Raw genomic sequence first — 53,577 nt, forward strand, 5'->3', positions numbered from 1 at the left:
TTCGGCCATTCTGGGCGCGATTTTCCTCGGCGTGTTCTGGCTGGCCTCGCGCCGCGCCACCGCCGGCGTGCCGGGCAAGCTGCAAAACTTCGTCGAAGCCGTGATGGAACTGGTCAACGACGTGGTCAATTCGGCGTTCCACGCCAAGAGCAAGGTCATCGCCCCGCTGGCGATCACCATCTTCTGCTGGGTCTGGCTGATGAACGCCATGGACTTCCTGCCGGTCGACCTGCTGCCCAAACTCCTGTCCTTCGTTGGCGTCCACAAGCTGCGTGTCGTGCCGACCGCCGACGTCAACCACACTTTCGGCATGTCCTTCGGCGTCATGCTGTGCATTATTGGTTTCTCGATCAAAGCCAAAGGTCTCGGCGGCTGGGGTAAAGAGCTGCTGACCGCGCCGTTCCACGCGCATGGCTTCATGGCCATCGTGCTGGCGCCGATCAACTTCGTCTTCCAGATGATCGAGTTGCTGGCCAAGCCACTGTCGCTGTCGCTGCGTTTGTTCGGCAATATGTACGCCGGCGAACTGCTGTTCATCCTGATCGCACTGCTGCCATGGTGGGCGCAGTGGCTGCTCGGTGGTCCATGGGTTATCTTCCACATCCTGGTGGTGACTCTGCAAGCGTTTGTCTTCATGGCGCTGACGGTTGTGTATCTGGCCATCGCGGTTGAGAAGCACTAAGCAATAATCGTTTTTCACTTTTTAGTATCTGTAGTCTTTTTTAAATCTTAGGAGAAATTTCAATGCAAGCTCTGATCGCACAAGTACAAAGCATGACCGTTCTGGCAGCCGCTATCATCATCGGCCTGGCCGCTATCGGCACCGCTCTGGGTTTCGCCATTCTGGGCGGTAAATTCCTGGAAGCCTCGGCCCGTCAACCAGAACTGATGCCACAACTGCAAACCAAGCTGTTCGTTATCGCTGGTCTGCTGGACGCGATCTCGATGATCGGCGTTGGTGTTGCCCTGCTGTACACCTTCAGCAACCCATTCCTGGCTGCTGTTCTGTCCGCTGCTCAGTAATTCGCTCCACCCTAGGAGAAACTTTTAGTTAGGAGCAAAGGTATGGACATCAATATGTCTCTCATCGGCCAGATGATCACCTTCGCGGTGTTGGTCTGGGTGTCGATGAAGTTCGTATTTCCTTCGCTGAACGCAGCGTTGGATGAGCGTGCCAAGCGTATCGCTGACGGTCTGGCCGCGGCCGACCAAGGCCAGCAAGCAATGGTCGTGGCTGAAAAGCGCGCCAGCGAAGCACTGGCCGGTGCGCGCGAAGAAGCTTCGCAACGTGTTGCCGACGCTGAAAAGCGCGCGCAACTGGTGGCGGAAGAAATCAAAGCGAATGCACAAGCCGAAGCGAACCGCATCATTGCGCAAGCCAAGGCCGAAGCCGAGCAGCAACTGGCCACCGCGCGTGAAGCGCTGCGCGCTCAGGTGGCTGACCTGGCTGTGAAGGGCGCCGAGCAAATCCTCAAGCGCGAAGTCAACGCCTCGGCCCACGCCGAACTGTTGTCGCGCCTGTCTGTCGAGCTGTAATCATGGCAGAAAACGCAACCGTCGCCCGTCCCTACGCGGAAGCTCTGTTCCGCGTAGCCCAAGCAGGTAAGGAATCGTTCACCCTCGCGGCGTGGTCCGAACTGGTGGCCGAACTGGCCCAGATCGGTGCCCACCCCGAGGTGCAAGCATTCGCCCGCAACCCGAAAGCGTCGGCCAGCGATATCGTCGCCGCCATCACGGCCCTGGTGAAATCGCCGCTGAACACGGAAGCGAAAAACTTCCTGTCCATGCTGGTCGAAAATGGCCGTATCAGTCTGCTGCCGGAAATCGGCGCGCAGTTCCACGCGTTGAAGAACGCCGTGGAAGGCGCAGCGGACGCTGCCATCACCAGTGCCTTCGAGCTGAGCGCCGCTCAAGTAAGCGAGCTGGTCGCTACGCTGGAAAAGAAATTCAGCCGCAAGCTGAACCCGGTCGTGACCGTGGATCCAGCGCTGATCGGTGGCGTGCGCGTGGTCGTTGGCGATGAAGTGCTGGACACTTCGGTCCGCGCCAAGTTGCAGCAAATGCGTGTTGCACTGGTCGCTTAAGAGAGCTGACCGCTTAGAACAGATTCTTCATCTCGCGCAAGCTGAGAGAAACACTTTTAGGAGTTAGTATGCAACTCAACCCATCTGAAATCAGCGAGCTGATCAAGAGCCGTATCGAAGGCCTTGATGGTGGCGCTGAAGTACGTAACCAAGGCACGGTGATTTCCGTGGCCGACGGTATCGTCCGCATTCACGGCCTGTCGGAAGTCATGCAGGGCGAGATGCTGGAATTCCCAGGCAACACCTTTGGCCTGGCAATGAACCTGGAGCGCGACTCGGTCGGCGCCGTGATTCTGGGTGCTTACGAGCACATCTCGGAAGGCGACACCGTCAAAACCACCGGCCGTATTCTGGAAGTGCCAGTCGGTCCTGAACTGCGTGGCCGCGTGGTCAACGCCCTGGGCCAGCCGATCGACGGCAAAGGCGCCATCGAGACCAAGCTGACCTCGCCAATCGAAAAGATCGCGCCGGGCGTGATTGCCCGCGAGTCCGTGTCGCAGCCGATGCAGACCGGCCTGAAGTCGATCGACGCGATGGTACCAATTGGCCGTGGCCAGCGTGAGCTGATCATTGGCGACCGCCAGACCGGTAAGTCGGCAGTCGCGGTTGATGCGATCATCAACCAAAAAGGCCAGGGCATGACTTGCATCTACGTTGCAATCGGCCAGAAAGCCTCGACCATCAAGAACATCGTGCGCTCGCTGGAAGAGCACGGCGCGCTGGAGTACACCATTGTGGTGGCCGCCTCGGCGTCGGAATCGGCCGCCATGCAGTACATCTCGGCCTACTCGGGCTGCACCATGGGCGAATACTTCCGCGACCGCGGTGAAGACGCCCTGATCGTCTACGATGACCTGTCGAAGCAAGCTGTTGCCTACCGTCAGATCTCGCTGCTGCTGCGCCGTCCACCAGGCCGCGAAGCCTACCCAGGCGACGTGTTCTACCTGCACAGCCGTCTGCTGGAACGCGCAGCCCGCGTGAACGCCGACTACGTCGAAGCCTTCACCAACGGTGAAGTCAAAGGCAAGACCGGTTCGCTGACCGCGCTGCCGATCATTGAAACCCAGGCTGGCGACGTTTCGGCGTTCGTGCCAACCAACGTGATTTCGATTACCGACGGCCAGATCTTCCTGGAAACCTCGCTGTTCAACTCGGGTATCCGTCCGGCGATTAACGCCGGTATCTCGGTGTCGCGCGTGGGTGGTGCCGCTCAGACCAAGGTCATCAAAAACCTGTCCGGCGGTATCCGTACCGACCTGGCACAGTACCGTGAACTGGCTGCGTTCGCGCAGTTCGCTTCGGACCTGGACGAGTCGACCCGCAAGCAGCTGGACCGCGGCGCCCGCGTGACCGAACTGCTGAAGCAGAAACAATACTCGCCTCTGTCGATCTCCCTGATGGCCGCTTCGCTGTTCGCAGTGAACAAGGGCTACCTGGACGACGTCGAAGTCAAGAAAGTACTGTCGTTCGAAGCCGGCCTGCATGCGTACCTGAAGACCAAACAAGCTGACCTGCTGTCGAAGATTGAATCGTCGAAGCAACTGGACAAAGACGGCGAAGCCGCCCTGTCCGCTGCCATCGCCGACTTCAAGAAATCCGGCGCATTTTAAGATGCTTGGCGCTCCAGCTTAAACCTGGAGCGCCATCAGCGCAGAAGGAGTAAGGACTCATGGCAGTAGGCAAAGAGATACGTGGCAAGATCAAAAGCGTAGAAAATACGAAGAAGATCACCAAGGCGATGGAAATGGTCGCCGCATCGAAAATGCGCAAAGCGCAGGATCGCATGCGCGCCGCCCGTCCCTACAGTGAGAAGATTCGCAACATCGCTGCTAATCTGGCTAACGCGAACCCAGAATACACGCACCCGTTCCTGGCCGATGAAGCCAAGGATGCGGCCAAGGCGGTGGGCTTCATCGTCGTCACCACGGACAAAGGTCTGTGCGGCGGCATGAATACCAACGTGCTGCGTCTGGTGACGAACAAAGCGCGTGAGCTGGAAAACGCCGGCAACAAGATTGCTGCCGTTGCGGTGGGTAATAAGGGTTTGGGCTTCCTGAACCGCACCGGTGTGCCGGTGGTTGCACAAGTGACCCAGATCGGCGACACCCCGCACCTGGAAAAACTGATCGGTCCGGTCAAAGTCATGCTGGAAAAATTCCAGAATGGCGAAGTGGACGCGGTTTACCTGTGCTACACCAAGTTCATTAACACGATGAAGCAGGAGCCAGTGGTGGAACAACTGCTGCCATTGCCACCTGCGAAGAAGCAGGCCGATGAAGGTAATCACAACTGGGATTACATCTACGAGCCAGACGCGGCGACCGTGATCGATGAACTGCTGGAGCGCTATGTAGAAGCGCTGGTGTACCAGTCGGTAGCGGAAAACCTGGCGTCCGAGCAATCGGCGCGTATGGTGGCGATGAAGGCGGCAAGCGACAACGCAGGTAGTGTGATCGGCGAACTGAAGCTGATCTACAACAAAACCCGCCAAGCTGCGATTACCAAAGAACTCTCCGAAATCGTCGCCGGTGCGGCAGCGGTTTAAACGAATTTAACTATATTTGAAGGAACGAACATGGCTGATGGCAAAATCGTTCAGTGTATCGGCGCGGTGGTTGACGTTGAGTTTCCACGCAACGCAATGCCTAAGGTATTTGATGCCTTGAAGATGGAAGGCTCCGAGCTGACGCTGGAAGTGCAACAACAACTGGGTGACGGCATCGTCCGTACCATTGCTCTGGGTTCGTCGGACGGTCTGCGTCGCGGCATGCAAATCCAGAACACCGGCAAGCCGATCATGGTGCCGGTGGGTCCTGCGACCCTGGGCCGCATCATGGACGTGCTGGGCAACCCGATCGACGAATGCGGTCCGGTCGCGCACGACCAACTGGCATCGATCCACCGCGCGCCTCCTGCATACGACGAACTGTCGCCATCGCAGGACCTGCTGGAAACCGGCATTAAAGTGATTGACCTGGTCTGCCCGTTCGCCAAAGGCGGTAAGGTCGGTCTGTTCGGTGGCGCCGGCGTCGGCAAGACCGTGAACATGATGGAACTGATCAACAACATCGCTAAAGCACACTCGGGTCTGTCCGTGTTTGCCGGTGTTGGTGAGCGTACCCGTGAAGGTAACGACTTCTACCACGAAATGGCTGACGCCAAAGTGGTTGACCTGGAAAACCCAGCCAACTCGAAAGTGGCGATGGTCTACGGTCAGATGAATGAACCACCAGGCAACCGTCTGCGCGTGGCGCTGACCGGTCTGACCATGGCCGAAGCGTTCCGTGACGAAGGCAAGGACGTTCTGTTCTTCGTGGATAACATCTACCGCTTCACCCTGGCCGGTACCGAAGTATCCGCACTGCTGGGCCGTATGCCTTCCGCAGTGGGTTACCAGCCGACCCTGGCCGAAGAGATGGGCCGTCTGCAAGAGCGTATCACCTCGACCAAGACCGGTTCGATCACCTCGATCCAGGCCGTGTACGTGCCAGCGGATGACTTGACCGACCCGTCGCCAGCGACCACCTTCGGTCACTTGGATTCGACCGTGGTTCTGTCGCGTGACATCGCCTCGCTGGGTATCTACCCTGCGGTGGATCCGCTGGACTCGACCTCGCGTCAGCTGGACCCGCTGGTGGTTGGCCAGGAACACTACGAAACCGCGCGCGCTGTTCAGGGCACCCTGCAGCGCTACAAAGAACTGCGTGACATCATCGCAATTCTGGGCATGGACGAACTGGCGCCTGAAGACAAGCTGACCGTGGCCCGCGCGCGTAAGATGCAGCGTTTCCTGTCGCAGCCGTTCCACGTGGCTGAAGTGTTCACCGGCGCACCAGGCAAGTACGTGTCGCTGAAAGACACCATCAAGGGCTTCAAGATGATCGCCTCGGGCGAACTGGATCACCTGCCAGAGCAAGCGTTCTACATGGTTGGCACGATCGAAGAAGCCATCGAAAAAGCCAAGAAACTCAACTAATTGTTGAGTCCGGCCCTGCTGTAAGGCAGGGCCGTTCTACCCGATAGGACACACATGGCAAACACTATTCACGTTGACGTGGTTTCGGCAGAAGAGTTGATCTACTCTGGCGAAGCCGAATTCGTCGCGTTGCCGGGTGAGCAGGGCGAGCTGGGTATCTACCCGAAGCACACGCCGCTGATCACCCGCATTCGTCCGGGCGCGGTGCGCATCCAGGTTCCGGGCCAGTCGGAGGAAGAGTTCGTCTTCGTCGCCGGCGGCCTGCTGGAAGTGCAGCCGAACGCCGTGACGGTGCTGGCGGATACCGCGATTCGCGGCAAGGATCTGGACGAGGCCAAAGCAACGGCCGCCAAGAAACGTGCCGAAGAAGCGCTGGCCAACAACAGCTCGGGCATCGACTACGCGAAAGCGCAAGCCGAACTGGCAGCGGCCATCGGCCAGCTGGCGGCGATCGCCAAACTGCGTCAGGTCGCCAAGCACTAAGCAACGCAACAGCAGCATCCAACAAAAAAGGCAGCCTCGGCTGCCTTTTTTTATCGCGCCAATTCGGCGGAAAAATACGCGTCTTCTTCCAGCAGCTGCTGCGCGGAATTCAGCAAGGAAATGGCTACCTCCCTGGGAACGGTGGGATATTGATCCAGAAACGCATCGATGGATTGTCCTGTCTCCAGACACGCAAACAGACAGGAGACGGGGACGCTGGCGCCACGAAAGACGGGCGCGCCTCCCATGATCTCTGGATCGCTGTGGTACGCTTTATTGTCCATTGCTTCGACCAGCCCACTCTCGATCGGCTTGCCTTGCGTTTCAAACAGCAAATCCACAAAAGCGCGAGCCACTTCGGTCGGCCTTTCGCCGCGCGGGTCCCAGCCTTGGTGCGCCTCCATTTCCGCCGCCGCTTGGAGCAGCAAATCCCCCAGTTCATGCGTGGCCGGGAAAGAACTCGGTTTTTTCTTAGTCATGTCCAGTCCTTCTTCATTGAAAAAGCTAATAGACCCTGAAATTAGGCGTTTAGTTCTCTGACTTTATCCATTGTGGATAAAGCAGCTTTGATTTTACGCATTCATCGTCGAGGCACTTTCTTGTCTTTGGATCGGGCAGTGGCGGCACGCTGAAGGACTTTCCACTTCGCTACCTCGGCGATGCGATCAAGCGGCGTTTGCTCGCTGCGGCGTGCTTCGCGTAACAGCTTGTGATAGTTCTGTAGACGGTCGGCATCCACCACATCGCGCACGGCGCAGCCGGGCTCGCTGGCGTGACGGCAATCGCGGAACTGGCATTGCGCTGCCAGCGCGTCAATGTCCTCGAAGCTGGCGGCGATGCTGGCTTCATCGGCATCGGGTTGCCAGCTGCGCAGGCCGGGTGTGTCGATGATGCAGGCGCCGCTGGCGCACTGGTGCAGCGAACGCGCGGTGGTCGTGTGCCGGCCTCGGCCATCGCCGTGCCGGACGCCGCCGGTTTGCTGATGCGCCTGCGCCAGCGTGTTGGTCAGCGAGGATTTGCCGGCGCCGGAGGAGCCCAGCAATACCAGTGTCTGCCCTGCGCCCAGCCATGGCGACAATTGCACAGCTGCGTCCCCGCTCAGCGTATTCACGGCCAGCAGGGGAATGTTGGCAGGCAGGCGCTGGCGCAGCAGTTCCATGCGCGGTTGCGCATCCTCCGCGATATCGGCCTTGCTCAGCACGATCACCGGATCGACGTTGGCGGTCTTGACGATGGCAAGATAGCGTTCCAGCCGGCGCGGATTGAAGTCCTTGTCCAGGCCCATCACCAGCAGCGCCGTGTCGACGTTGCTGACCAGGCTGTGGTGCCGGCCATCGCTGCCGCGCCGGGCGATGTGCGTGACGGGCGGCAGCAGGGCGCACAGCCAATGCTCGTCATGTGATGGTGTGCTGCTGAGGACCCAGTCGCCGACGGCGAGGTCTGCGCCGCGCAGCGCGGCCAGGGCGCGTGCGCGCCGCTCATTTTGGCCGTCGTGCACGGTCAGCCACTCGCGGTGAATTTCTGTGATGCGGACCAGCCGCGTGCCTTCAGGCGCGTCGTGCAGCTGGCTGACGATGGTGTTGTTTAAGCCGATACGGCGCAGTGATGCGAAATCGATGTCGATCATGATGTTGATTCCAGTAAGACGAACGATACCCTTCGCGGCAAGGCGAACGGGCGACGAATACGGGAAGTCAGCTGCGCGACAACGCGCGGATCAACAAGCGGGCAGGTGTCCTGGCGTAATCAGGCAGCCGACAGGAGGGCAATATCTACGTGGCGCATTTGTTGGTCTCCTGTGGTTGAGTGGAGCGAGCAGTGTGTCACTTGATCGGCGCGGCGTCAATGGCTTTGCAGCTGCGGCGATAGTCGGCCGGGGGCTTGCCGACCAGCTTTTCGAAGTCGGTGGTGAAGTGGGCCTGATCGTAGTAGCCCAGTTGTTGGGCCAGCGCTGCCAGGTCGATGTCGCTGCCTTTGGCCAGCAGGTCGGCGGCGTCCAGCAGGCGTTTGCGGCGGATGATCCATTTCGGACTGGCGCCGATGTAGTCTTTGAACAGCATCTGCAATTTGCGCACGCCGATGTCCGTGTGATCGGCCAACTGCCGCACTTGCGTGATGCCGGCCTCGGTCTCAATCACATGCAGGATGCCGGCGATGCGCTCCACCTGCGGATCAGGCGCGGGCAGGACGCGACGCAACAGGGCGCTCGCGGCGGTTACCATGCCGGCGTCATCGGGCGCGGACAGCACGCTGCGCTCGGTCTCGGCATCGTCGCAATCAAACACGGCCGACAAGGGCAAGGTGCGGTCGGTGATCGATTGCATCGGCTGCCGCAGGACCGCGCGAAACGCGCCCGGCCGGAAGCTCACGCCCAGCACGCGCCCGCTGCCGCGCAGCGTGTATTCAAACGAACCGGTCATCACGCCGAACACCGCCGTGCGGCCTTCATCGAACACCACGTGGATGGCATGGCGGGGCAGGGTGCGCTGCACGTGCGTCACGCCATCCGGCAGCGACCACGCCACCAGCCAGAAGAAGTCGACAAACGGCGACAGGTCGGCTTCCGGCAGATAGCGCTCCAGGCGGAACATGCGTTCACCGGCGGCCGGATTGACCACTCCGCGGGTCGGACGAGGTACACTGTGCAGCGTTGTCATTTAGCGTTCGCGTTTTTACAAGACCGTCATCTTAGCAAGCTTTATCGTGAGTTTTTCACCACCACCAAGGAGAAACGCATGAACCAGCAACTGACCTTGTATCACTGCCCGCACTCGCGCTCGACCGGCGTGCTGACCCTGCTCGAAGAACTGCACGCGCCCTACGAGCTGCATGTGATGAACATGAAAAAAGGCGAGAACCGCGAACCCGCCTATCTGGCCATCAACCCCATGGGCAAGGTGCCGGCCATCCGCCATGGCGACGCCATCGTCACCGAGCAGGTGGCCATCTACCTCTACCTGGCCGACCTGTTCCCGCAAGCGAAACTGGCGCCGCCGCTGGGCGATCCGTTGCGCGGGCCATACCTGCGCTGGATGGCTTTCTACGGCAGCTGCTTCGAGCCCGCCATCGTCGACCAGTGGATGAAGAACAAGCCAGCCGACAAGCAAGCCTGTCATTACGGCGACTACGACACCATGTTCAACACCCTGGTCGAGCAGCTGTCGAAAGGCCCCTACCTGCTGGGCGAGCAGTTCAGCGCGCTGGATGTGTTGTGGGCCACCGCCTTCCGCTGGATGCTGATGTTCGGCATCGTGCCCAAGCTGCCTGTGATTGAAGCGTATGTGCAGCGCGTGAACAGCCGCCCGGCCGCCATCGCCGCCCATGAGAAAGACGGGGCGCTGGCCGCGGAGCAGGCCGCCGCGGCCTGATCAGCGCTTCTCTTCCATCAGCGCCAGCAGGTGACCGTCCGGATCGCGGAAGAAGCCCATCCACAATTCGTGGTCGGGCATCTTGGCGATCAGGTGCGGCTCGCGTTCGAAGGCCACGCCCTTGGCTTGCAGTTCGGCCGCCACCGCTTCAATCTGTGCAACCTTGAAGTAGTGGCAGACGCCGGTGCCGGCGTCGATCTTGTCCTTGCCGCCTTCCAGCATCAGCCGCACGCCGCCGCAATCGAAGAACACCAGATCGCCATAGCGGAACAGCTTGGGCAAGCCCAGTGCCTCGCCGTAAAACTGCTCGGCACGGTCGGCGCTGGTGACGGGAAGGGCGAACTGGCCCAGTGTGGACAAACCCATGACGGTCTCCTTATGGCGGCCCGCGCCGCGAGGTGTGGATGTGAGCGGCCCCCGGTTGCAAGGCCTTTTTGATGAGAGCAAGCGCTAACTCCGGCTGGGCGCTGCCGCACATGAAGATGTCGGCGGCGGCGAAGCCGCATTCCGGCCAGGTGTGGATGGTGATGTGGGATTCGGCCAGCAGCACCACGCCGGTCACACCCTGGCCCTCGCCAAAACCGTGGAAGTGGCTGAACAGCACGCATGCGCCGGCGCGTTCGGCGGCGTCGCGCAGCAGGGTTTCCAGCGCGGCGCAGTTGCTCAGTTTTTCGGCAGCGATGCCGCTCAGATCAGCCAGCACGTGGGCGCCGGACGGTGCGTGGGCCGTGGCGCTCGCGGCTGGCGTGGCGCCGCCGGGCAGCGTGTCGCGCCTCACTTGTGGCCTCCGCCGCCCGAACCGCCGCCCCAGCTGCCGCCACCGCCGCCGGTGTGCGAACTCCAGGTGCTGCCGCGATAGCCGCTGCCGGTGCTGGCGCCGCCGCTCATGCGCGTCCAGCTGCTGCCGGCGCTGAACAGCACCACGATGATCGCGTAGATGAAAAATTTGCTCATGCCTGATCGTTGTTATCGAGGTAAATCGCCGGGAGATAGATCGCCAGTGCGCCGATCGCGCTCAGCAACCAGGTCTCGGAAAAATTCGCCAGCAGCGGGACCGCATTCAACACCAGCATGAACCAGATGATGTACTTGGCGGTATTGCGATAGCGGTTGTTGGCGAACGGCTTGTTTTTGGACGGCGATTTCACGCGGCCCTTGAACGCGGCACCAAACCACAGCGCCAGCTGGTCGGCCGATACCGGCGCGGAGCGCGACCACGTCATCTCGCTCTCCGTGGTTTCGGACGCCAGCCGCAACTGGCCGGCCTGGAATTCCTCCACCCGCGTGCGGTCGCCCACGGCCACGCGCCAATTGAAGGCGCCCACCGCGTAGGTCACCACCGAACCGTAGTCGTACAGCCGGGAAAACTGGACTTTATCCACAAGCACCGTCGGCTCGCCCGGTGCGTAGGCGACCGGCCATTCGGCCAGCACGTTGGCGCCGGACCAGCCTTCGTCGGTCTCCACCAGCCACGAGAAGCCGGAGCGCGGGCCGTACATCAGGTACTCGTTCCACTGCGTGCCCTCGTCGTCGGCGCGGCGCATCATGCCGATGATGGTGAATTCCTGGTTGTTGATTTTCGCGGACGCGCCCAATTCAAGCGTCAGCGGCACGGCGGCCACGCGTTCGCCGGCTGCCACCACTTGCGCTTCCGGACTGGCGGCGTCGATCTGCGTGGCGCACGCCGGGCACACCAGATTGGCCGTCACACCGGGCAGGTATTTGATCGGACTGCCGCAGGACGGGCAATCCAGCGCATCCAGCTTGCCGCGATACCGGCCGGCCGCGCGCTGGATGGTGTCGTCGTCGCGCAGCAGTTGGCATTGCAGGCTATCCAGCGTGACGGCCAGGCCGGTGTAAATCATGGGACGCGGCGAATCCGAATAATCGAGCGTGATGAACTCCGCACCGCGGCGAAAATCCGCCACGCGCGCCTGATAGCCGTCGCCCACCTTGAACGGCAGCTCGCCCTGGCCGCCGACGCAGTCGGCCACGCGCACTTCGGCCGCCAGGTAAGGCGCGCCGTTGATGGCATAACGTTGTCCCGGCCTCAGCTTCTCGAATGACGGCAGCTGTGCCTCGCCCTGATACTCGGCGGTGATGGTGTACATGCCGGACGAATCGCCCAGCCACGAGGTTTTGCCGTCGTCGAAAATCAGATACCACTCGTTCCACATGCCGGCCGGGTAGCGCAGCTGGATGCGCCCGACCACCGTGAACGGCCGCCCACCCAGCACGCCGGCGGTACCGATCTGGATCGGCGAATAGTCCTCCAGCACGGACGACATCTTGCCCAGATCCTTGACCGCGTCCGCATCCTTGAGCACACGCGTGCTGCAATACTCGCAGACCGCCATGACCGAGGCATGCGAGCGGAATTTGACCTCCGCGCCGCAGCTGGGGCAGGAAACGATTTGCACGCGCTTAGCCGATCAGTTTTTTCAGCAGTTCGGCTTTGGCGCTGTCGTAGTCGGCGGCCGAGATCAGGCCTTTGTCCAGCAGGCCCTTGAGTTTTTCCAGGCGCGCCTCGATCGGCTCTTCGGCCGGCGCCGGAGCGGCGGATGGCGCCATTGCCGCGCCCATGCTCTGGCCGATCACTTGGCCCACCGTCATGCCGGCGCCCAGACCCGCGCCGATGCCGGCCAGGCCGCCCTCGTTCCCGGCCGCCAGCGGAATTGAGCTGGCCACCTGATACTTGGTGAAGCCGGCCAGCTTGTCCGCGCTCATGCCGCCTTTCATGCCGGCCGAGATGCGCTCGTCCAGCGCCGCTTGCAGTTCTTCCGGCAGGCTGACGCTGGCCACGTTGAACTCATCCAGCCCGATGCCGTAGCGTGCGAAGGCGGTGGTCAGGTCGCCCTTGACCTGCTGCGCCATCAGCGCCTGGTTGGCCGCCATGTCGAGGAAGGGTACTTGCGAGGCGCCCAGCGAGCTGGCCATGGTCGCCATCAGGATGCCGCGCAGCTGGTCTTCCACCTCATCGCGGGTGTACACCTCGCGGGTGCCGCTGACTTCCGTGAAGAAAGCGCGCGCATTGATCACGCGGTAGGAGTACATGCCGAAGGCGCGCACGCGCACCATGTCGAAGTCCTTGTCGCGGATGGTGATCGGCTGCGCCGTACCCCATTTGCGGCCGGTCTGCACGCGGGTGCTGAAAAAATAGACATCCGACTTGAATGGCGAGGCAAACAGCTTGTCCCAGTTTTTCAGGTTGGTCAGCACTGGCAGGGTTTGCGTGGTGAGCGTGTGGGTGCCGGGACCGAACACGTCGGCCACCTGGCCTTCGTTGACGAACACCGCCACCTGCGACTCGCGCACCACCAGCTGGCCGCCGTTCTGAATCTCCTGATCGGCCATCGGATAGCGCCAGGCCAGCACGCCGTCGGTGTCCTCGTTCCATTGCAGTACATCGATAAACTGCTTCTTGATAAAGCTGCCGATACCCATGATGGTCCTCGCTTACGAAATGCAGGCGCCGTTAATCACGCCGATGGAAATGGAGATGGCGCCCAGCAGGCCGCCAAACGCAGTGTTGTTCGCTTCGATCTGGTCTTTCGACATATTCAGCACGCGGGTGGTGATGGCGTAGGCCAGCATCTGCACCACCATGGCGCCGAAGGCCCAGGCGGAAAACTCGCGGTAATCGCCAGTATGGACCAGCGCCGAACCGATGGTGATGGAAAAACCTATCAGCGCCCCGCCCAGCGATAGCGCCGCCGCCAGGTTGCCAAGGCGGATCAGCTTCACCTCGTCGAAAGGCGTCATCCACGTGTAGGCCTTGAAGAACACCGCCAGCAGCACGGCGGCCAGCAGCAGGTGGATCAGATAGTTTAGGATGGCGGGCACGGCGCACCTTCAGGTAAAGTGATTACTTGATAATAATGCAAACGAGCGTAAATGACCAAAAAGATTCTAATCCTGTCCGTCTTCGTGGTGGCATCCTGTGGGTTGGCGTATGAACTGATTGCCGGCGCGCTGTCCAGCTACCTGTTGGGCGACTCGGTGCTCCAGTTTTCCACGATTATTGGATGCTATCTGTTTGCCATGGGCGTGGGCGCGCATTTTTCCAAATATGTGCGCGATGAGGATGTGCTGTCGCGCTTTGTGGATATCGAACTGGCGGTGGGACTGGTTGGCGGCATCTCGGCGGCGACGCTGTTCCTGACTTTCTCGTGGATGCCGGCGCCATTCCGCACGCTGTTGTACACCATGGTGTTCCTGGTCGGCGCCTTTGTCGGCATGGAGGTGCCGCTGGTGATGCGCGCCCTGAATGCGCGCCAGACGGCGTTCAATGAACTGGTGAGCAAGGTGCTGACCTTCGATTATCTGGGCGCGCTGGCGGTGTCGCTGTTGTTCCCGCTGGTGCTGGCGCCGTATCTGGGGCTGGTGCGCACCGGCTTTTTGTTCGGGATGCTGAACGTCGGCGTGGCCCTGTGGACAATCAGGGCGTTTTCCACAGAGCTGAAAAATGTCATGGGCCGCATGCTGCGCGCCTGCTCGGTCCTGTGCCTGCTGGTGTTTGGCTTTGTCTTTGCCGACAAGCTGACTTACTGGGGCGAGCATGGCCTGTTTGGCGATGAAATCGTGTATGCCACCACCACGCCGTATCAGCGACTCGTCATCACCAAGTGGAAGGACGATACGCGCCTGTACATCAACGGCAACCTGCAATTCTCCTCGCGCGACGAGTACCGCTATCACGAAGCGCTGGTGCATCCGGTGTTGCAACCGATGCCGTGGGCGCGGCGCGTGCTGGTGCTGGGCGGCGGCGACGGTCTGGCGCTGCGCGAAATCCTGCGTTATCCGAACATCGGGCATGTGACGCTGGTGGACCTCGACCCGGCCATGACCAACGCCTTCACGCAACGTGAGGAACTGGTCAAGCTGAATCACGGCTCGTTCAGCGACAAGCGCGTGCGCGTGGTGAATGCCGACGCCGCGATCTGGTTGCAGCACAACGACGATATGTTTGACGCGGTGATCGTCGACTTCCCCGATCCTTCCAGCTTCGCGCTTGGCAAACTGTACTCGGTGCCGTTCTACGGCATGGTGCGCAAGCATCTGGCGGCGAATGGCCTGATGGTGGTGCAGTCGACTTCACCGTTCTTTGCGCCGCATGCTTACTGGACCATCGACGCCACGCTGCGCGAAGTCGGCATGAAGACGTATCCTTACCACGCCTACGTGCCGTCGTTCGGCGAGTGGGGCTTCATCCTGGCGTCGCCGCAGGCAGCTTACGCGCCGCCGGCCAGCTACCGCCTGCCGATGCGCTACCTGAACGCCGACACCACGCGCGAGATGTTCATTTTCCCGCCCGATATGAAGCCGATGGCGATGGAGCCGAATCGCCTCAACACGCAGTCGCTCGTGCATGAATTCGAGCAGGACTGGCGCCGGGTGATACGCTGATGCTGCGCCGTTCTTTCTTGGTCTGGGCTGGCGCTTCCGGACTGGCCGCCGCCGGCAGCGGACTGGCGTTCCAGCGCTGGCAGGAAATCACGCCCACGGTGCACTACGTCGGCCGTGACGAGGGCCACTTCCTGCGCGATCGCCGCGCGCTGCCGCCGCCATCGCAAGTTATCCACACCGATATCGCGATTCTCGGCTCGGGCGTGTCCGGCCTCACCGCCGCGTGGAAGCTGAAAAAGCTGGGCAAGACCGATGTGCTGATGATCGACGGCCCGCAACCCTACGGTAATGCCGCCGGTGGGGCGTTTGGCGAATACGCATATCCGACCGGCGCGCACTATCTGCCGCTGCCGTCGCCGGAGTCCACGCACGTGCGTGAAATCCTGGCGGACCTTGGCATCATCCAGAAGGATGCCTTTGCGGAGAAGCCTTACTACGACGAGCGCTTCATCCTGCACGCGCCCGAAGAACGGCTGCTGTTCAACGGCCACTGGCAGGATGGCTTCATTCCCACCGACGGCGTGCCGCGGTGGGAGCTGGATGAGCACAAGCGCTTCTTCGACGAGGTGCATCGGCTGCGCGGCTTGCACGGCGCGGATGGCCGCCGCGTGTTCGTGTTCCCGACCGTGATGTCGTCGGAAGACCCGCAGTGGCAGGCGCTCGACCGCATCACCCTCAAGCAGTGGATGGATCAAAACGGCTACAAGTCACCCACGCTTCACTGGTATCTGAATTACTGCTGCCGCGACGACTACGGTACGCGCTACGACCAGGTGTCGGCATGGGCCGGCCTGCATTACTACTGTAGCCGTTGGGGCCAGGCCGCTAACGCCGGCAACGGCGCGTGGCTGACATGGCCGGGCGGCTTGCAGCCGCTGGCTTCCGGCATGGAGCGCGCGGCCGCCATCAAGCGCATGGCCGGGACGGCGGTGTCGCTGAAAAAAACGGCGGATGGCGTGGAAGCGCTGTGCTTCAAGCTGGAAGACGGCAAGCCGACAACTTATCTTGTCCGCGCCCGCAAAGCCATATGCGCCATGCCGACCTACGTGGCCGCGCGCGTGGTGGAAAATATCGGTGATTACGGCTTTGACGCCGCCAGGCACGCGCCGGAATACGCGCCGTGGATGGTGGCGAACTTCCTGCTCAAGCGCTTCCCGCAAGAACTGCCTAGCCAGCCGCTATCGTGGGACAACGTGGTGTACAGCGAGCCGGGATTGGGCTTCGTGGTCTCGACGCATCAGGACATCCGCGTGCGGCCGCCGGAGAAAACCGTGTTCAGCGCCTACGTCGCGCTGTCGGACCGCAAGGCCAGCACGGCGCGCCATTGGATGGCTGCGGCCAAACCGGAGGAGTTGCTGGCGCTGGCCAGCGCCGATTTGAAAACCGCTTACGGTGCGCAGTTTGCGTCGTGCGTCGAGCGGGTCGACATCACCTTGCGCGGCCATGCGATGGCGGTCCCTTGGCCCAACTTCCGCAGCAACGCCGGCATGAAGGCGCTACGCGAGGTCGATGGTCCCATCCTGTTTGCCCATGCCGACCTGTCAGGATTCTCGGTCTTCGAGGAAGCCGCGTGGTGGGGCTATCGCGCAGCACAGTTGGCCGCCCGGTGATATGCTAAACCGATGACACACAATGCCCGCCAGCGCTTCCGCGCCTCCCCAAAGCTCAAGCTGCGCGACAAGGATGCCGACGACGCAACCTTCTCCAGTCGCGCCGCCAATCCCAAACTCGGTAAATCGCGCGGCAAGACGCTCGATCTGGAGCGCACCGCCGCGCTGATCGACCGCATCGCCGCCTTGCAGGACAAGCTGTATGCGCAGCACAAGCAGAAGGTGCTGCTGGTCTTGCAAGGATCGGACACCGCCGGCAAGGATGGCACGGTGCGCGCGCTGTTCAGCCGCATCAGCCCCATGGGCCTGCGCGCGGTGGCTTTCAAGGGACCGACCGATAACGAACTGGCGCATGATTATCTGTGGCGCGTGCATCAGCATGTGCCGGTCAATGGCGAAATCGCCATTTTCAACCGCAGCCACTACGAGGATGTGCTGATCACCAGGGTGCAGGGCTGGATCGACGACGACGAGTGCAAGCGCCGCTACGCGCAGATCCGCGACTTCGAGCGCATGCTGGCGGAAACCGGCACGGTGATCATCAAGGTGTTCCTGCACATCTCCAGGGAAGAACAGCGGGAGCGCTTGCAGGAACGTCTCGACGATCCGGACAAGCAGTGGAAATTCAACCCGGAAGACATCAAGCAGCGCGAAAAGTGGGACGACTATCAGCGCGCCTACGAGAAAGCCATCCGCGAGACCGATGCGCCGCACGCGCCATGGTACGTGGTGCCGGCCAATTCCAAGACCCATCGCAACCTGGTGATCGCCAGCCTGCTGCTGGAAACGCTGGAAGGCATGGACCTGCAATATCCCCCGCCACACCCGGACCTGTCGTCCTTCACGGTGGTGTAGTCAGGCGATTCACCATGCGCTTGACGGCCGCCATTTGCCGGCCTGATTTTTGCGCATAGCGCGTGTCGTCGTAGGCAAACCAGTCCCAGCACGCGTTGGGATTGGTGAAGGTGGCGGCCGCCTGTGGATAAAGTATCAGCAGGCGATTGCTGTCGGCCCAGGCGTTGTAGCCGGCGTGGCGCACGAAGGTGGCGCCGACGTTGCCGGGATCTTGCAGGCAGCCGTGGAATACCACATGCAGTTTGCAACCCTGTGCCGCGTTGCCGTCGCAGGCCTGCGGAATGTAGAGATAGCCGAAATCCGCCATGCCATGCCAGCCGGGCAGGGCGATGAATTCCGATTGATCGAAGGCGATGAAGCGGCCGCCCAGGGTGCCGCTGTTGCGTGGATTGAGCGGGCCGTGGAGCCAGTTCAGCAGTTCGCCGGCGGCGTCGTAGCCGCAGTTGTTGATGTAGGGCGTGCCCAGCGTGAGGCAGCCGTTGCCATAGCTGTCGGTGGGCATGGCGTGTTCGGCGTTGATGTTGCGCTGGTAGAGGATGCGGTTGGCGTCGATGTAGTGGCGGTAGTAGCTTTGCAGGTCGTCCATCACGGCTTGCGGCACCACCGAGTCGGCGTTGCCGGAGAACATCCAGACGCGGTGGCTGGCCAGCGCGCTGGTGGGATCGATGGTTTGGGTGGTGGCGAACCAGTCGGTGATGGCGATCAGATCGGACACGCGGGTGCCGCCGGGGCGCACGCGGCAGGCGAACAGGTCGCTGGTGCAGCTGCAACTGGTGGTGGCGGTGAACAGGCTGCCCTGGGAACAAAAATACGGACCGCCGGCAATGATGCCCGCCCCCGTCACCGTGCGCGAATAGGCCACCTCGAACTGCACCGCCATGTAAGCGCCGGACGACAGGCCGGAAACGCTGACCTGTCCGGCATGCATCACCGGCAGCGACGCCACCTGCGCTTGCACGGCGCAGGCCCACAGTAACAGCAAGCAAAAATATCGCATGGCGCACCTCCGTCCTTCCTGAGAAGAAGGTAACGCCAGACCGGCTATTTTGCTTAATCTGGGTCAATCGTGCGAGGGGCACTAAATTGGACTAGAATGATTTTTTTCCCATTCTTTCCGGCCGACCATCATGTCCAAAACCATCGCCCAACTGTGCCTCGTTTCCTCGCTGACCGTATTGGCCGGCGCCTCCGCGTTTGCGCAAGCACCGGCTGCCGCGCCAGCCGCACCGGCCGCCACGGCGGCGGCTCCGGGCAGCTGCCCGGCCATCCTCAAGCAAACCTTCAAGCGCCTGCAAGACGACTCCCCACAGGACCTGTGCCAGTACTCGGGCAAGGTGATCCTGGTGGTGAACACCGCCAGCTACTGCGGTTTCACCAACCAGTATGAAGGACTGGAGGGCCTGTATGCCAAGTACGGCAGCAAGGGCCTGGTGGTGCTGGGTTTCCCGTCGAACGATTTCGGCCAGCAGGAGCCGGGCTCCAGCAAGGAAATCGCCGATTTCTGCTACAACACCTACGGCGTGAAATTCCCGATGTTTGCCAAGTCGGTGGTGTCGGGCAAGGAGCCTAATCCGCTGTTCGCCAACCTGATCAAGGCCACCGGCAAGGCGCCGGCGTGGAACTTCCATAAATACCTGATCGACCGCCACGGCAATGTGGTGACCAACTTCGGCAGCAAGGTCACGCCGACCGACAAGCAGTTGGTCAGTGCCGTCGAAAAAGCGCTGGGCTCTTAAGAGGTCGTTTCAAAAAGCCCGCAGCTTCGTTGCGGCTCCTCGCCGTGCAGGTGCACTGTCGTCGTCGCCGCGCCTCGCTGCGTGCATTTTGAAACAACCTCTACCGGACCAGCGCGAAACCTTCATCGAGCCAACCGGTAATCCCGCCCGGCATCACCTTGACCGGGCGGCCCAGCTGCGCCAGCCGCACGGCGGCACGGGCCGCGCCATTGCAGTGCGGGCCGGCGCAATACACCACGAATAGCGTGTCGGCCGGGAATTCGGCGATCTTCGAACCGATGATCTTGCGGTGCGCCAGGTCCAGCGCGCCCGGCACGTGGCCGGCCGCGTATTTCTCCGTGCCGCGCACATCCAGCAACACGAAATCCTGCTTGCCGCTGGCGAGCGCATCGTGCACGTCCCAGCAATCGGTTTCGTAGCTGAAGCTGGCTTCAAAGTGGGCCAGGGCGGCGGCGCTGTCGGCGGCGGGGATGGCGGTGACGAGGGACATGCTGAATCTCCTGTAGTGGTGAGCGATGTCGTCATTGTGCGGCGGCGTCGTCACGGCCAGAAGTGGCGCATCAGCCAATCTGCGTTAAGATTACGCCATGAAAAAACATCTCGTGGTGGCGCTGGCTTACGACCGCCTGTGCACTTTTGAGTTCGGCTGCACGGTCGAACTGTTTGCGCTGGAACGTCCGGAACTGGGCGTGGACTGGTACGACTTTGCCGTCTGCGCGGTGGAGCAGGGGCCGATCCGCGCGGCCGGCGGCATCACCGTGCAGGCGCCGTACACGCCGGAGTTGCTGGCGCTGGCCGACACCATCGTTATCCCCGGCTGGCGCGATGCCGACGAGTTGCCGCCGCCACAGTTGCTGGAATGGATACGGGCCGCGCACGCGCGCGGCGCGCGCTTGTGCTCGATCTGTTCGGGCGTGTTCGTGTTGGCGGCGGCCGGTGTGCTGGATGGCCAGCGCGCCACCACCCACTGGCGCTACGCCGGGCGGCTGGCGCAACGCTATCCGCGCATCGACGTGCAGCCCGACCAGCTGTATGTGGATAACGGACAAGTTATCACCGCCGCCGGCTCGGCGGCCGGGCTGGACATGCTGCTGCACCTGGTGCGGCGCGATCATGGCGCCAAGGTCGGCAACATGGTGGCGCAACGGCTGGTGGTGGCGCCGCATCGCGAGGGCGGGCAGGCGCAATTCCTGCCGCGTCCCATGGCGCAAGGGGAGCAGGGCCGGTTGTCGAAGCTGATGGACTGGGTGCGCAGCCATCCGGCGCGGCCGCACACCGTGGCCAGCATGGCCGAACGCGCGGCCATGAGTCCGCGCACCTTGCAGCGCCAGTTCCAGCAGGCCACCGGCTACGGGCCGATCGAATGGCTGATCCGCGAGCGCGTCGCCATCGTCAAGGACATGCTGGAGGAGCCTGATGTGCCGCTGGCGCGGATCGCCGAACGCGCCGGCTTCGGCTCCGAGGAATCGCTGCGCCACCACTTCCGCAGACTTGCCGCGACGACACCGGGCGCTTACCGAAAGCGCTTCGTGCTACGCTGAGCGCTCTCTTACAAAGGAGACAGCCATGTCCTATATAGACGGTTTTGTGGTTCCGGTGCCGAAAGATAAGATTGAGGCCTACAAGCAAATGTCGTTGGCATGCGGCGCGATATGGAAGGAATACGGCGCGCTGGAATATCGTGAAACGATAGGTGACGACGTACCTGCCGGCAAGGTCACCTCTTTCCCGCAGAGCGTCAACCTGCTGGAGGGCGAAGTGGTGGCATTTTCGTGGATCGTCTACGAATCGCGCGCCCGCCGTGACGAGGTCAACGAAAAGGTCATGAAGGATGCGCGTATGGCCAGCTACATGCAACCGGAAAACATGCCTTTTGACGGCAAGCGCATGATTTACGGCGGCTTTGAGATGCTTATCGACCTGTAAGCTTGGCGTTCATCGCGCCACGCAGGGCGTTGCAGATGACGATGTCGTCGGCGGCGTCCAGCATGGCGCGGGTGATCACGGCTTCGCTGGCGTTCCATTCCGGGTCGTCCAGCAGCACGCCGCGCATCACGCCGGGCAGGGCGCCGCAGCTCAGCGGCGGCGTGAGCCAGCGGCCGTTCACGCGCACGAACACGCTGCTGCGGCCTCCTTCCGTCAACTCCCCGCGCTCGTTGAAGAACAGGGTGTCGAACGCACCTTGCGCCTCGGCGTCGCGCCAGGCGGCGTCGTAGCGGGCGCGGATGCTGGTTTTGTGGCGCAGGAACAGGTCGTCGCTGCTGGTGGCGTCGTCGGCCAGCAGCACATGCACCGGTTCCGCCAGTGGCGTCAGCGGCGCGTGCTGCACGGCGAACGCGCCGGATGGATTGATGGCCAGCCGCACACGGTAGGCCGCGTGTTCCGGCTCCAGCATGGCGCTGGCGGCGTCCATGTAGGCGTTGGCGGCTTTCTCGTCCCATGGGAAGCCGAAGTAGGCGGCCGATGCGGCCAGCCGTTTCAAATGGCGCTCGCGATGACGGATCCCGCCGGCCGGCGTGGCGTACATGGTTTCGAAGATGTCGAAATCGTTTTGCAGGCCGGTGAGGAAGCGTGCCTTGAGTTTGCACTCGGCGTATTCTTCCAGCGCCTCGCTGTCGAACACGATGCCGGCGCCGACGCCCATCTCGCCGTGGCGTACGCCGTCGTCACCCTGCGGTTGCAGGGTGAGCGTGCGGATCGGCACCGACATGCAGAAGTCGCCCACCTTGCCATCATCGCGCGGATCGAACCAGCTAATGGCGCCGGTGTAGATGCCGCGCGCGTCCGGTTCCAGCTCACGGATGATTTCCATGGTGCGGCGCTTCGGCGCGCCGGTGATGGAGCCACATGGGTAGAGCGCATCGAAGATGTCGGCCAGCGTGGCGTCGTCGCGCAGCTGCGCGGTGATGGTGGAGGTCATTTGCAGCACGCTGGCGTAGCGGTGCACCTCGAACAGTGCCGGTACTTCCACGCTGCCTGTCGTCGCCACGCGGGCGATGTCGTTGCGCAGCAGGTCGACGATCATCAGGTTCTCGGCGCGGTTTTTCGGGTCGGCCGCAAGGTTGGTGGCGCGCAGGATGTTTTCGGCTTGCTGCGCCGGTGGCGCGGCGGGCGCCGTGCCTTTCATTGGCCGCGCGGTCAGCACGCCGCCGCTGTGGCGCACGAACAGTTCCGGCGACAGCGACAGCACGGCGCTGCCGTCATCCAGCGCGATCAGCGCGCCGTAAGGGACGGGCTGGCGGCCGCGCAGGCGCGCATACAGCGCGTGAATGCCACCGAAGGCGTCGAAGCGCAAGCGGTAGGTGTAGTTGACCTGGTAGGTGTCGCCGGCCGCGATGTAGTCGTGGATGCGCGCCAGCGCCGCGCCGAATGTGTCCTGATCGATGTTGGCGCGGATGTTGGCGATGCCGGCTGGCCGGTCGATCGGGAAGGAGCGCGCGGCCAGCCAGTCGCTGACCTCCGCCGGCGACAGCAAATCGCAGCGGCTGAACAGCAGCACCTGCGCCAGCGGCGCGCTGCGTTGCCGGCGTGGCGCGTCCAGCGACAGCAGTTCTTCGCCCAGCTCATAGGCGCAGACCGTCACCGCATATTCGCCGCGCGTGAGCGCCGCCTGCATCCGCGCCAGCACTTGCGGCCATTGCGCGATATCGTCGCAGCGCAGCGTGCCGGTGTGACCGGTGTAGAGGCGCGAACGGCTGCCGGTTTGTGCCGCTTCCGGGCTGGCGTCGTCCAGCAGGGCGAATACTTCGGTGTTCATTACGATAACAACAGGGTGATTTGCACCGCCGCGTCCTGCGACGGATTGAGTTTGAAGCCGCTCTTGGCGTAGCGGTGCCAGCGGCCGATGACAAAGCTGGTCAGCATGCCGGCGCGCGCGGCGGCGTCGGCTTCGTGCGCCATGCCTTCGCTGGCGGCGATGCGCAAGGCTTGTTTCAGCGCCAGCTCCACGCGGTCGTAGAACTGGTTCATGCGCAGTTGCAGGCGTTCGTCTTCGTTGACCAGCGCGTCGCCGATCAGCACCCGCGTCATGCCCGGGTTCTGCGCGGCGAAGTTGAGCAGCATGGCGACGATGTCGCGCGCCTGTGCCAGGCCATCGCTCTGGCGCTCGGCGATCTGGTTAATCAGGCCGAACACGGTCTGCTCGATGAACTCGATCAGTCCTTCGAACATCTGCGCCTTGCTGGCGAAATGCCGGTACAGGGCGGCCTCGGAAAACTCCAGCTTGCGCGCTAGCGCGGCGGTAGTGATCTTGTCGCCCTTGGGCTGTTCCAGCATCTCCGCCAGCGCCTGGAGGATTTGCAGACGGCGCTGGCCTGGCGGTGTGCTTGCCATATGATCTCGCGATGAAAAGTTCGTTAGCGCAGGCGGTGCAGACGCGCCGGCAGGTTCCTGACAGATTTTACTTTGACATCGACATAAGCGGGGCGAATTAACCTTTTTTGTGGGTGCGCCAGGCCGGCGCTGTCGCCGATGGTCAGGTATTGCGTGACCCACGCGGTACGCATGCCCAGTTCGCGCGCGCTGCGCAGGTTGGCCAGCGTGTCTTCCACCAGAATGCAGCGGCCGGGGCGTAGCTGGTGGCGGCGCATCAGTCGTTGCAGCAGCAGCTTGGATGGCTTGGGGCGCATTTGCCGGTGAACCGTCATCGCTTCCACCGCCACGTGGTGCTGGAACTGGCGCTGCAAGCCGAGATGGCGCAGCACCTGCGTCGAATAGCGGTGCGGCGCGTTGGTCAGCAGGATTTTGCGGCCGGGCAGGCGGCGCAGCAGCTGGCGCAGTCCGCGTTCGGCGCGGATCATGGCTTGCAGATCGTCGAAGCGATGGGTTTCATCCAGAAAGTGCTCGGCCTTGACGCCGTGGTGCTTGACCACGCCCAGCGTGGTGGCGCCATAGCGCTGCCAGTACAAGGTGCGGGTGGCGTTGACCAGGTCTTCGCTGGCGGGCGTGACGCCGTCGCCCAGCAGGTGTGCCAGATAGCGGTTCATGCCGGCCATGATCGCCGGGAAGATGGCGTGCGAGGCGTTGTGCAGGGTGTTATCAAGATCAAACAGCCATACGGGCGAGGAGCGAGTAATATTCACGTCATACCTAACGACAAAGGAAACCATGCAGCGCCAGATTATAGTGATGTTCTGTAGTTTGTTCTTGTTTATGCTGGGGCCTTGCCGCGCCGCCGATCCGGCGCCGGCGCAAAACCGCGGCGCTTTGTTCAAGGTGCAGCAGGGCGCGCATACGCTGTATTTGTTCGGCACCATTCACGTCGGCTCGAAGGACTTTTATCCGCTGGAGCCGCGCCTGGCCGGTCTGCTCAAGAAAGCGCCGGTGCTGGCGCTGGAGATCGATCCGCTGGGCGATCCGCAAAAACTGGCGCGCGCGGTGCAGCAGCATGGCCTCACCAACAAGGGCATGCAGGGCATGACGCCGGCGTGGCGCCAGCGCCTCGATCGTTTGCTCCGGCAGTACAACATCGAACCGGAAACCGTGGCCGCCATGAAGCCATGGCTGCTTGCCAGCCTGCTGACGGTGAGTGAGTTTGCCGCGCAGGGGTATGAGGCATCGCTGGCGGTGGATGCGCATCTGTCGAAACAGGCGCATGCCGCCGGCCAGAAAATCGTCGAACTGGAATCGGCCGACAGCCAGATGGCGCTGTTCGACAAGATGACGCCTGCCGACCAGCTGCTGTTCCTGCAAGAGGCCATCGCCGGCATCGAGGACAAGGAACAAGCGAAGCAGGCGCGCGAGATCGCCGATGCGTGGCGCCACGCCGACATCGCGGCGCTGGACGCGCTGGCGCTGAAAGCGGAGCAGGACGACACCTTCTCCGGTCGTTTCGTGCAGCAGGTGCTGCTGGAGGGCCGCAATCCGGCACTGGCCGACGGCATGGTCAAGCTGATTGCGCGTGAAAACAACAGCGTGGCGGCGATCGGCGTGCTACATCTGGTCGGCAAGACCAGCGTGCCGGAACTGCTGCGCAAGCGCGGGCTGACGGTCGAACGGATTTATTAAGTGGGGGGAGGGTACTGCGAGGAGTGGTGCCCTTGACGTGGATTGAACACGTGGCCTCTCCCTTACCAAGGGAGTGCTCTACCACTGAGCTACAAGGGCATTTTGAAAATGTGGCGGTTTCACCGATTGCCGGCGAGACCGCCTTTTTTTCAGTGAGACCGGATCATAGTGCCAAAAGCCTGTTCGGTCAAGACTTCCAGCAACAAAGAATGCTCGATACGGCCATCGATGATGTGCACCGTGTTCACGCCGGACTTGGCGGCGTCCAGGGCTGATGAAATTTTAGGCAGCATGCCGCCCGAAATCGTGCCGTCGGCGAACATCTCGTCGATCTCGCGCGCCGACAGGTCGGTCACCAAGTTGCCCTGCTTGTCCTGCACGCCGGCGATGTTGGTCATCATGATCAGCTTTTCGGCTTTCAGGATCTCGGCGATCTTGCCGGCGACCACGTCGGCGTTGATGTTGTAGGCCTGGCCATCCTGGCCGAAACCGATCGGCGAGATGATTGGAATGAAGGCGTCGTCTTGCAGCGCTTTCACCACGGCCGGGTTGATCGCTTCGATTTCGCCGACGAAGCCGATGTCCAGGGTCTGGCCCGGGTTGTCCTTGTCCGGCATGGCCATCTTGCGGGCGCGGATCAGGCCGCCGTCCTTGCCGGTCAGGCCCACCGCCTGGCCGCCGTAGTGATTAATCAACATCACGATGTCCTGCTGCACCTCGCCGCCCAGCACCCATTCCACCACTTCCATGGTTTCCTCGTCGGTGATGCGCATGCCCTGCACGAAGGTGCCTTGCTTGCCGATCTTTTTCAGGGCGTTGTCGATTTGCGGACCGCCGCCATGCACCACCACCGGGTTCATGCCCACCAGTTTGAGCAAAATGACATCGCGCGCGAAGCCGTGCTTCAGGCGGTCCTCGGTCATGGCGTTGCCGCCGTATTTGATGACGATGGTTTTGCCGTGGTAATTGCGGATGTAAGGAAGGGCCTCAGCCAGAATCTGCGCCTTGATCTGCGGCGCAACCGCGGTCAAATCGTCATTCATGCCTAAGTTCAGGTTGGTCAGTTGGGTCATGGCGAGTCCGGTAGAAAAGATTTTGGGCGCAATTTTACAGCCTGTTGGCGCGACAAGTACGCATTATAGGGCCTTCCGGTTGTATTTTCCCGGAAGCCCGGCTACGCTGGGGGCATGAGTACCTGTTCCCGCTGCGGTGCGCAGTTTTCCTGCGCGATGAAAGATGCCGATCCGGCCGCGCCGGCTGAGCCGTGCTGGTGCACTTATCTGCCGCCGGCCGTGGCGGTCCCGTCCGCCCCCGGCGCCAGCTGCTGGTGTCCGGCATGCCTCAGGCGGCACATCATTGATCAAGCTCAAACTCAGCCCGGTGCGCCGTCCGACAATAGCGTATAAACCCTCACCGGGAGTACGCAAATGAGCTCGCTTGACAAGCAAAGTGGCGCGGCAGACGATACGAATATCGTCCGTATCGTGAAGCTGGAGACCCAAATGGACAACGTCACCAGTGCTCTTACCGCCCTGCAGCGAACCCAGGAACAAAACCATCAAGCCATGCTGAAGCAGTTTGACGCGCTGCGTGACAAGATCGATGAGGACCGGCGTTACACCATTGATCGGATTGACCGGGTGTACTATTGGATGGCTGGATTCACCGTAACTAACATTGCCGCGCTGCTCGGCATCGTCGTGCGGATGGCCACCCACTGATTAGCTCACCGTGCGGAAAAAGCGCAGCATTTCTCGGCTGGCATCCGGGCCTTTGGCGTCGGTGTAGCTGCCGGAGGCGCTGCCGCCCGACCAGGCGTGACCGGCGCCATGCACTACCCAGTGTTCGCCCAGCGGCGTGCCGTCCGCCTTGGTGTGGGTGGTCTGGGTGTAGCTGTAGCCATCCGGTACCGCCCCCGACTGCACCGACGGCCGCGCTCCGCGATGATGATGCAGCCGCTGCGCCATCACCTGCTCGCCATTCACCGGATGCACCGTGGTATCGCTGTCGCCATGGAACACGATGATGGGCTGCGAACCGTTGCCCGCCTTGGCCGCGCGATGCGCGCCGCGCTTCATGGCCGTCAGCGCCGACGGCAAATCCTGCGCCGATGCGAACGGCAAGCCCGAATGCACCCCCACCGCCGCAAACAATTCCGGATACAAGGTGCCGACGATCACCGCCATCGCGCCACCAGCGGACAAGCCCGCCACGTACACCTGCCGTTCCTTGACCGGATACTCATCCATGATCTGCCGCGTAATGCCGGCAATGATGGAGGGTTCGCCTTGTCCGCGTTGCTGGTCGATGGCGTTAAACCAGTTCCAGCACTTGGAGTGATTGGCGTTGGCGTTTTGTTCCGGATAGACCACGAAGCAGCCCATCTCTTCCGCCAGCTGGTTCATTTGCGTGCCGGCGGCAAAGTCATCGGGATTCTGCGTGCAGCCATGCAGCATCACCAGCAGCGGCATGGCGCGTCCGCGATAACTGGCTGGAATGTACAGCTTGTAATTGCGGGTGCCGGCATGGTTGGTGTAGCTGCCGACCAAAAACTGTGCACCGCCCGGCATCGGCCGGGTGTCCGGATGCAGGATGGAACCCAGATCGAGGGCGCGGTCGATATGCGACTGAATGTCGAGCTGGATGCCCATGCGTTTCAGCATGTCCTGCGCGAACTCCTCAGGACGCTGTGGCGCCGGTGGTTTTTTGCCGAGGAAATGCTGCGCGGCATCGCGCATCTGCGTGAGAAAATTGAGTTTCATGGCACTCCTTAGTGGATGCGCGGCGCCAGTGCGGTCTTGAGGACAGCGCTGGCATGCAGCGAGCCGAGTACAAAAATAGATTCAATGGTGGCCAGCGCCAGTTCGACCGAGACGTCGCTGGCGATGCTGGCCAGGCCCAGCACCTGGATTTGCAGCCGCTCGCCGGCGGCCTGGATGGCTTCCAGGTCGGCGCGCGAATAATGCTGCATGCCCAGTACCAGGCTCTTGCGCGCCACGGTCTGCCTGACCACCTCGGCGTGCTGGTTCAGCTGGTTGCGGATCGCTGTGCGGATCAGATCGGTGCGGTTGGAGTAAAACCCTTCCTGCACCAGCAGATCAATCTGCCCCAGGTCGATGGGGCCGAGATTGATGGTGATTTTTTCCGATTCGGCGGTCTTCAGCTTTAATTCTTGCTTGGCCATTAAGTCTCCATCTAATCGCCATCTATATGGATGGTAGTCTACGCTGGCGCCTCCCCAAGTCAAGCGGCTTCACGGCATAATGTCGCCATGAGTGAAGTGACCAACATACCGCCGTCCCCCGTGCCGTCGCCCTGCGTCAGCCTGTGCAAAATGGATACAGAGCGCCGCTATTGCATGGGTTGCCTGCGTACCATTCCCGAGATCGTGGCCTGGGGCAAGGCCGACGACGATTTCAAACGCGCCGTCTGGGCCGAGTTGCCGCAGCGGCGATTAACTGTGCATTTCGACGAGGAAGAATGAACGCGCTGCCGGATTCGATACAGGTGTTTGAGCGGGGTTGGCTATCCTCCAACAACGTCATGCTGCTGGGCCGTCATGACACGGCGATCATCGATACCGGCTACGTCAGCCACGCGCCGCAAACACTGGAGCTGGTGCGCCACGCCCTGCATGGCCGGCATCTCGACCAGATCATCAACACCCACCTGCATTCCGATCACTGCGGCGGCAACGCCATCCTGCAAGCGCATTTCGGCTGCAAGACCTCGATCCCGGTGGCCGAGGCGGAAAAAGTGCGCCACTGGGATGTGGAAGCGCTGAGCTTCAAGGCCACCGGTCAGCGCTGCGACCGTTTCACCTTCGACGCCACCCTCGCGCCCGGCGACGTGCTGACGTTGGCGGACATGGAATGGCAGGCCTTGGCCGCGCCCGGCCACGATCCCCATTCGCTGATTTTCTACTGCCCGCAAGAAAAGTTGCTGATCTCCGCCGACGCCCTGTGGGAAAACGGTTTTGGCGTGATCTTTCCAGAACTGGACGGAAAATCCGGCTTTGCCGAGGAGCGCGCCACGCTGGACCTGATCGCATCGCTGGCGGTGCGGCTGGTCATCCCCGGCCACGGCGCACCGTTCACCGATGTGGCCGGTGCGCTGGCGCGTGCCCGCTCGCGACTGAACTACCTGGCCGCCGATCCGGTACGCAACGCGCAAAACGCGTTGAAAGTGCTGCTCAAGTTCCTGCTGCTGGAGCGCCAGCGCATCCCGTTGGCCGATGTGCCGGCCCTGCTGACCTCGATGCCGGTATTTGCCGCTGCCAACAACAACTTCTTCAAGCAATCGCCCGAGGAGTTGGGCAAGTGGGCGGTCGGCCAGCTGGTGCGCAGCGCGGCGGCACGCGTTGAGGGTGAGTACTTACTTAACGAGTAGCCGCTGCTGTTGCATGGTTTGTGGCAATTCGGCAGCGAGGAATTCGATAAAGGCCCGCACCGCCGGCAGCAAGCCGCGCCGGGAGGCGTACACCGCGTGCAATTGATGGGTCGCGGCGGCGTATGCCGGGAATAGTTGCTGCAATTGACCCTGCCCGATGGCTTGGCGGCAGGCGTTGAATGGCACCATCGCGATGCCGGCGCCACCGATGGCCGCCGTGGTCAGCAGTTCCACATCGTCGGTCACCAGCGCCGGAGCGTAGTCGATTTCCACTGACTGGCCGTCGGGCGCGGTCAGCTGCCAGCGCGGCGCCTCCCCGTTGCGGCCTCCCGCGCCGAGGCCGGCCTTGCCGCGTAGCGTGTCGATGCCGGCAAACGGTCCGTGCGAGGCGACGAAGCCGGGGCTGGCCACCAGCACCTGGTCGCTGACGCCAAAGGTGCGCACCACCAGGTCCGAGTCATCCAGCGCGGTACGGATGCGCATGGCGACATCGAAGCCTTCGCCAATAACGTCGACGCGGCGGTTGGTGAGTTCCAGTTCCAGCCGCACGTCCGGATGGGCGCACAGGAAGCGCGGCAGCAGCGGCGCCAGGAACAGGTGCGCCACCCCGGCCGGCGAACTGACGCGCACCCGGCCAGACGGCCGCTCACCGGCGCGCTCGGCCACCTCCAGCGCGGCCTTGGCGGCATTGGTCATGGTTTCGCAATGGGCGAAGAAGGCCGCGCCGACGTCGGTCACGCGCATGGCGCGCGTGGAGCGTTGCAGCAGGCGCACCCCCAGACGCCGCTCCAGCTCGGCAATGCGGCGGCTGACCCGCGACTTGGGCACGCCCAGCGTCCGCGCGGCGCCGGAGAAGCTGCCGTGCGTCACCACGGCGGCAAAGAAGGCGAGGTCGTTGAAATCTTCCATTGTCCTATCTGTGGAACAAACTGATCTATTTTAACGGCTGGTGTACATAATGGCGCTGAAATATCCTGATTTCACTTTCTTTTTCAGGAGAACCTCATGCAAATCTTGCACCTCGACACCAGCATCTTTGGCGACGCCTCCGTTTCCCGTACCCTGAGCGCGGCCATTGTGGCCGAATTGCGCCACCGCTACCCCGATGCGGAGGTGGTTTACCGTGACCTCGCGGCCCGGCCGGTCGCGCACCTGGACGAGGTCATCGCGGCCGGCTTCCGCCCTAGCAACCTCGAACACTTCAGTGCGGCCGACAAGGCCCAGCATGCGCTGTCGGAAGAGCTGGTGACGGAACTGCTGGCCAGCGACATCATCGTGCTGGGCGTGCCGATGTATAACTTCTCCGTGCCAAGCCAGCTGAAGGCCTGGTTCGACCGCCTTGCCCAGCCGGGCCGGACCTTCCAGTACACCTCGGCCGGTCCGGTCGGCATTGCCGGCGACAAAAAAGTCATCATGGCGTCGACGCGCGGCGGCGGTTATGCCTCCGGTCCGGCTGCGGCGATGGATTTTCATGAGACGTACACGCGGGCGTATTTCGGCTTCCTCGGCATCAGGCATTTCAGCGTGCTGCGCGCCGAACTGCTGTCCAAGGGGGCGGAATTGCGCAGCCAGTCGATCAAGGCCGCGCTGGATGGCGTGCCGGCGGCGGTGGCGGTGCTGGCCGGGCAGGTGGCGGCATGAGCGCGAGCCTGTGCGCGGCGGTCAGCATCGTCCTGGTGCATGGGGCTTTCGCCGACGGCTCCAGCTGGTCGGACGTGATCGCCGCGCTACAGGCGCGCGGCTGTCGCGTGACGGCAGTGCAGAATCCGCTGACCTCGCTGGCCGATGACGTGGCCGCGACCCGCGCGGTGGTTGAGCGCCAGCCGGGCAAGGTGCTGCTGGTCGGCCATTCCTGGGGCGGCGTGGTGGTTACCGAGGCCGGCAACCTGCCGCAGGTGCGGGGGCTGGTTTACCTGTCGGCAATGGTGCCGGACAGCAAGGAATCTGCCGCTGGCATGCTGGAGCGCCTGGGCGCGCCCATGGAGGGGATGGCGCCGGACAGCCAGGGCCGCATCTGGCTGGATGATCCGGGAATCTACGGCAAGGTGATGGCGGCCGATGTGCCGGCGTCGCGGGTGCATGTGCTGGCCGCCACGCAGCAGCCGATCGCCGCGTGTGTATTTGGCGAGGCGGTTTCGCGTGCCGCGTGGCATGACAAGCCAAGCTGGTATCTGATGACGGCCAACGATCGGGCGCTGCCGCTGATGGTCCAGCGCCGGCTTGCGGAGCAGATCCGCGCCGACAGCGTGCTGGTGCAATCCAGTCACATGTCCCTGATTTCACAGCCGGGGCAGGTGGCGGATTTTATCGCCAGGGCGGCAGGGAGCTTGCCGTGACGTAAATGTAGAGGACGTGGTCTATTTTCTGCACGATCGTACTATTTTGGATCTATAATCGTTCGCACCGATCAACTCACGTCAGCGAGTACGCCATGACCTTGCCAGCAGTCTTGCAAAACCTCACCCTCCCTGTCATCGCCTCCCCGATGTTCATTGCCAGCGGCCCCGCGCTGGTGGCGGCGCAATGCAAGGCCGGCATCGTCGGCTCCTTCCCGGCGCTCAACGCGCGCCCGGCCGAGCTGCTGGATGTGTGGCTGACCGATTTGCAAAAGGAGCTGGCCGACTTCCAGGCCGCCAATCCGGGCCAGCGCGTCGGCCCGATCGCCGTCAACCAGATCGTGCACCAGTCCAACGACCGCCTGGCGCATGACGTCGAGGTGTGTGTGAAGCACCAGATTCCGATCATCATCTCCTCGTTGCGCGCGCCGCCAAAAGAGATGCTGGACGCCATCCACAGCTACGGCGGCATCGTGCTGCACGACGTGATTTCCATCCGTCACGCGGAAAAAGCGCTGGAAGCCGGCGTGGACGGCCTGATTCTGGTGGCCAGCGGCGCCGGCGGCCATGCCGGCACGCTGTCGCCGTTCGCGCTGGTGGGTGAAGTGCGCAAGTTCTTCAAGGGCCCGATCGCTCTGTCCGGCTCCATCGCCACCGGCGATGCGATCCTGGCGGCGCAAGCCATGGGGGCGGATTTCGCCTACATCGGCTCGCGCTGGCTGGCGACCAAGGAATCCAACGTCAGCGACGGCTACCGTGAAGCCATCGTGGAATCGACCGCGGCCGATATCGTTTACTCCAATCTGTTCACCGGCGTTCACGGAAATTACCTGAAGAAGTCCATCGTGGCCGCAGGTCTGGACCCGGACGCGCTGCCGACCGCAGACAAGACCGCCATGAACTTCGGCTCCAGCAGCGCCAAGGCCTGGCGCGACATCTGGGGGGCCGGCCAGGGCGTGGGCCTGATGGACGACATCCCGTCGGCGGGCGAAATGGTGGAGCGCCTCAAGCGCGAGTACGACGCCGCCCGCGCCCGCCTGGCGCTGTAATCAGTGGCCGGCGGCGAGGCTGTCGCGCGCCGCCGCTTGGCCTCTCACCCACACCGTTTGCACGCTGTCGTAGGCGCGGATATCTTGCAGCGGTGACTCCTTCATCAGCACCAGATTGGCCAGCTTGCCCGGCTCGATGCTGCCCACATCCGCCTCCAGATGGAAGGCGCGGGCATTATTGATGGTGGCGGCCCTGAACACCTGTGCCAGCGACAGGCCGGCCTTGTGCAGGTTCTGCATTTCCAGATAGCCGTTCAGTCCCGGCACGTTGCCGTAGGTGGGCGAGGAGGGCGTGTCGGTGCCGAACAGGAAGTTGGCATCCTTGCTCGCCAGATAGGCCACCACTTGCCGCTGGCGGCGCAGCGGCGCCTCCAGGCCCTGCCGCACTACTTCGTCGGTTTCGCCGTCTTCCGCCACTTCCTGCCTGAACCAGGCGCCCTCGGGCGTCTTCAGCCATGCCAGCATGGCCGGCGGCAGCAGACTGGACAGGGCCGGCGTGTTCAGGTAATCGGGGTCGACGTAGGCACGCAAGCCGTACAGCACTTGCATGGTCGGCTGGTAGCCGATCTTGCGTTCAACGATTTTATCCAGCAGTTGCCGGATTTCGCCCGGCAGTTCGGCGGCGTTATTGTAGGCGCCCCAATGCCACATGCCGTGGGCCAGCACGTCGGCGCCACCATGGACGGCAAAGGTTTGCGCCTCCAGCGAATTGCCGTGGGTGACCAGCACCAGGTTTTCCTTGCGGGTTAGCTGGCGTATCTCGGCGTAGATTTCCGGGCTCATCACCGGCAAGTTGCGCTGGTTGCCGAAACCGCGCTCGTAATGGGTTTTCAGACAGATGGCGCCCTCGGCCTTGACGCGCGCCACCCCTTTGGCCGGGGTGTAGTCCTCCGGCTTGAACTGCGCCGGGATGCGGTCTTTCTGCGCCGGATCGTAGATGAAGTTGGTGAACATGGTGTAGCGCAGTTCCGGCGGGACGAAGGACGACGGATAGCCGTTGGCCATCACCAGCGGCGGACCGCAGTCGTAAATATCGGGGTGCTGCGGCATGGCCTTGACACGGTCGATGAACCCGCGGCTGCCGGCGGCGAGGTCGATCAGGGTGGTGTAGCCGTAGTAGAGGTAAGATCGCGGCATTTGCGCGAAGTAGGCGTCCACCATCGGCGTCATCTTGAAGGCTTGCTCAAAACTCATCCCGGGCACGGCGTACAGATGGACGTGGGAGTCGATCAGGCCGGGTGTCAGGTAGTAGCCCTTGCCGTCGATGCGGGCCGCGCCGGGCGGCGCCGCATGGCCGGCGCCGCGCTGCACGCGGATGATGCGCTCGCCCTCGATCAGCACGCTGCCATTTTCGATGCGGTCGAGTTTTTCCGGCGACACCAGCTTGACGTTGGTGATCCAGGTTGGCTGCCCGGCCACGGCGGGTGCGCAGATGAGCAGGCTGGCGAGTAGTTGGGGCAGTTTCATGCCGGACTGGGTTGTGTTATTTATCCGACGCTTATCAGTTGCGGCCTCAGGCGTCGGTGTTAATCGCCCACAGACCCGGCAGATTGCGCCAGTAACCGTAGGCGTCCATGCCGAAGCCTACCACGAAGCGGTTGGGGATGGTGATACCGACGATGTCGGCTTTCACCGGCTTGGCTTTGCCGATGGCCTTGTCGGCGAACACGGCCAGGATCACTTCCTTGGCGCCCATGTCCAGCAGGCGCTGCTTGACGTGGGCCAAGGTTTCGCCTTCGTCCAGAATGTCGTCCAGCACGATCACGGTGCGGCCGCTGACGTTCGAGCGCGGCACCACTTTCCAGACCACTTCGCCGCCCTTGTCCTCGTCGCCGTAGCGGCTGACGTGGATGTAGTCGAATTCCAGCGGGAAGGTCAGCTGCGGCAGCAGGTTGCCGGTGAAGACCACGGCGCCGCCCATCACGCCCAGCACCAGCGGGAACTCCTCGCTGTCCGGTTGGTTGTAGCGGGCGTTCAGCGTGTCGGCCATGGCGGTGACGGCGTTGTCGACGTCCTGTTTGGTGAACAGTTCTTCGGCGCTCTCCATCAGGGCGCGGGCGCGGTTGTGGTGGAAGTCTTGCATGATTCTTTTATTAAAAAACGAATGTGAAGACCGCTATTATCCCTCAATTACTGGTAGTCGCGCACGTCCGCGATGACCTTGCCGTCGTTTGGCAGGGTACCTGGCGCAACAAAGCGCACCTCGCCACGCAACTTGGTCAGCTTGCGGATCGACTCAACGATATCGGCGCCGCTGGCGCTTGCAGGATCGGCAACCTCGCAATGCAGCGTCATCGCCTCCTGCGCGATCTGGCCTGACACCACAAGGCGCGCTTTCAAAATCTCCGGATGACGGCGCGCGATGTCGTGCACCTGCGACGGATGGACGAACATGCCGCGCACCTTGGTGGTCTGGTCGGCGCGACCGAGCCAGCCCCTGATGCGGGTATTGGTGCGGCCGCAAGGCGAGGGCGGGGCGTCGGTCAGGATGGCCGACAGGTCGCCGGTGGCAAAGCGGATCAGCGGATAGTCCGGATTGAAGACCGTGAGCACCACCTCACCCACTTCGCCCGCCACGACAGGCTCGCCGCTGCCGGGACGGACGATTTCCAGGATCACTTCCTCATCCAGCACCATGCCCGGATCGCGCACGTCGCCGCTGCGCGTTTCGTAAGCGATGCTGCCGATATCGGCGGAGGCATACACCTGCAACACGCGCGCCACGCCATGCTCGGCGAACCATGCGCGCAGCGATTCCGGCAGCGCCTCGGCGCTCACCAGCGCGCGCTTGATGCTGCTGATGTCCACGCCCATCTCCTGCGCCTTCTCGATGATGATCTTGAGGAAGGACGGCGTGCCGACGTAGGTGTCGGGCCGCAGCGCGTGGATGGCTTGCACCTGCATTTCGGTCTGGCCGCTGCCGGCCGGGATCACCGCGCAGCCAATGCGCGCGGCGCCGCCTTCCACCATGAAGGCGGCCGGCGTGAAGTGATAGGAGAAGCAGTTCTGCATCAAGCCGCCGGCGCGCACGCCGGCCGCGTACATGGGACGCGCAAAGCGCCACCAATCGGCGCCGCGCCCTTCCGGATCGAAGATGGGACCGGGCGACATGTAGACGCGCGCCAGCTGGCCCACCGGGGTGGTGTTCAAGCCGCCGAACGGCGCCTGCTGGTCTTGCAGCGCGTGCAGGTCGGACTTGCGCGTGACCGGCAGCGTGGCCAATGCGGCGCGGCTGTTGATGTCGGCGGCGTTGACGTCCTTGAGGATGCGCGACCATCCCGCCGCCGCTTTCGCGCGCGCCACCAGTTGCGGCAGGCGCGCCATCAGTTCGCGTTCGCGCTGCTCCGGCGGGCGTGCTTCCAGGCTGTCGAAAGTATCGGCCATGTTCAGGTTCCTTGTATTTCCCGTTGCAGCTTCTTGGTCAGTTTGGCGAACACCAGTTCATAGGAGCGTTGCAGCAGTTCGGCCACTTCCGCATCGCTGATGGCTTTGGGGTCTTCGATGTAGACCCACTTGGCGCGCGCCAGATACGGCGCCGGAATGATGCCGGGACGGTCGGTCAGTTCGAGGAAGCGGTCGTCGTCGACCTTGAAGCTGAGCCCACGTTCGCTGTTATCGGCGCCCGTGACGGCGAACATTTTCTCGCCGACCGAGAACACCAGATTGCTTTCCCATTTGATGTCTTCGGTGGCGCCGGGCAGTTTGCGGCAGAAGGCCTTGGCCTTGGTGAGATTCATTTTGTTCCTTATGCCAGCCAGCGTTTGCGGCGCCGGTAGAATTTCATGTCGCGGAAGCTCTTGCGCCCGGCGCCGGAGACGCCGAGGTAGAACTCTTTCACGTCTTCGTTGCAGGACAGGTCGGCCGCGGCACCTTCCATCACCACGCGGCCGTTTTCCAGGATGTAGCCGAAGTCCGCGTAACGCAGGGCGATGCTGGTGTTTTGCTCGGCCAGCAGGAAGGAGACGTTCTCCTTGCTGTTCAAATCCTTGACGATGCCGAAGATCTCTTCGACGATTTGCGGCGCGATGCCCATCGACGGTTCGTCCAGCAAAATCATGGAAGGACGCGCCATCAGCGCGCGGCCAATGGCGCACATTTGCTGCTCGCCGCCGGAGGTGTAGCCGGCCTGGCTTTGCCGGCGTTCCTTCAGGCGCGGGAAGTAGTGGTAGACCTTTTCCAGCGATTCCTTCAACTCGCCGCGCGAGGCGCTGCGCGTGTAGGCGCCGGTCAGCAGGTTTTCTTCGATGGTCAGATGGCCGAAGCAGTGACGGCCTTCCATCACTTGCGACAGGCCACGCTTGACCAGTTCATTGGGCGTCAGCTGGTCTATGCGTTCGCCCTTGAACTGCACTTCGCCTTTGGTGACGTCGCCGCGTTCGCCGCGCAGCAGCGTGGAGATGGTCTTCAGCGTGGTGGACTTGCCGGCGCCGTTGGCGCCCAGCAGCGCAACGATCTTCCCTTGCGGGACTTGCAGCGACACGCCTTTCAGCACGAGGATAACGTGGTCGTAAATGACCTCGACGTTATTCACCGAGAGGTAGGGCGCGGCCACCGGGGCGGCCGCTGCGGTGGAGGCGGGAGTCATCGTCATTTCAGACACGCCGGGGTAATTTTTTTCTCGGCCGCGTAGGCTGCGGAGCTTTCCTCCAGCAGCTTGCGGGTCAGCGCCTTGTCGCCGACAATCCAATTGGGCGTGATGGCGTTCCACTTCTTGCCATCCCATTGCTGCACCTTCACCGCGCCCGAGCCCTCATGATCGTCGCAGCTGGTCTTCACCGATGGCAGCATGCCGAAGGCGCCGACGGCTTTCAGCCTGGCGTCGTCCACATTCAGATTCTCCAGGCCCCAGCGCAGCTGCTCGCCGGTCACGCGCTTGCCCTTGCCGAACTTTTCCTGCGCGGCGCGAATCGCCTCCACCCACAGAATGCCCGCGCTGACGCCGCGCATGTGATACACACTGCCGATGCGCGCTGCATCGGCCAGATTGCCCTTGCCATTGGCGTAGAGTTTCTTGCGGATCTCATCCAGCACCGGATAATTGCCCGGCGTGTTGAAGGTCATCGCGCTGTAGCCCTTGGCCGCATCGCCCGTCGGTACGGTATCTTCTTCCGAACCGGCCCACCACACGCCGAGGATTTTCTCGCGTGGAAAGCCGTTGCGCTGCGCGGTCTTGATGGCGACCGCATTCATCGAGCCCCATCCCCACAGGATCACATGGTCAGGACGCGCCTGACGGATTTGCAGCCACTGCGACTGCTGCTCGCTGCCCGGTGGCGTGACAGGAATCTTGATCAGCTCAAAGCCATGCTGCTTGCTCAACGCCTCCAACACTGGCAAGGGTTCCTTGCCGAACGCCGAGTCGTGGTACAGGTGGACGATCTTCTTGCCTTTCAGCTTATCGACACCGCCTTCCTTGTCGCCGAGGTACTTGATCATGGCTGCGGCCTGATTCCAGTAGCTGGTGATCAGCGGGAAGACGTAGGGGAAGACCTTGCCGTTGGCGGCGTCCGAACGGCCGTAGCCGATCATCGTCATCGGAATCTTGTCCACCGCCAGCCGGTCAAGAATGCCGTAAGCGACGCCGGTGGACAAAGGCTCGACCAGCGTGGCGCCGCCGTTCCTGGTTTTCAAACGCTCGTAGCACTCCACGCCGCGCGATGGGTTGTATTCCGTCTCGCACTCTTCCCACGAAATCTTCACGCCATTCACGCCGCCCGACAGATTCACCAGATTGAAGTAGTCGATGATGCCGCCATAAAAACCGGAACCACCCGCCGCATAAGGGCCCACGCGATACGAGGGCAGGGCGATGTACTGTTCCGCAGGCTGCGCCAGGGCAGCGCCGCTGGCGGCCAGCGTGAGTCCGGCGATGATGGATGCAAAGCGTTTCATATGTGTCTCCTCTGATTTTTTAATGGGGGAACGGCCACAAACGCAACTTCTCTTTACCAATTTGCCACAAGCGCGCCAGGCCGTGAGGCTCGACGATCAGGAAAAATATAATCAGCGCGCCAAACGCCATCAATTCGAGATTGGACGCAACGCTGGTCGGCAGCGCAAGGCTGTGCGCCACCACGTTCAGCAGCACCGGCAGCAGCACGATGAAGGCCGCGCCGAGGAAGGAACCCAGCACTGAGCCGACCCCGCCGATGATGATCATGAACAGGATGCGGAACGACAGATCGAGGTTGTATGCTTCCGGCTCCACCGTGCCGAGATAGGCATACGCATACAGCGCACCGGCCACGCCGCAGTAAAAGGAGCTGACCGCAAATGCCAGCAGCTTGGTGCGCATCAGGCGGAAGCCGATCACTTCGGCCGCCACGTCCATGTCGCGCACCGCCATCCACGAGCGGCCGACGTTGGAGCGGATCATATTCTTGGCCAGCAGCGCCATCACCGCCACCACGGCCAGCACCAGCAGGTATTTGCGGTCCGGCGTATCGAAGGCATAGCCGAGAATGACGATCGGCTGCGCGGTGATCACGCCGGAAGCGCTGTAGTTGGTCAGGTAAGGAATCTTGGTCAGGCACCACACCACGAAAAACTGTGTCGCCAGCGTGGCGGCGGCAAGGTAGAAACCGCGTATGCGCAGCGACGGCAGGCCGAACGCAATGCCGACCAGCGCCGCGCTCAAGCCGCCCAGTACAAACCCCAGCAGCACCGGCAAGCCGGGAATACGCAGGATGAAGTTATACGATGCGAACGCGCCCACCGCCATGAAGGCGGCCGTGCCGAGCGACAGCTGGCCGGCATAGCCGGTCAGGATGTTCAAGCCTATCGCGGCCAGTGAAAAAATCAGGAACGGAATCAGGATGGCGGACAGCGCGTACGGCGATGCGAGCAGCGGCACGGCCAGTACCGCGACGGCCAGCAGCACCAGCAGCGCAAGGCGGTCCTGCAAAATCGGGAAAATCTGGCCGTCGGCCTGATAGCTGGTTTTGAATTGTCCTGCTTCGCGGTAGAACATGGCTCAGATTCTCCGGATGATTTTTTCGCCGAACAGCCCTTCCGGCCGCACCAGCAGGAACAACAGCGCCAGCACGTAAGGGAACCAGCCCTCGATGCCGCCGCCCACGATGGGGCCAATGTACACCTCGGCCATTTTTTCGGACGCGCCGATAATCAGCCCGCCCACAATCGCGCCCGGCATGGAGGTGAAGCCGCCCAGGATCAGCACCGGCAGCGCCTTCAGCGCCACGAAGGTCAGCGCGAACTGCACGCCATTGCGCGCGCCCCACAACATGCCGGCCACCAGCGCCACCATGCCGGCCACCGCCCACAGCACGGCCCAGATGCGTTGCAGCGGGATGCCGACCGCCAGCGCGGCCTGATGGTCGTCCGCCACGGCGCGCAGGGCGCGGCCTACCTTGGTCTTGGAGAACAGCAGGGCCAGCGACGTCACCAGCAGCCCGCACACCAGCGCCGCCATGATGTCGAATTGCGAGACGAGGATGTTGTAGTTGTCCATCAGGTACTGCGATGGCACGTCTTCAATCGGCAGCTCCAGCTTGCGCACCTGCGCGCCGAACGCCAGTTGCGCCAGTCCTTCAATGAAGAAGGCCAGGCCGATGGTCGCCATGAACAGCGATATCTCCGGCTGGTTCACCAACGGCCGCAGCACCACGCGCTCGATCGACAGGCCAAGCAAAATCATCACCGCCACTGTGATTGGCAGCGCGATCCACAGCGACACGCCCAGCTTGTCCATCACGCCGACGCAGGTCAGCGCGGCGAAGTACACCATCGCGCCCTGCGCAAAATTGAACACGCCGGAGGCTTTGTAGATCAGCACAAAGCCAATCGCCACCAGCGCATACATCACGCCGGACAGCAGGCCGCCGATCAGCACTTCGAAGAAGAAGTTAATGTTCACTGCCCACTCCAAGGTAAGCGTTGATCACGTCCTGATTGCTGCGCACCTCGTCCGGTGTGCCGTCGCCGATTTTTTTGCCGTAGTCCAGCACCACCACGCGGTCGGAGATATCCATCACTACGCCCATGTCATGCTCGATCAGCACAATGGTGGTGCCGAATTGGTCGTTCACATCGAGGATGAAGCGGCACATGTCCTGCTTTTCTTCGACATTCATGCCGGCCATGGGTTCATCGAGCAGCAGGATTTCCGGCTCGGCAGCCAGCGCGCGGCCCAGCTCCACACGCTTTTGCAGGCCGTAGGGCAGGCGGCCGACCGGTGTTTTGCGGATGGCTTGTATCTCTAAAAAGTCGATGATCTCCTCGGCCTTGATGCGGTGGGCGATCTCCTCGCGCCGCGCCGGGCCCCAGTACAGGGCTTGCATCAGGAAGTTGGATTTCATCTTGAGATTACGGCCGGTCATGATGTTGTCCAGCACCGTCATGCCCTTGAACAGGGCGATGTTCTGGAAGGTGCGGGCAATGCCGGATTTGGCGGCGGCGTAGCAATCCATATTCTTGCGCACCTCGCCGCGATACACGATCTGGCCTTGTTGTGGGCGGTACACGCCGTTGATTACATTGAGCATGGAGCTTTTGCCGGCACCATTGGGGCCGATGATGGCGCGGATTTCGTGCTGGCGCACGTCGAAGGAAATATCGGTCAGCGCCTTCACGCCGCCAAAGGACAGCGAGATGTTTTTCAGGTCGAGGATCACCGGCCCGGTCTCGCGCCGGCCCACGCCGAAGTGGGCTTCTGGTTCGTTCATCTGCATATGCGCCTCCGCCGTCATGCCGCTGCCTGTACGGCAGGGTAGGTCTTGCAGTTTTCGATCTTCAGGTCCGCCGCGACCACGCCGCTGCGGCCATCTTCAAACTTCACCAGTGTTTCGATGTATTGCGAAGTCTTGCCATCGTAGAGCGCGGAAATCAGCACCGCGTATTTCTCGGCGATGAATTTGCGGCGCACTTTGCGGGTGCGGGTCAGCTCATCGTCGTCGGGATCGAGTTCCTTGTGCAGCACCAGATAGCGGTGGATTTGCGTGTCGCTCATGCCCGCCTCGGCCGCCAGGTCGGCGTTGACCTGCTCGATGCAGTCGCGCACCAGGCCATACACGGCGGGATGCGCAGCCAGATCGGTGTAGCCTGAATAAGCGATGCTGCGCCGCTCGGCCCAGTTGCCCACTGCTTCCATGTCAATGTTAATGAAAGCGCACACCTCATCACGCTGGTGGCCGAATACCACCGCTTCTTTGATGAAGGGGAAGAACTTGAGTTTGTTCTCCACGTAGTTGGGCGCAAACATGGCGCCGCTGTTCATGCGGCCGACGTCGGCGGCGCGGTCGATGATTTTCAGGTGGCCTTCGTGATCGAACAGGCCGGCGTCGCCGGTGTGGAAGTAGCCTTGGGCGTCGATCGCTTCGGCGGTGGCGTCCGGGCGCTTGTAATAACAGTCCATCAATGTGGGCGACTTCACCAGAACTTCACCGTTCTCCGCCAGCTTGACCTCCACGCCGGGCGCCGGCAGGCCGACGCTGTCGAACTTGATCTGACCATCCGGTTGCAGGCAGATGTAGGCGCAGGTTTCGGTCGATCCGTAGAATTGCTTCAAATTGACGCCAATTGAGCGGTAGAAGCGGAACAAATCGGGGCCGATGGCGGCACCGGCCGTGTAGGCGACGCGGATGCGCGACATGCCCAGCACGTTTTTCAACGGCCCGTAGACCAGTGCCCGGCCGATGGCGTAACGTAGGCGGTCGGCCAGCGGCACCGGCTTGTTGTCTAAAATTTGAGCACCGCAGCGGCGCGCCACACCCATAAAATAGTGGAACATGCGGCGCTTGATGGCGCCGGCATCCTCCATCCGTATCATCACTGTGGTCAGCATGTTTTCAAACACACGCGGTGGGGCGAAGTAATAGGTCGGGCCGATTTCGCGCATGTCGGTCATCACGGTTTCGCCGGATTCCGGGCAGTTGACGGTGAAGCCGGCCGTCATGGCCTGGGCGAATGAGAACAGACAGTCGCCCACCCAGGCCATCGGCAAGTAGGACAGGATGTCCTCCTCGTCGGTGAGTTTTTCAAAGCCGACACCGCCGTCGCCGGCTGCCAGCAGGGCGGCGTGGGTCTGGCACACGCCCTTGGGCTTGCCGGTGGTGCCGGAGGTGTACAGGATGATGGCGTTGTCGCCGCCCCGGCCTTCGGCCACCTGCGCCTCGAAGAAGCCGGGATGGGACTGGTCCCAGGCGCGCCCCATGTCCTGCAACCTGGCGAAGGACAGCAGGCTGGATTGGCGGTAGTGACGCATGCCGCGTTCATCATCGTAGGCGATGTGGCGGATGTGCGGATACAACGTTTGCAATTCTAATAACTTGTCGACTTGTTCCTGGTCTTCGACAATGGCGTAATGGATTTCGGCGTTTTCCAGCACGTAGGCCATGTCGGCGGCGGGGGCGTCCTGATACAGCGGCACCGGCACGCCGCCCAGGCATTGGGCGGCCAGCATGGACCAGTACAGGCGCGGACGGTTGTCGCCGATGATGGCCAGGTTCATGCCGCGCTCGAAGCCGAGCGCGGCCAGACCGCAGGCGAGGGCGCGCACTTCGTCGTTGACCTGGGCCCAGTTCCAGCTTTGCCAGATGCCCAGATACTTTTCACGAAACGCGGGTTTCCCCGGCCTGACCTGGCCGTGCGCGAGCAAGCGGCGAGGAAAAGTCTCGAATTCAGTTTGCACCAGTGTCTCCTGTTGCCGATTCTTTTTGTGTGATGATATTAGCGTGCCGCGAGAAGGCAGGTTGTCTTTTCGACGACAATTCCCCGACTTTTCTATGATGCGTTGCAAAAAATGTCTGATCGAAACCAAGTTACTTTGAAGGAAGCATTGCGTTCGGCGATCTGGGCGAAAGACCTGACGCCGGAACAAATGGCGCGCGTCGAGGCCGATACCTTTGAAACTTTTGTTCCGAAAGGCGGTTTTGTTTGCCGCAAAGGGGAAATGGTGGAGAATTGGCTGGGCATTATCGATGGCATGGTGAAGATGAATAATTTCTCCTCCGACGGTAAAAGCGTGACGTTTACCGGTGTGCCGCCGGGTGGCTGGTTTGGCGAGGGAACGGTATTAAAAAACGAGGTTTTAAAATACGACGCCATGGCTTTACGCGACAGCCGGATTGCGCGCATGCCGGCCGCCACGTTTATGTGGCTGCTCGACACTAGTCTGCCTTTTACGCGGTTTTTGCTGATGCAGCTGAATGAACGCCTAGGGCAGTTTATCGGGATGGTGGAGAATGACCGGCTATTAAACCCGGACACGCGGGTGGCGCGTTGCCTGGCTTCGATGTTTCATTCACATTTATATCCGGGGCTGGAGAAAATCGTGCACATCTCACAGGAAGAACTTGGATTAATATCGGGCGCCTCGCGCCAGCGCGCCAATCAGGCTTTGCAGCTTTTGGAAAAGCAGGGCTTGTTGAGCCTCGATTACGGCGGCATCCGCATTCTGGACCTGGAAGGATTACGTCGCTACCAAGCATGAAGGCTTTTTTGCCCCTTGTTTATGCCAATAATTGGCACGAATTTGCCAAAATCCAGCGCGCTAAGCCGCGTTACGCTGCCTTTCGAGCCAGCGATCATGCAGCGCCTGCAAATTATTCCAACTCTGCACGGAGCCGCCCAAGGCATTGGAAAAGCGTTCCGCCATCGCCGGCGTAATTTTGCTGCGGCCATTTAAAATCCGATATAGCGTCGAGGGTGCTATCCCCATTAGTTCGGCGCAGCTTCGGGCGCTGAGATTTAATGGTTTCAAATAAACCTCAATAATAAATTCTCCCGGCGTGGGAGGGTTATACATTTCCATCAGTGATAATCCTCGTAGTCAATAAGATAGGCGTTACCGTGATAAAATTCGAACGTTAGACGCCAATTAGCATTGACGCTGACTGCGCAGCGTGAACTGGCAAAGCCCTTGAGTAAATGAAAGTCATAACCGGGTTTGTTCATATCCTCGGCTGTGTTTGCAATATCCAATGCTGCCAATAAAAATCTTAGGCGGGCGGCGTGATGAGGCTGTATTCCTGCCAGGCTGCCGGTCTCATAAAACTTGCGCAATCCCTTGTGTCGGAATGAGACGATCATGATCAATATAGTCCCGCGTTGTTAACACAACAAGCTGGACCATTGAATCATTTCGCGTGCACAGCCATTTAGCGGCGGATCAAGTAATCGGGGTATCATGGAGGCAAGCTATTTTGAAATTTCTTATGGATACTCCAGACCCATCCCAAGTCGCCGAACGTTTGGCGCTGTTGCGGGCCGCGATGCGTCAGGCGCAAATCGATGCGCTGATGATTCCGTCCGCCGATCCGCACCTGTCCGAATATCTGCCGGAACGCTGGCAAGGCCGCGAATGGGCTTCCGGTTTTACCGGCTCGGTCGGCACCCTGATCATTACGCCGGAATTCGCCGGCGTCTGGACCGACGCCCGTTACTGGACCCAGGCCGAACAGCAACTGGCCGATACCGGCATCCAGCTGATGAAGCTGACCTCCGGCGCCAGTGTGCAATATGTTGACTGGCTGGCAAGCCACCTGAAAGCCGGCCAGACCCTGGCCGTGGACGGCGCCGTGCTCGGCCTCGCCATCGCCCGCCTGCTGCAAGGCGCGCTGGACGCCAAAGAGGTCCACCTGCGCACCGACCTCGACCTGCTGGAACAAGTCTGGCAAAACCGCCCAGCCCTGCCGGCCGCGCCAATTTACGCGCACCTGCCGCCCTACGCCTCGAAAAGCCGCGGCGGCAAGCTGGCCGACCTGCGCAGCGCCATGCAGCAGGCCGGCGCCAACCGCCATCTGATATCGACGCTGGACGACATCGCCTACCTGTTCAACCTGCGCGGGGCCGACGTCAACTTCAACCCGATTTTCCTGTCGCACGCCCTGGTCACGCCCACCCGCGCCACGATGTATGTCGCAGACGGCAAGATTTCCGCCGAACTGCGCACCGCGCTGGCCGACGAGGACATCGACGTCGCGCCCTACGCATCGGCTGCCGCCGCCCTGGCCGCGCTGCCGGCCGACGCCGTCGTGCTGCTGGACCCGCGCCGCATCACCCACGGCACCCGCCAATGGATTCCGGCCAAGGTGAAAGTCATCGAAGCCATCAACCCGACCACCTTGGCCAAGTCGCGCAAGAGCGAGGCCGACGCCGTCCACGTGCGCGAGGCCATGGCGCAAGATGGCGCCGCCCTGTGTGAATTCTTCACCTGGCTGGAACAAACCCTGTCCAACCCGGACCGCGCGCCGCTGACCGAAGTGGAAATCGACAAGCAAATCACCGCCGCCCGCGCGCGCCGCCCCGGCTTCATCAGCCCGAGCTTTGCCACCATCGCCGGTTTCGGCCCCAACGGCGCGATCATGCATTACCGCGCCACCGAAGCGCGTCACGCGGTCATTGAAGGCAACGACTTGCTGCTGATCGATTCCGGCGGCCAATACCTGGGCGGCACCACCGACATCACCCGCGTGGTGGCGGTTGGCCGCATCACCGACGAGCATCGCCACGATTTCACGCTGGTGCTGAAAGGCATGATCGCGCTGTCGGCCGCCCGCTTCCCGCGCGGCGCCAAGTCGCCCATGCTGGACGCCATTGCCCGCGCGCCGCTGTGGGCCGAGGGCATTGACTTCGGCCACGGCACCGGCCACGGCGTCGGCTATTTCCTCAACGTGCACGAAGGCCCGCAGTCGATTTCGCCCAACACCCCGCCGGAAGCGCACACGGCCATGGAGCCCGGCATGATCACTTCCATCGAGCCCGGCCTGTACCGCCCCGGCCGCTGGGGCATCCGCATCGAAAACCTGGTGCTGAATCGCGCCGCCGGCCACACCGAGTTTGGCGAATTCCTCAACTTCGAAACGCTGACCCTGTGCCCGATCGACACCCGCTGCATCGAACCATCGCTGCTGCGCGACGACGAAAAACGCTGGCTCAACGATTACCACGCCACGGTGCGCCAGCGCCTGTCGCCGCTGCTGTCCGGCGCGCCGCTGGCCTGGCTGCACACCCGTACGGAGGTCCTATGAGCGGACGCGCGACCAAAGCCACCTCGGCGGTAGACCGCCTCAAGCGCCGCACCGGCAATCAGAAATATTCGATGTCGGTGACCGGCGGCGGCCACTTCTTCCTGTCCGACGGCGCCGGCAATCCGCCGCTGTGCGCGCCGATGGAGCTGGACGACTTCGTCGCCTTCGTCAACGGCATCGAGCCGCCCGCGCCCAAGCGCGTGAGCAAACTGGATATCGCCTTCGAAAAACAACTTAAAAAATAAAGAGGCTCGTCATGCCCGCCATCGAATTCCTGCAAGCGTACTGGTCGCAATCGGAGATCGCCACCAACGCGGTGATCCTGTTGAACTTGCTGGGCGCGTTGGCGCTGGGCCTGCTGGTCGGGTATGAGCGCTCTTACCACGGCCGCGCGGCCGGCATGCGGACTTATGGTCTGGTGTGCATGGCCTCGGCCGCGCTGACCGTGATCGGCGGCTATCCGGGCCACTGGTTTGGCGGCCACGTGTCGCAATACCTGGTGAACTCGGACCCGACCCGCGTCATCCAGGGCATCGTGACCGGTATCGGTTTCCTGGGCGCCGGCGTCATCATGCGCGAAGGCTTCAACATCAGCGGCCTGACCACGGCGGCCTCGATCTGGGCGTCGTCGGTGATTGGCGTGATGGTGGGCATCGGCTTCTACATGGGCGCGATGGGACTGGCGGCCTTGTGCGCCTGCTCGATGATTTTCCTGACCCGGGTGGAAGCCTGGCTGCCGTCGCGCCACGCCATCGCCATCACCATGCGCTTCAAGGCCGGCTACAAGCCGCAGGAGCCGGCGCTGCGGGCGCTGGCGCTGCAACGCGGCTATGAAATCGCCGGCGGCTCGCTGATGATAGGCAGCGAGGGCGGCATGCAGGAGTGGCGCTTTGTCGCCATCGCCCTGAGTAAACGCAGCGGCGCGCCGATGGCGGTATTATCGGCGGAGTTGGCCGAATTTGACGGCATCCACAGCTTCCAGCTCACTCACGCACGCAACTGATCATGAATGCACAAGCACAGGCAGTATTTGATTTCTGGTTTGCCGGCGCGCAGGCGCCGCGCCGCGAATGGTTTCAAAAAGACGATGCCTTCGACCGCGAGATCGAACAGCGCTTCGGCGAGCAGATCGCGCAGGCGCTGGAAGGCGGTCTGCATCAATGGGATGCCGAAGGCCCGCAAGCCGCGCTGGCGCGCATCATCCTGCTCGATCAGTTTTGCCGCAACGTGTATCGCGGCACGCCGCTATCGTTTGCCGGCGACCATCTGGCCTTGCAGGCCGCGCTCGATATGATCGAGGCTGGTGAGGATCAGCGGCTGTCGCCTTTGCAGCGCGCCTTTGTCTACCTGCCGCTGGAGCATGCGGAGGACATGGCGATGCAGGACCAGGCCGTGGCCTTGTTCACGCGTCTGGCGCAGGCGGATGCCGGGCTGGATGGCATGCTGGATTACGCCAAACGCCATCGCGAAGTGATACGCCGCTTCGGCCGTTTCCCGCATCGCAACGCCATTCTTGACCGCGCATCGACGCCGGCCGAACTGGCGTTCCTCAAGCAGCCGGGATCGGGCTTCTGATGACGCTGACGGTGAACCTGGTCGGCGCCGGCCACGTGGGCCGTGTGCTGGGCAAGCTGCTGTCGGCGCAAGGCTATGCCGTGCGGCAGGTGCTGACGCGTTCGGCGGCGTCGGCGCGACAGGCGGTGGCATTTATCGGCGCCGGCGGCGCCATCGCCGATTACGCGCAGTTGCAGCCGGCCGCCATCCATGTGCTGGCGGTGGGTGATGACCAGATCGTGCCGGCGTGCGAAGCATTGGCGCGTGCCGTGCCGCTGAGCGGCAGCATCGTCTTTCATTGCAGCGGCGCGCTCGCCTCGGACCGTTTGCAAGCCGCGCGCGACGCCGGCGCGCTGGTCGCCAGCGTGCATCCGATCCGCAGCTTTGCCGATCCGTCTGCCGTGGCGGCGCAATTTGCCGGCACCTTCTGCGGCATCGAAGGCGACGAGGGTGCCCTGGCCGTGCTGACGCCGGCGCTGCAAGCCATTGGCGCGCAGCCGGTGCCGATCAATGCCGAGGCCAAGACGGTGTATCACGCTGCCGCCGTGTTCGCCAGCAATTATCTGGTGACGGTACTGGACGCCGCCCTGCGCGCCTATCAGGCGGCCGGCGTCCCGGAGCCGGTGGCGCGCCAACTGGCGCAGCCGCTGGCCAGCGAATCGATGGCGAATGTGTTCCGCCTGGGCGCGGCCGCCGCGCTGAGCGGCCCGATCGCACGCGGCGACATGGTCACTGTGGCGCGCCAGCAGCAAGCCGTCAGCGCGTGGGATGAGGAAACCGGAGCGTTGTATCGGGCGCTTGTGGCGCCGACCACGGCGCTGGCGCGCAGAAAACCGCGGAAATAGCGCCAACTCCTTGTAAATTACTACTTAACAACTATATTTTAAGTAGATGTAGCGGCGATCCGTGCCACGTTTTGCAGTTGTAATGCCACGAATTCACAAAATAAACACCGTATCAGTCGACAAACCTACGAATTAGCAATAAGCTTGATTCTTAGAATGTTTTCAAGCGGCAAGCTTAACCGGCGCCAAAAATCTGGATAGTAGGGGTAAGAACATGTTATTTCTGAAAAGTACGACCGTAACGAAAGCGCCAGGAATTTACGACGTCGACGTCGCTGCCAAGCCACCAGGCAAAACCTTTGGCGTGTTCATCGCCACCGATCCGGACAATCCGCCGACCGAAGTGCTGGCGCAGCTGACCGCCATGGGTTTCAAGCAAACCTATAGCGGCGGCTACACCCACAAAGACCGCGGCAAAGTGCTGGACCTGCACTTCCAGAAAGCCGGCACCGACTTGTTCGAAGGCTGGAAAGCGGAAGAGCTGGAAGCCAATATGGCCGCCATCAACGCGCTGTTCAACGGCGTCGGCATCACCATCACCCCCCGCGTGATGAGCCTGGCCGAAGCCTACGCTTGAGCCTCGATGTGATACAGGCCCCAGGGGCATAAACCGAACCGGTCGCTGACCGGTTTGGCCGCCATCTCGGGCACTTTATCGGCGTCGTACACGGCCCACAGCGGACCCAGTCCGCCCAGCGCCATCGGTGCGCCATCCAGCCAGGTGGCCACGATGTAGCGCTGCGCCCTTGCCTGCGCCACCGTCACGGTGGCGGCAAAACCATCAATCGCGCGCAGCACCAGCTTGCTGTTGTCGTTGAGCCTGGCGCCGGCCGCCTTCATCACATCCAGCAGCAAGGGGCCGCGCAGCGTGTGCGGCTTGCTGTCGTATTCCAGCGTGGGCTGGATGGTAATGGCCGGCAGCGCCGTCAGCGCCGCGTAGTCGAAGGCATGCGCCTTGTCGAAGCTGAGCTTTTGCTTGAACATCATCTGATCGCGCACCGGATCGAGCTTGCCGCGGTTGCCGTTGCCGATGGCGCCGGTGACGGTCAGCAGGGTGGGGTCGCCGGCGGCGGCGGCGCGCGCCGGCAAGGCGAGGGTGGCGGACCAGCCGGCCAGCGCGGCCGTGCCCAGGAACTGGCGTTTTTTCATGCTGTGACTCCCTGAATGCGTAGTGCCGGTATCATACCGCGCATGGACTTATTTGCCGATGACACCGCCCTCTCGCCCATCCCCATCGACGATGGCGAACTGTGGTTCCAGCAGCGCTTGCAACTCGACTTGCCGCCGGAGGAGGTGATGCGCCGCTTGCTGGAAGAGACCGACTGGCGTGCCGAGCAGATCCAGGTGTGGGGCAAGCTGCACATGCAGCCGCGTTTGTCGGCCTGGCATGGCGAGGCCAGTTATCGCTATTCCGGCAAGACCTTTCATCCGCAGCCGTTCACCGCGCTGCAACTGCACATCAAGCAGGCGGTCGAACGCGTCACCGGGCGGCGCTTCAACAGCGTGCTGCTCAACTACTATCGCGACCAGCGCGACAGCATGGGCTTCCACGCCGACGACGAGCGCGAGCTGGGACTGCGGCCAGCCATCGCCTCGGTCAGCTTTGGCGCGCCGCGCACCTTCATCCTCAAGCACCGACGCTTGCCGAAGACGGTGAAGCTGGCGCTGGGCGACGGCTGCCTGCTGCTGATGGCGGGCGCGCTGCAACAGCACTGGCTGCATGGTATCAACAAGGAACGCACGCCGCGCGGGCCGCGCATCAACCTGACCTTCCGACAAATTTTGTAGGCTCTGCTGAAGAAGCAACAGCGGACTGGCGCAAGGACTGCTATCGTATCCTTATCGTGCTGGGAGGACATTATGTTTAGCAACATGAAAGTCGGTACCAAACTCATCAGTGGCTTTTCCTTTGTGGCGGTGGTGGGTGCGCTTGTGGCCTGCATCGGCATCTACAGCATGAGCCAACTGAACCGGGCGGCGGACAGCATGTACCGCGAAGACCTGGTCGGCCTTTCCTACATCAAGGAGGCCAATATCAACCTGATCTACGTGGGGCGCGCGCGCAACGCCTTCCTGGCGGCGACGTCGGCCGAGGAGCGCGCGCGCCACCGCAACGATATCAAGCAAGCCCTGACCTCGATGGACGCTTTGCTGGCCAAGGCGCGGCCGCTGTTCGTCACGCCGGCCGGGCAAAAAATGCTGGATGGCTTTGCCGCCCCCTTGCAGGAATACGGCCGCCTGATCGACGCGGCGCTGGACAGTGCCGAGCGCGAGCCGCTGGCGCAGCGCGGCGAGGAGGTCGCGCGCCCGCAGGCGGCGGCGCGCGCGCAGGCCGACAAGCTGGACAAGCTGATGGATGAAATGACCGAGCTCAAGGAATCACGCGCCGCCACCAAGGCGGCCGACACCGGCGCGCTGTACCGCTACAGTCTGGCGCTGATGGTGGCGCTGGTGGCTGGCAGTCTGATTGTCGGCCTGGCGCTGGGCGGCCTGATCACGCGCGCACTGACGCGGCAGCTCGGCGGCGAGCCGGGCGACGTCGCCAAGGTGGCCGGCAAGATCGCCGGCGGCGACCTGACGGTGGATGTCGCGGTGCGGCAGAACGATACGGGCAGCGTGTTGTTTGCCATGAAGTCCATGCGCGACAGTCTGGGCGGCATTGTCGGCCAGGTGCGCAGCGGCACGGACACCATCGCCACCGCCTCGGCGCAAATCGCCAGCGGCACCCAGGACTTGTCGGCGCGTACCGAACAGCAGGCCGGCGCGCTGGAGGAAACCGCGTCCTCGATGGAGCAACTGACCTCCACCGTCAAGCAGAACGCCGATCACACGCGGCAGGCCAACGAGCTGGCGCGTTCGGCCTCCAGCGTGGCGCAGAAGGGCGGCGCGGTGGTGGATGAGGTGATCGGCACCATGGGCGAGATCAATGCTTCGTCCGGCAAGATTGCCGACATCATCGGCGTCATCGACGGCATCGCCTTCCAGACCAATATCCTGGCCTTGAACGCGGCGGTGGAAGCGGCGCGCGCCGGCGAGCAGGGCCGCGGCTTTGCCGTGGTGGCGTCGGAAGTGCGGACGCTGGCGCAGCGCTCGGCGACCGCGGCCAAGGAAATCAAGCAGCTCATCGATGAGTCGGTCAGCAAGGTGGGCGCCGGCGCGCGCCAGGTGGACGAGGCTGGCGTGACCATGCGCGAAATCGTCGCCAGCATCCAGCGCGTGACCGACATCATGGCCGATATCCAGGCCGCCAACAGCGAACAAAGTACCGGCATCGAGCAAATCAACCAGGCCATCGTGCAAATGGATCAGGTAACGCAGCAGAATGCCGCGCTGGTGGAAGAATCGGCCGCGGCGTCGGAAGCGATGCAGGAACAGGCGCGCAAACTGGCCGAACTGGTCAGCGTGTTCCGGGTGGAGCAATCGGGACCGGCCCTGGCGGCGCCGTCCAGGCCGCGTCCGGCGCCGCGCGTCGCGCCGAAAACGGTGGCCACGCTGCCCAAGCCGGTGTCATCCAGGAAAACTGTTAAGGAAACGGCAACGGATTGGGAGGAATTTTAAGCTCGTTTTAAGTTTGGCGCATCTTGAAATTTGCCAATGATCGTTTGGCTTACATCTCGTCACACTTCTTACTAATTCGGTGACCAAAGGTGTTGGTTGGAGTGCTATCTTGGACACATCGCAATTCATAGCAACTGCGATCCCAAGCAAGTCCGCTTCAACCATTTTGCTGAAAGATCAACATCATGAAAAAAATTCTGTTTGCTTTAGTCGCTTCCGCAGCCGCCCTGGGTGGTACCGCAGCTTATGCACAAACCAACACGCAAGATGCCGCCGGCACCGGCTACATCGGTCTGGGCGCGGTGGCCAGCCGTTACGACATGGGCCAGCCTGG

The 53,577-nt window shown here is 62.4% G+C and carries 64 protein-coding genes and 1 tRNA gene (2 of these 65 only partly in view); 33 read left to right on the forward strand and 32 right to left on the reverse strand.

Annotated features, from left to right (window positions below):
* The 8 genes from atpB to GM676_RS15965 form a co-directional block, all read left to right on the forward strand.
* On the forward strand, positions 1-682 hold the 3' portion of the coding sequence (gene atpB / locus GM676_RS15930) for a F0F1 ATP synthase subunit A (protein WP_155464687.1). It extends 113 nt beyond the left edge of the window; 682 of the gene's 795 nt are visible here — the last part of the coding sequence; its start codon lies off the left edge, out of view; the stop codon is at positions 680-682.
* A gap of 62 nt (positions 683-744) precedes the next feature.
* Positions 745-1,023, forward strand: coding sequence for a F0F1 ATP synthase subunit C (gene atpE, locus GM676_RS15935; RefSeq protein WP_135200866.1), 279 nt, complete (start codon positions 745-747; stop codon positions 1,021-1,023).
* Positions 1,024-1,065: 42 nt separating this feature from the next.
* Positions 1,066-1,536, forward strand: a complete 471-nt coding sequence (locus GM676_RS15940; RefSeq protein WP_155464688.1) for a F0F1 ATP synthase subunit B — start codon at positions 1,066-1,068, stop codon at positions 1,534-1,536.
* 2 nt (positions 1,537-1,538) lie between these two features.
* Positions 1,539-2,084, forward strand: coding sequence for a F0F1 ATP synthase subunit delta (locus tag GM676_RS15945; protein WP_155464689.1), 546 nt, complete (start codon positions 1,539-1,541; stop codon positions 2,082-2,084).
* 68 nt (positions 2,085-2,152) lie between these two features.
* Entirely contained in the window at positions 2,153-3,694 is a 1,542-nt protein-coding gene (atpA, locus tag GM676_RS15950; protein WP_155464690.1) for a F0F1 ATP synthase subunit alpha, read from the forward strand.
* A gap of 59 nt (positions 3,695-3,753) precedes the next feature.
* Positions 3,754-4,629: a F0F1 ATP synthase subunit gamma gene (gene atpG / locus GM676_RS15955; RefSeq protein ID WP_155464691.1), complete on the forward strand. Its 876-nt coding sequence runs from the start codon at positions 3,754-3,756 to the stop codon at positions 4,627-4,629.
* Between the two features lie 30 nt (positions 4,630-4,659).
* Positions 4,660-6,060, forward strand: a complete 1,401-nt coding sequence (atpD, locus tag GM676_RS15960; protein WP_155464692.1) for a F0F1 ATP synthase subunit beta — start codon at positions 4,660-4,662, stop codon at positions 6,058-6,060.
* A 54-nt stretch (positions 6,061-6,114) separates the two neighbouring features.
* Positions 6,115-6,543, forward strand: coding sequence for a F0F1 ATP synthase subunit epsilon (locus tag GM676_RS15965; protein ID WP_155464693.1), 429 nt, complete (start codon positions 6,115-6,117; stop codon positions 6,541-6,543).
* A 50-nt stretch (positions 6,544-6,593) separates the two neighbouring features.
* Here GM676_RS15965 and GM676_RS31850 read toward each other — a convergent pair whose 3' ends face one another.
* From GM676_RS31850 to GM676_RS15980, 3 genes are all read right to left on the reverse strand, one after another.
* Positions 6,594-7,022 carry a DUF433 domain-containing protein gene (locus tag GM676_RS31850; protein ID WP_211923242.1) on the reverse strand — a complete coding sequence of 143 codons (429 nt, stop codon included), beginning with the start codon at positions 7,020-7,022 and terminating at the stop codon, positions 6,594-6,596.
* Positions 7,023-7,123: 101 nt separating this feature from the next.
* Complete coding sequence (gene rsgA / locus GM676_RS15975; protein ID WP_155464694.1) at positions 7,124-8,170, reverse strand: ribosome small subunit-dependent GTPase A; 1,047 nt, start codon at positions 8,168-8,170, stop codon at positions 7,124-7,126.
* Positions 8,171-8,366: 196 nt separating this feature from the next.
* The gene (locus tag GM676_RS15980; RefSeq protein WP_155464695.1) at positions 8,367-9,200 is read right to left on the reverse strand and encodes an AraC family transcriptional regulator; all 834 of its coding nucleotides are present in this window, start codon (positions 9,198-9,200) and stop codon (positions 8,367-8,369) included.
* 78 nt (positions 9,201-9,278) lie between these two features.
* Here GM676_RS15980 and GM676_RS15985 point away from each other — a divergent pair, with 78 nt between their 5' ends.
* Positions 9,279-9,911 (forward strand): glutathione S-transferase family protein, encoded by a 633-nt coding sequence (locus GM676_RS15985; RefSeq protein WP_155464696.1) that lies wholly within the window; start codon positions 9,279-9,281, stop codon positions 9,909-9,911.
* Here GM676_RS15985 and GM676_RS15990 read toward each other — a convergent pair whose 3' ends face one another.
* From GM676_RS15990 to GM676_RS16015, 6 genes are read right to left on the reverse strand one after another with little or no spacing between them, the layout of a single operon-like run.
* Positions 9,912-10,277, reverse strand: a complete 366-nt coding sequence (locus tag GM676_RS15990) for a VOC family protein (RefSeq protein ID WP_155464697.1) — start codon at positions 10,275-10,277, stop codon at positions 9,912-9,914.
* 10 nt (positions 10,278-10,287) lie between these two features.
* Positions 10,288-10,689, reverse strand: a complete 402-nt coding sequence (speD, locus tag GM676_RS15995; protein ID WP_371866260.1) for an adenosylmethionine decarboxylase — start codon at positions 10,687-10,689, stop codon at positions 10,288-10,290.
* Entirely contained in the window at positions 10,686-10,865 is a 180-nt protein-coding gene (locus GM676_RS16000) for a hypothetical protein (RefSeq protein ID WP_155464698.1), read from the reverse strand. Before GM676_RS16000 ends, speD begins: the two co-directional genes overlap by 4 nt.
* Positions 10,862-12,331 carry a DUF4178 domain-containing protein gene (locus GM676_RS16005; RefSeq protein ID WP_371866261.1) on the reverse strand — a complete coding sequence of 490 codons (1,470 nt, stop codon included), beginning with the start codon at positions 12,329-12,331 and terminating at the stop codon, positions 10,862-10,864. Before GM676_RS16005 ends, GM676_RS16000 begins: the two co-directional genes overlap by 4 nt.
* 4 nt (positions 12,332-12,335) lie before the next feature.
* Entirely contained in the window at positions 12,336-13,355 is a 1,020-nt protein-coding gene (locus GM676_RS16010; RefSeq protein ID WP_155464699.1) for an SPFH domain-containing protein, read from the reverse strand.
* 12 nt (positions 13,356-13,367) lie between these two features.
* Entirely contained in the window at positions 13,368-13,754 is a 387-nt protein-coding gene (locus GM676_RS16015) for a DUF350 domain-containing protein (RefSeq protein ID WP_371866262.1), read from the reverse strand.
* Between the two features lie 51 nt (positions 13,755-13,805).
* On the opposite strand from GM676_RS16015, the gene GM676_RS16020 reads away from it, so the two are divergent.
* The 3 genes from GM676_RS16020 to GM676_RS16030 are packed head-to-tail and all read left to right on the forward strand — an operon-like array spanning position 13,806 to position 17,782.
* On the forward strand, positions 13,806-15,317 hold the full coding sequence (locus GM676_RS16020; protein WP_155464700.1) for a polyamine aminopropyltransferase: 1,512 nt from the start codon (positions 13,806-13,808) through the stop codon (positions 15,315-15,317).
* Complete coding sequence (locus GM676_RS16025) at positions 15,317-16,927, forward strand: NAD(P)-binding protein (protein ID WP_155464701.1); 1,611 nt, start codon at positions 15,317-15,319, stop codon at positions 16,925-16,927. Before GM676_RS16020 ends, GM676_RS16025 begins: the two co-directional genes overlap by 1 nt.
* A 12-nt stretch (positions 16,928-16,939) precedes the next feature.
* The gene (locus GM676_RS16030) at positions 16,940-17,782 is read left to right on the forward strand and encodes a PPK2 family polyphosphate kinase (protein WP_155464702.1); all 843 of its coding nucleotides are present in this window, start codon (positions 16,940-16,942) and stop codon (positions 17,780-17,782) included.
* On the opposite strand, the gene GM676_RS16035 is transcribed toward GM676_RS16030, so the two are convergent.
* The gene (locus tag GM676_RS16035; RefSeq protein WP_229262719.1) at positions 17,769-18,779 is read right to left on the reverse strand and encodes an extracellular catalytic domain type 2 short-chain-length polyhydroxyalkanoate depolymerase; all 1,011 of its coding nucleotides are present in this window, start codon (positions 18,777-18,779) and stop codon (positions 17,769-17,771) included. The genes GM676_RS16030 and GM676_RS16035 overlap by 14 nt on opposite strands.
* A gap of 130 nt (positions 18,780-18,909) precedes the next feature.
* Between GM676_RS16035 and GM676_RS16040 the strand changes: the two genes are divergently transcribed.
* The gene (locus GM676_RS16040) at positions 18,910-19,518 is read left to right on the forward strand and encodes a glutathione peroxidase (RefSeq protein ID WP_155464703.1); all 609 of its coding nucleotides are present in this window, start codon (positions 18,910-18,912) and stop codon (positions 19,516-19,518) included.
* Between the two features lie 100 nt (positions 19,519-19,618).
* On the opposite strand, the gene GM676_RS16045 is transcribed toward GM676_RS16040, so the two are convergent.
* Complete coding sequence (locus GM676_RS16045; RefSeq protein ID WP_155464704.1) at positions 19,619-20,008, reverse strand: rhodanese-like domain-containing protein; 390 nt, start codon at positions 20,006-20,008, stop codon at positions 19,619-19,621.
* A 97-nt stretch (positions 20,009-20,105) separates the two neighbouring features.
* On the opposite strand from GM676_RS16045, the gene ftrA reads away from it, so the two are divergent.
* Positions 20,106-21,059 carry a transcriptional regulator FtrA gene (ftrA, locus tag GM676_RS16050; RefSeq protein WP_155464705.1) on the forward strand — a complete coding sequence of 318 codons (954 nt, stop codon included), beginning with the start codon at positions 20,106-20,108 and terminating at the stop codon, positions 21,057-21,059.
* A gap of 25 nt (positions 21,060-21,084) precedes the next feature.
* The gene (locus GM676_RS16055) at positions 21,085-21,444 is read left to right on the forward strand and encodes a DUF1428 domain-containing protein (protein WP_155464706.1); all 360 of its coding nucleotides are present in this window, start codon (positions 21,085-21,087) and stop codon (positions 21,442-21,444) included.
* Here the strand turns inward: GM676_RS16055 and GM676_RS16060 are convergent.
* From GM676_RS16060 to GM676_RS16070, 3 genes are read right to left on the reverse strand one after another with little or no spacing between them, the layout of a single operon-like run.
* Complete coding sequence (locus tag GM676_RS16060; protein WP_155464707.1) at positions 21,431-23,275, reverse strand: chorismate-binding protein; 1,845 nt, start codon at positions 23,273-23,275, stop codon at positions 21,431-21,433. The genes GM676_RS16055 and GM676_RS16060 overlap by 14 nt on opposite strands.
* Positions 23,275-23,850, reverse strand: a complete 576-nt coding sequence (slmA, locus tag GM676_RS16065) for a nucleoid occlusion factor SlmA (protein ID WP_155464708.1) — start codon at positions 23,848-23,850, stop codon at positions 23,275-23,277. The genes GM676_RS16060 and slmA overlap by 1 nt, the downstream gene beginning before the upstream one ends.
* A gap of 23 nt (positions 23,851-23,873) precedes the next feature.
* Positions 23,874-24,599 (reverse strand): HAD-IA family hydrolase, encoded by a 726-nt coding sequence (locus tag GM676_RS16070; protein ID WP_371866264.1) that lies wholly within the window; start codon positions 24,597-24,599, stop codon positions 23,874-23,876.
* A 70-nt stretch (positions 24,600-24,669) separates the two neighbouring features.
* Between GM676_RS16070 and GM676_RS16075 the strand changes: the two genes are divergently transcribed.
* Positions 24,670-25,524: a TraB/GumN family protein gene (locus GM676_RS16075; RefSeq protein WP_229262720.1), complete on the forward strand. Its 855-nt coding sequence runs from the start codon at positions 24,670-24,672 to the stop codon at positions 25,522-25,524.
* Between the two features lie 24 nt (positions 25,525-25,548).
* Here the strand turns inward: GM676_RS16075 and GM676_RS16080 are convergent.
* Together GM676_RS16080 and argB are read right to left on the reverse strand one after the other, a co-directional pair.
* A tRNA-Thr gene (locus tag GM676_RS16080) sits at positions 25,549-25,623 on the reverse strand.
* Positions 25,624-25,673: 50 nt separating this feature from the next.
* Positions 25,674-26,567, reverse strand: a complete 894-nt coding sequence (gene argB / locus GM676_RS16085; protein WP_155464765.1) for an acetylglutamate kinase — start codon at positions 26,565-26,567, stop codon at positions 25,674-25,676.
* Positions 26,568-26,711: 144 nt separating this feature from the next.
* Between argB and GM676_RS16090 the strand changes: the two genes are divergently transcribed.
* Both GM676_RS16090 and GM676_RS16095 read left to right on the forward strand, forming a co-directional pair.
* On the forward strand, positions 26,712-26,930 hold the full coding sequence (locus tag GM676_RS16090; RefSeq protein ID WP_155464710.1) for a cysteine-rich CWC family protein: 219 nt from the start codon (positions 26,712-26,714) through the stop codon (positions 26,928-26,930).
* A gap of 21 nt (positions 26,931-26,951) precedes the next feature.
* Positions 26,952-27,245 carry a hypothetical protein gene (locus GM676_RS16095; protein WP_155464711.1) on the forward strand — a complete coding sequence of 98 codons (294 nt, stop codon included), beginning with the start codon at positions 26,952-26,954 and terminating at the stop codon, positions 27,243-27,245.
* Here GM676_RS16095 and GM676_RS16100 read toward each other — a convergent pair whose 3' ends face one another.
* Positions 27,246-28,286 (reverse strand): extracellular catalytic domain type 1 short-chain-length polyhydroxyalkanoate depolymerase, encoded by a 1,041-nt coding sequence (locus tag GM676_RS16100; RefSeq protein ID WP_155464713.1) that lies wholly within the window; start codon positions 28,284-28,286, stop codon positions 27,246-27,248.
* Between the two features lie 8 nt (positions 28,287-28,294).
* Positions 28,295-28,708, reverse strand: a complete 414-nt coding sequence (locus GM676_RS16105) for a ribbon-helix-helix domain-containing protein (protein WP_155464715.1) — start codon at positions 28,706-28,708, stop codon at positions 28,295-28,297.
* Between the two features lie 87 nt (positions 28,709-28,795).
* On the opposite strand from GM676_RS16105, the gene GM676_RS16110 reads away from it, so the two are divergent.
* Together GM676_RS16110 and GM676_RS16115 are read left to right on the forward strand one after the other, a co-directional pair.
* Entirely contained in the window at positions 28,796-29,008 is a 213-nt protein-coding gene (locus GM676_RS16110) for a DUF1289 domain-containing protein (protein ID WP_155464717.1), read from the forward strand.
* The gene (locus GM676_RS16115) at positions 29,005-29,913 is read left to right on the forward strand and encodes an MBL fold metallo-hydrolase (protein ID WP_155464719.1); all 909 of its coding nucleotides are present in this window, start codon (positions 29,005-29,007) and stop codon (positions 29,911-29,913) included. The genes GM676_RS16110 and GM676_RS16115 overlap by 4 nt, the downstream gene beginning before the upstream one ends.
* Here the strand turns inward: GM676_RS16115 and GM676_RS16120 are convergent.
* A complete protein-coding gene (locus tag GM676_RS16120) occupies positions 29,899-30,822 on the reverse strand; it encodes a LysR family transcriptional regulator (protein ID WP_155464720.1) in 924 nt (307 codons plus the stop codon). The two genes, GM676_RS16115 and GM676_RS16120, sit on opposite strands and share 15 nt — an antisense overlap.
* A gap of 96 nt (positions 30,823-30,918) precedes the next feature.
* On the opposite strand from GM676_RS16120, the gene GM676_RS16125 reads away from it, so the two are divergent.
* The 3 genes from GM676_RS16125 to GM676_RS16135 all read left to right on the forward strand — a co-directional run bounded on the left by GM676_RS16125 (position 30,919) and on the right by GM676_RS16135 (position 33,298).
* Complete coding sequence (locus GM676_RS16125) at positions 30,919-31,554, forward strand: FMN-dependent NADH-azoreductase (protein ID WP_155464721.1); 636 nt, start codon at positions 30,919-30,921, stop codon at positions 31,552-31,554.
* Positions 31,551-32,249 (forward strand): alpha/beta fold hydrolase, encoded by a 699-nt coding sequence (locus GM676_RS16130; RefSeq protein ID WP_155464722.1) that lies wholly within the window; start codon positions 31,551-31,553, stop codon positions 32,247-32,249. The genes GM676_RS16125 and GM676_RS16130 overlap by 4 nt, the downstream gene beginning before the upstream one ends.
* A 95-nt stretch (positions 32,250-32,344) precedes the next feature.
* A complete protein-coding gene (locus GM676_RS16135) occupies positions 32,345-33,298 on the forward strand; it encodes an NAD(P)H-dependent flavin oxidoreductase (RefSeq protein WP_155464723.1) in 954 nt (317 codons plus the stop codon).
* On the opposite strand, the gene GM676_RS16140 is transcribed toward GM676_RS16135, so the two are convergent.
* From GM676_RS16140 to GM676_RS16185, 10 genes are read right to left on the reverse strand one after another with little or no spacing between them, the layout of a single operon-like run.
* Positions 33,299-34,765 (reverse strand): amidohydrolase family protein, encoded by a 1,467-nt coding sequence (locus GM676_RS16140; protein WP_155464724.1) that lies wholly within the window; start codon positions 34,763-34,765, stop codon positions 33,299-33,301.
* A 46-nt stretch (positions 34,766-34,811) separates the two neighbouring features.
* Positions 34,812-35,381, reverse strand: coding sequence for a hypoxanthine-guanine phosphoribosyltransferase (locus GM676_RS16145; protein WP_155464725.1), 570 nt, complete (start codon positions 35,379-35,381; stop codon positions 34,812-34,814).
* A gap of 47 nt (positions 35,382-35,428) precedes the next feature.
* Complete coding sequence (locus tag GM676_RS16150) at positions 35,429-36,682, reverse strand: phenylacetate--CoA ligase family protein (RefSeq protein WP_155464726.1); 1,254 nt, start codon at positions 36,680-36,682, stop codon at positions 35,429-35,431.
* A 2-nt stretch (positions 36,683-36,684) separates the two neighbouring features.
* Complete coding sequence (locus GM676_RS16155) at positions 36,685-37,035, reverse strand: MmcQ/YjbR family DNA-binding protein (RefSeq protein WP_155464727.1); 351 nt, start codon at positions 37,033-37,035, stop codon at positions 36,685-36,687.
* Between the two features lie 8 nt (positions 37,036-37,043).
* A complete protein-coding gene (locus GM676_RS16160; protein ID WP_155464728.1) occupies positions 37,044-37,889 on the reverse strand; it encodes an ABC transporter ATP-binding protein in 846 nt (281 codons plus the stop codon).
* The gene (locus GM676_RS16165; RefSeq protein ID WP_155464729.1) at positions 37,886-39,190 is read right to left on the reverse strand and encodes an ABC transporter substrate-binding protein; all 1,305 of its coding nucleotides are present in this window, start codon (positions 39,188-39,190) and stop codon (positions 37,886-37,888) included. Before GM676_RS16165 ends, GM676_RS16160 begins: the two co-directional genes overlap by 4 nt.
* Positions 39,191-39,209: 19 nt before the next feature.
* Positions 39,210-40,268, reverse strand: coding sequence for a branched-chain amino acid ABC transporter permease (locus tag GM676_RS16170; protein ID WP_155464730.1), 1,059 nt, complete (start codon positions 40,266-40,268; stop codon positions 39,210-39,212).
* A 3-nt stretch (positions 40,269-40,271) separates the two neighbouring features.
* Positions 40,272-41,168, reverse strand: a complete 897-nt coding sequence (locus tag GM676_RS16175) for a branched-chain amino acid ABC transporter permease (RefSeq protein WP_371866266.1) — start codon at positions 41,166-41,168, stop codon at positions 40,272-40,274.
* A complete protein-coding gene (locus GM676_RS16180; RefSeq protein WP_155464731.1) occupies positions 41,164-41,988 on the reverse strand; it encodes an ABC transporter ATP-binding protein in 825 nt (274 codons plus the stop codon). Before GM676_RS16180 ends, GM676_RS16175 begins: the two co-directional genes overlap by 5 nt.
* Before the next feature lie 14 nt (positions 41,989-42,002).
* The gene (locus GM676_RS16185) at positions 42,003-43,949 is read right to left on the reverse strand and encodes an AMP-binding protein (protein ID WP_155464767.1); all 1,947 of its coding nucleotides are present in this window, start codon (positions 43,947-43,949) and stop codon (positions 42,003-42,005) included.
* Between the two features lie 108 nt (positions 43,950-44,057).
* Here GM676_RS16185 and GM676_RS16190 point away from each other — a divergent pair, with 108 nt between their 5' ends.
* A complete protein-coding gene (locus tag GM676_RS16190; RefSeq protein ID WP_155464732.1) occupies positions 44,058-44,747 on the forward strand; it encodes a Crp/Fnr family transcriptional regulator in 690 nt (229 codons plus the stop codon).
* Positions 44,748-44,807: 60 nt separating this feature from the next.
* Here the strand turns inward: GM676_RS16190 and GM676_RS16195 are convergent, their stop codons facing one another.
* Positions 44,808-45,068: a HigA family addiction module antitoxin gene (locus GM676_RS16195; protein WP_155464733.1), complete on the reverse strand. Its 261-nt coding sequence runs from the start codon at positions 45,066-45,068 to the stop codon at positions 44,808-44,810.
* The gene (locus GM676_RS16200; RefSeq protein WP_155464734.1) at positions 45,068-45,346 is read right to left on the reverse strand and encodes a type II toxin-antitoxin system RelE/ParE family toxin; all 279 of its coding nucleotides are present in this window, start codon (positions 45,344-45,346) and stop codon (positions 45,068-45,070) included. The genes GM676_RS16195 and GM676_RS16200 overlap by 1 nt, the downstream gene beginning before the upstream one ends.
* Before the next feature lie 125 nt (positions 45,347-45,471).
* On the opposite strand from GM676_RS16200, the gene GM676_RS16205 reads away from it, so the two are divergent.
* The 6 genes from GM676_RS16205 to GM676_RS16230 all read left to right on the forward strand — a co-directional run bounded on the left by GM676_RS16205 (position 45,472) and on the right by GM676_RS16230 (position 50,262).
* Complete coding sequence (locus tag GM676_RS16205; protein WP_155464735.1) at positions 45,472-47,286, forward strand: aminopeptidase P family protein; 1,815 nt, start codon at positions 45,472-45,474, stop codon at positions 47,284-47,286.
* Positions 47,283-47,531: a hypothetical protein gene (locus tag GM676_RS16210; RefSeq protein ID WP_155464736.1), complete on the forward strand. Its 249-nt coding sequence runs from the start codon at positions 47,283-47,285 to the stop codon at positions 47,529-47,531. Before GM676_RS16205 ends, GM676_RS16210 begins: the two co-directional genes overlap by 4 nt.
* A gap of 11 nt (positions 47,532-47,542) precedes the next feature.
* Complete coding sequence (locus GM676_RS16215) at positions 47,543-48,289, forward strand: MgtC/SapB family protein (protein ID WP_155464737.1); 747 nt, start codon at positions 47,543-47,545, stop codon at positions 48,287-48,289.
* A gap of 2 nt (positions 48,290-48,291) precedes the next feature.
* Positions 48,292-48,861, forward strand: coding sequence for a DUF924 family protein (locus GM676_RS16220; RefSeq protein WP_155464738.1), 570 nt, complete (start codon positions 48,292-48,294; stop codon positions 48,859-48,861).
* On the forward strand, positions 48,861-49,685 hold the full coding sequence (locus GM676_RS16225; RefSeq protein ID WP_155464739.1) for a Rossmann-like and DUF2520 domain-containing protein: 825 nt from the start codon (positions 48,861-48,863) through the stop codon (positions 49,683-49,685). The genes GM676_RS16220 and GM676_RS16225 overlap by 1 nt, the downstream gene beginning before the upstream one ends.
* 214 nt (positions 49,686-49,899) lie before the next feature.
* Positions 49,900-50,262: a hypothetical protein gene (locus GM676_RS16230; RefSeq protein WP_155464740.1), complete on the forward strand. Its 363-nt coding sequence runs from the start codon at positions 49,900-49,902 to the stop codon at positions 50,260-50,262.
* On the opposite strand, the gene GM676_RS16235 is transcribed toward GM676_RS16230, so the two are convergent.
* Positions 50,253-50,834: a putative pterin-binding protein gene (locus GM676_RS16235; protein ID WP_155464741.1), complete on the reverse strand. Its 582-nt coding sequence runs from the start codon at positions 50,832-50,834 to the stop codon at positions 50,253-50,255. The two genes, GM676_RS16230 and GM676_RS16235, sit on opposite strands and share 10 nt — an antisense overlap.
* 42 nt (positions 50,835-50,876) lie before the next feature.
* On the opposite strand from GM676_RS16235, the gene GM676_RS16240 reads away from it, so the two are divergent.
* From GM676_RS16240 to GM676_RS16250, 3 genes are all read left to right on the forward strand, one after another.
* Positions 50,877-51,473 carry an alpha-ketoglutarate-dependent dioxygenase AlkB family protein gene (locus GM676_RS16240; RefSeq protein ID WP_155464742.1) on the forward strand — a complete coding sequence of 199 codons (597 nt, stop codon included), beginning with the start codon at positions 50,877-50,879 and terminating at the stop codon, positions 51,471-51,473.
* 84 nt (positions 51,474-51,557) lie between these two features.
* Positions 51,558-53,243, forward strand: a complete 1,686-nt coding sequence (locus GM676_RS32785) for a methyl-accepting chemotaxis protein (protein WP_308936687.1) — start codon at positions 51,558-51,560, stop codon at positions 53,241-53,243.
* 185 nt (positions 53,244-53,428) lie between these two features.
* Positions 53,429-53,577: the 5' portion of an outer membrane beta-barrel protein gene (locus GM676_RS16250; RefSeq protein WP_155464744.1), read on the forward strand. The gene runs 451 nt beyond the window's last position; the window shows 149 of its 600 coding nt (coding positions 1-149); its start codon is at positions 53,429-53,431; its stop codon lies off the right edge, out of view.

Source organism: Duganella radicis, assembly GCF_009720825.1.
In the GTDB taxonomy this organism is placed as follows: domain Bacteria; phylum Pseudomonadota; class Gammaproteobacteria; order Burkholderiales; family Burkholderiaceae_D; genus Rugamonas; species Rugamonas radicis.

Excerpts from the sequence above, each read along its gene's own strand:
- rsgA (WP_155464694.1), bottom strand. The coding sequence starts at position 8,170 with ATGATCGACATCGATTTCGCATCACTGCGCCGTATCGGCTTAAACAAC.
- GM676_RS16130 (WP_155464722.1), top strand. The coding sequence starts at position 31,551 with ATGAGCGCGAGCCTGTGCGCGGCGGTCAGCATCGTCCTGGTGCATGGG.
- GM676_RS15965 (WP_155464693.1), top strand. The coding sequence starts at position 6,115 with ATGGCAAACACTATTCACGTTGACGTGGTTTCGGCAGAAGAGTTGATC.
- GM676_RS16060 (WP_155464707.1), bottom strand. The coding sequence starts at position 23,275 with ATGAACACCGAAGTATTCGCCCTGCTGGACGACGCCAGCCCGGAAGCG.
- GM676_RS16205 (WP_155464735.1), top strand. The coding sequence starts at position 45,472 with ATGGATACTCCAGACCCATCCCAAGTCGCCGAACGTTTGGCGCTGTTG.
- GM676_RS31850 (WP_211923242.1), bottom strand. The coding sequence starts at position 7,022 with ATGACTAAGAAAAAACCGAGTTCTTTCCCGGCCACGCATGAACTGGGG.
- GM676_RS16140 (WP_155464724.1), bottom strand. The coding sequence starts at position 34,765 with ATGAAACTGCCCCAACTACTCGCCAGCCTGCTCATCTGCGCACCCGCC.
- GM676_RS16210 (WP_155464736.1), top strand. The coding sequence starts at position 47,283 with ATGAGCGGACGCGCGACCAAAGCCACCTCGGCGGTAGACCGCCTCAAG.
- GM676_RS16215 (WP_155464737.1), top strand. The coding sequence starts at position 47,543 with ATGCCCGCCATCGAATTCCTGCAAGCGTACTGGTCGCAATCGGAGATC.
- GM676_RS16165 (WP_155464729.1), bottom strand. The coding sequence starts at position 39,190 with ATGAAACGCTTTGCATCCATCATCGCCGGACTCACGCTGGCCGCCAGC.
- GM676_RS16225 (WP_155464739.1), top strand. The coding sequence starts at position 48,861 with ATGACGCTGACGGTGAACCTGGTCGGCGCCGGCCACGTGGGCCGTGTG.
- GM676_RS16055 (WP_155464706.1), top strand. The coding sequence starts at position 21,085 with ATGTCCTATATAGACGGTTTTGTGGTTCCGGTGCCGAAAGATAAGATT.
- slmA (WP_155464708.1), bottom strand. The coding sequence starts at position 23,850 with ATGGCAAGCACACCGCCAGGCCAGCGCCGTCTGCAAATCCTCCAGGCG.
- GM676_RS16200 (WP_155464734.1), bottom strand. The coding sequence starts at position 45,346 with ATGATCGTCTCATTCCGACACAAGGGATTGCGCAAGTTTTATGAGACC.
- GM676_RS16135 (WP_155464723.1), top strand. The coding sequence starts at position 32,345 with ATGACCTTGCCAGCAGTCTTGCAAAACCTCACCCTCCCTGTCATCGCC.
- GM676_RS15945 (WP_155464689.1), top strand. The coding sequence starts at position 1,539 with ATGGCAGAAAACGCAACCGTCGCCCGTCCCTACGCGGAAGCTCTGTTC.
- GM676_RS16010 (WP_155464699.1), bottom strand. The coding sequence starts at position 13,355 with ATGGGTATCGGCAGCTTTATCAAGAAGCAGTTTATCGATGTACTGCAA.
- GM676_RS16170 (WP_155464730.1), bottom strand. The coding sequence starts at position 40,268 with ATGTTCTACCGCGAAGCAGGACAATTCAAAACCAGCTATCAGGCCGAC.
- ftrA (WP_155464705.1), top strand. The coding sequence starts at position 20,106 with ATGAAAAAACATCTCGTGGTGGCGCTGGCTTACGACCGCCTGTGCACT.
- GM676_RS16000 (WP_155464698.1), bottom strand. The coding sequence starts at position 10,865 with ATGAGCAAATTTTTCATCTACGCGATCATCGTGGTGCTGTTCAGCGCC.
- GM676_RS16040 (WP_155464703.1), top strand. The coding sequence starts at position 18,910 with ATGTCCAAAACCATCGCCCAACTGTGCCTCGTTTCCTCGCTGACCGTA.
- GM676_RS16230 (WP_155464740.1), top strand. The coding sequence starts at position 49,900 with ATGTTATTTCTGAAAAGTACGACCGTAACGAAAGCGCCAGGAATTTAC.
- GM676_RS16105 (WP_155464715.1), bottom strand. The coding sequence starts at position 28,708 with ATGGCCAAGCAAGAATTAAAGCTGAAGACCGCCGAATCGGAAAAAATC.
- GM676_RS16090 (WP_155464710.1), top strand. The coding sequence starts at position 26,712 with ATGAGTACCTGTTCCCGCTGCGGTGCGCAGTTTTCCTGCGCGATGAAA.
- GM676_RS15990 (WP_155464697.1), bottom strand. The coding sequence starts at position 10,277 with ATGGGTTTGTCCACACTGGGCCAGTTCGCCCTTCCCGTCACCAGCGCC.
- GM676_RS16120 (WP_155464720.1), bottom strand. The coding sequence starts at position 30,822 with ATGGAAGATTTCAACGACCTCGCCTTCTTTGCCGCCGTGGTGACGCAC.
- GM676_RS16115 (WP_155464719.1), top strand. The coding sequence starts at position 29,005 with ATGAACGCGCTGCCGGATTCGATACAGGTGTTTGAGCGGGGTTGGCTA.
- GM676_RS16220 (WP_155464738.1), top strand. The coding sequence starts at position 48,292 with ATGAATGCACAAGCACAGGCAGTATTTGATTTCTGGTTTGCCGGCGCG.
- GM676_RS16145 (WP_155464725.1), bottom strand. The coding sequence starts at position 35,381 with ATGCAAGACTTCCACCACAACCGCGCCCGCGCCCTGATGGAGAGCGCC.
- GM676_RS16150 (WP_155464726.1), bottom strand. The coding sequence starts at position 36,682 with ATGGCCGATACTTTCGACAGCCTGGAAGCACGCCCGCCGGAGCAGCGC.
- atpA (WP_155464690.1), top strand. The coding sequence starts at position 2,153 with ATGCAACTCAACCCATCTGAAATCAGCGAGCTGATCAAGAGCCGTATC.
- GM676_RS16100 (WP_155464713.1), bottom strand. The coding sequence starts at position 28,286 with ATGAAACTCAATTTTCTCACGCAGATGCGCGATGCCGCGCAGCATTTC.
- argB (WP_155464765.1), bottom strand. The coding sequence starts at position 26,567 with ATGAATGACGATTTGACCGCGGTTGCGCCGCAGATCAAGGCGCAGATT.
- GM676_RS16240 (WP_155464742.1), top strand. The coding sequence starts at position 50,877 with ATGGACTTATTTGCCGATGACACCGCCCTCTCGCCCATCCCCATCGAC.
- atpG (WP_155464691.1), top strand. The coding sequence starts at position 3,754 with ATGGCAGTAGGCAAAGAGATACGTGGCAAGATCAAAAGCGTAGAAAAT.
- GM676_RS16125 (WP_155464721.1), top strand. The coding sequence starts at position 30,919 with ATGCAAATCTTGCACCTCGACACCAGCATCTTTGGCGACGCCTCCGTT.
- GM676_RS15985 (WP_155464696.1), top strand. The coding sequence starts at position 9,279 with ATGAACCAGCAACTGACCTTGTATCACTGCCCGCACTCGCGCTCGACC.
- GM676_RS32785 (WP_308936687.1), top strand. The coding sequence starts at position 51,558 with ATGAAAGTCGGTACCAAACTCATCAGTGGCTTTTCCTTTGTGGCGGTG.
- GM676_RS15940 (WP_155464688.1), top strand. The coding sequence starts at position 1,066 with ATGGACATCAATATGTCTCTCATCGGCCAGATGATCACCTTCGCGGTG.
- GM676_RS16035 (WP_229262719.1), bottom strand. The coding sequence starts at position 18,779 with ATGCGATATTTTTGCTTGCTGTTACTGTGGGCCTGCGCCGTGCAAGCG.
- atpE (WP_135200866.1), top strand. The coding sequence starts at position 745 with ATGCAAGCTCTGATCGCACAAGTACAAAGCATGACCGTTCTGGCAGCC.
- GM676_RS16235 (WP_155464741.1), bottom strand. The coding sequence starts at position 50,834 with ATGAAAAAACGCCAGTTCCTGGGCACGGCCGCGCTGGCCGGCTGGTCC.
- GM676_RS16030 (WP_155464702.1), top strand. The coding sequence starts at position 16,940 with ATGACACACAATGCCCGCCAGCGCTTCCGCGCCTCCCCAAAGCTCAAG.
- atpD (WP_155464692.1), top strand. The coding sequence starts at position 4,660 with ATGGCTGATGGCAAAATCGTTCAGTGTATCGGCGCGGTGGTTGACGTT.
- GM676_RS16025 (WP_155464701.1), top strand. The coding sequence starts at position 15,317 with ATGCTGCGCCGTTCTTTCTTGGTCTGGGCTGGCGCTTCCGGACTGGCC.
- GM676_RS16020 (WP_155464700.1), top strand. The coding sequence starts at position 13,806 with ATGACCAAAAAGATTCTAATCCTGTCCGTCTTCGTGGTGGCATCCTGT.
- GM676_RS16190 (WP_155464732.1), top strand. The coding sequence starts at position 44,058 with ATGTCTGATCGAAACCAAGTTACTTTGAAGGAAGCATTGCGTTCGGCG.
- GM676_RS16195 (WP_155464733.1), bottom strand. The coding sequence starts at position 45,068 with ATGGAAATGTATAACCCTCCCACGCCGGGAGAATTTATTATTGAGGTT.
- GM676_RS16155 (WP_155464727.1), bottom strand. The coding sequence starts at position 37,035 with ATGAATCTCACCAAGGCCAAGGCCTTCTGCCGCAAACTGCCCGGCGCC.
- GM676_RS15980 (WP_155464695.1), bottom strand. The coding sequence starts at position 9,200 with ATGACAACGCTGCACAGTGTACCTCGTCCGACCCGCGGAGTGGTCAAT.
- GM676_RS16160 (WP_155464728.1), bottom strand. The coding sequence starts at position 37,889 with ATGACGATGACTCCCGCCTCCACCGCAGCGGCCGCCCCGGTGGCCGCG.
- GM676_RS16110 (WP_155464717.1), top strand. The coding sequence starts at position 28,796 with ATGAGTGAAGTGACCAACATACCGCCGTCCCCCGTGCCGTCGCCCTGC.
- GM676_RS16095 (WP_155464711.1), top strand. The coding sequence starts at position 26,952 with ATGAGCTCGCTTGACAAGCAAAGTGGCGCGGCAGACGATACGAATATC.
- GM676_RS16045 (WP_155464704.1), bottom strand. The coding sequence starts at position 20,008 with ATGTCCCTCGTCACCGCCATCCCCGCCGCCGACAGCGCCGCCGCCCTG.
- GM676_RS16075 (WP_229262720.1), top strand. The coding sequence starts at position 24,670 with ATGCTGGGGCCTTGCCGCGCCGCCGATCCGGCGCCGGCGCAAAACCGC.
- GM676_RS16180 (WP_155464731.1), bottom strand. The coding sequence starts at position 41,988 with ATGCAGATGAACGAACCAGAAGCCCACTTCGGCGTGGGCCGGCGCGAG.